The organism is Arthrobacter sp. Bz4 (assembly GCF_003075455.1).
Classification (GTDB): Bacteria; Actinomycetota; Actinomycetes; order Actinomycetales; family Micrococcaceae; genus Arthrobacter_D.
Genome location: NZ_QDAE01000011.1, coordinates 1 through 56,523 on the forward strand (window position 1 = coordinate 1; position 56,523 = coordinate 56,523).

Below are 56,523 nucleotides of genomic sequence, written 5' to 3' on the forward strand. Positions count from 1 at the left end.
ATGTGCCGGAACGTGGTGTAGTTCCGCGACAACGTCTATACCCCTCGCATAATCCGTAGAAATGCCGCCCTCATGTGGGCGGCATTTTTCCGGTCGATCTGGGATTCTGCCTCACACGGCGCAGCCGCGCATTCTTATTTGGCCACAGACATCCCCTTAGGCCACGAGGTGATTTGCCCGGTTCGCCTGAAGATATGCGTATACCACGTTCACCGGTGCTGTCTACCGGGCGGAGTCCCTGAGTGTCTTGTATGTATTGGTGTGGTGCATACATTAGGTAACTGGAGCTGCGTATACACTCGCAGGATGTGTAAAAACTTGGGGCAGTTGTGAAAGCTTTTTTCTCTAAATTCTCAAAGGTTGACTGGGTATCGTTTGCGTCCTGCGTAGCTCTTTTCGCTCTGACTCTGATTCCAATCTTCTTTGATGTCAGCACAACCGGAGGGTGGCTACGCGCAGCTCTCATTTCGTTGGTAGCTCTTACGATTTCGACCGTTGTGCTTGCTCAAATAAGTGCGCGAGAGTCCGACAAGGTCCTGGCAGGCAATGTGAGGACACTTCAGTCCCTCGTTAGCAGCGCCGTCGACCAGAATGCGGTTCATGAGATCCCAGCCGGCCATATACGTCATGTGCTTGACGAGATGCTTGGTTCCTCAAAGGAATGGTACTTTCGCGGAGGCTCTGCGCGATGGCAACGAGAATGTGTCCTTCCGGGGCTCGCGCAAGTGACGGATAGGCCGGTCCAATACAAGGTACAGGTCATCTCGCCGTTTGAGAGTGATCTGTGCGACAAGTACGCGGTGTACAGGCGGAAAAGTCGTCCAGATGATGAGCGTGCAGATCCAGTGAGGATCCAGATGGAACTCTTGGCGTTCATATATGCTGCGGTCGTTTGGGCTTCGCGATCGAAAATCGTACCCCACATCACTCTGCTTCATCGATTCTCGCCATTCCGCTTAGATGGAAATTCGGAGAGTTTCCTTATCACTGTCGCCGATCCCAAGTGCAACGGCCTACGCACGAAAGCGGGAAACTGGTACCACGCGTCGCTTCTGGATGAGTTCGAGTTTGAAGCAGGTTATGCAACGCCCTTGACATTGCCAATGGAGGCCTCCGACGCCGAAGGAGTCGCGGATGTAAAGCAATTCTTCCAGCGGATCCGAGAGCTAAACCATGACGCTACAGTGAATTGGAAGGAGGATTACACGGATGAAGAGTGGGGAAAGATCTATGATTTCGCAGGAACAAGTAACGCCGAGTCTGCGGGAGCTATATGACTCCTATGTAGCAAACGATTTCTCGCGGATCTCAATTAAGAGCGTACTCTGCGCAATAGCTTTAGAATCAGCAGGCATGATCGATTTATGGAAGCATCCGCTTGGGTTTAACCACGCAGAACTCACACCGTTGGTGGGTGCACCCGCGGGCGAACGGTTTCGGCTGCACTTCTGGTTGGATGATCGCGGAGTCGTCGATGAACTTGGTGACCTTCATGAACACACATGGGATCTCACGAGCCTCGTGCTAGCGGGGTGCGTCATCGATTCGAATCTGGCTGCCTCACCAACGGTGGAAGGCGAATACCTAGGGTCAAGGATCACTTATGGTGCAAAAAATACAGCCGAGGAAGTAGGACGGTTCGACCTGAAGGTCACGAACGTGCGCACAATCCAAGCGGGCTCGGTCTATCAGATTCCAAGCCGAACGGTTCACCTGAATTCAGTTCGGTCTGTCCCTACTGTGACGCTCGTGCGCTCTGTCGAAGATGGTCGTGGCGACGGCCCCCTGGTACTCACGAAATATGCCAATGGTCAGGGCCTTGCCACAGAAATGCGAACCAAGTTACGGACATCGGAAGCGTTTGATCGATTGACGAAGGCACTTTCAGGACCAGATAACTTCACGATGCAAGCACAACCGAACGCCGGCATTGAGCGCTGACCGTCAGCCGGGCAGTTCTCTTTGGCTGTGTTCCCCAGCGATCCTCTGAGCGCTCTTACTTCCCCCACATGACGTCAAGCCGCCCATAGTCGAACTCGGAACTGGCTCTTCGCGTACGAGGGTGTAGCGCAGGTTTGAATCAGCCTGATTCGAACAGGCGGCGCGCGATGAAGTGGGTGCGGTCGCGGAATCCGGGGGGCTGAGCCTCGCAACCGGGTTGGCGTACTGTGTGAAGGTCGTGCATCGGCGTCGGTGAGGGTGACGACGGCGTGTATCAAGTGAGTCAGCCGTGAGAGGCGCTTACGCCGATGCGGTAGCAAATCGGTGTGCTCGGCGCACCGGGCGCCTGTTGGAGCGACTACCGCTCCTGCCGCATTCGGCGCGCGCCGCTTAGGGATGCTGGTAGAGACTTGGGTCCCGGCCAGCAGTGGCTGACCGGAGAAGGGTCGACCACGAAGCCAGGGTTCAACGGCTTGCCCAAACGTTGCTCGGCTACGGAAGGTGGTGGAGTTCCGTTTCAACGTTTAGTATTCGCCTCTCACCACGGACCAAGTCGCTTCAGGGGGGACCCGGGCTACGGGTCCGAATAGGGAGCTACCGCATCCTCTACACCGTCGACGACGTCCTTGTCGTTGCCGTGATCACATGTCTCTAAGACTCAGGCTCAGCTCGATTCCACCGATCAACTATCTTTCAGTCCGAAATGACGCGGCCGGGTCAGTAACCTGGCGAGGCACTTTGTATTTATGAATAAGACGTTGTAAAGCCGCTTATCTGCCTGCGGACATGGCTTCTGCCTTCCGTCCTGCGAAGTAGGCCTCTCACTCCTCTTTGGACATTGAGCACGACCAGTGCACCACTTCCTGCCTCAGGTGAGGGAAATGACCTCGTAGGTATGGCCTGCGGCGCGCAGCCGCTCAACCAGAACGTCGCCGAAGGCGGTCGCCGGGGTCAGCGATCCTGCGGCGGGCGGCAGACGGTCGCCGTCCAAGGCAAGTAAGAGCGCTACCTCCCCGGCCATCACGGCGGTGGCAGCGTATCCAGGGTCGCCGGGCCCGGCTGCGACGGCCCGGTACCGCCGGCCGCTCTCCGTGGAAGCAGTCACCTGAGAATGGAACCAACCTGAGCGCCGCGCGGCCTCGCTCGGGCCCGCACCAGGCGACGGAAGGACGCGGTCCAGTAGTTTCCTCGTGAAAGGTAGGGCCAGTGCGGCTCCGAACAGCCGTATGCCAAGCGCCGTCGCTCCGGCGATGACGGCGCCGACGGGCCCCCGCCCCATACCCATCACTTCGCCGTACCGCAGGGACCTACCGTAGGCCCAACCCTGCAGGGCATTGCTGCGACGTACGATCCGCGTATTCGCCGACGCATGATGAAGGGCGCGGCCCACAGGCCGTCCTCCGACCGGCCGACCCACCCCAGATCCGGCGGCTGCCGGTTCGAGGGCTCCGCCGTCCGGTCCGGACTGAGGCAGTAGGGATCGCCCGCGAGCGATCGCAGCACAGGGTCCGCCCGCATACCGTCGAGCTGCCCACGCATGGAGTCGATGGTGCCGCCGCTAAAGCCGCCCTTCGCCCTGGCGACGAGTTGCACCTCGGTCAGTCCGCCCGCACCATCGGCCTCCGCGGCCTGGTGCAGGAGGAGCACCGCGAGGTCGGACGGGACGGAGTCGTAGCCGCACGCATGGATGATCCGTGCACCTGTAGTCCTTGCCAGGGCGTCCCAACGGTCGATGGCTTCACGGACGAAGGACACCTCGCCCGTCAGGTCCCCGTAATGGGTGCCGGCACGGGCGCACGCCTCGACAACCGGCAGCCCGTACTTCGCGTAGGGACCAACCGTGGTGAAGAGAACCCTGGTGCCAGCGGCCAGCGCCGCGAGCGAGTCAGGGCTCCCCGAATCCGCCTCAATGAGGGACCAGTCCTGTGCGGCGACGGGCAGCCTGGACCGTACGGCCTCGAGCTTCACCCTCGATCTCCCTGCGAGTCCCACGCGCAGGTCCGGTGGAGCGTGGTCCGCAAGATATCCTGCGATCAGTTCACCGACGAAGCCGGTCGCACCGAAGAGGACGATGTCGTGATCGCGCGCTAGGGCCTCCATGCTTGCAGTCTTCCACAGCAGAGGCCGAACCGGCACCGGGAAGCGCCTTCCTCCTGTAGTTGAAGCGCCCCGTCACCTCGAAACCAGATCACAGATCGTCACTGGATCCCGAGGGGCGACGCCCTGACCAGTCAGCGGTAAGCGTGAAGCCAGCGACGCGGACCGATCCACCCCTCGGCCTTGGTTCTGTGGTACTGATTGTTACTCCGGCCGGCTCCAGCACCCGGGAGCAGGAGGGAGCATCGGCGGGCCTTCACCTTGCCTGGAAGCTCTGCCGCCGGCGGGGACTTTTGGCCCTGTCCGGTGAAGAGGATGCAAGAGAGCCTGTTGTCTCCGGACCGCGTCGGATCATCGAACGCCATAAAAAGCGTTCTTCGACGCGGAAGCGAGGAGGCAGATCAACATGCGGGCGAAATCGCCATGGGACTGCTGATTTTCAGTCGCGGCCGATCCGTCAAAGTGGGTCTGGCCGGTGCCATCGCCTTCTTGAATGCTGATACACCGTTGGGAATCTGGACGCTGCCCAATCTTGTGCTTGCTGGTGGCCTGGCATGGCTGCTGAAGGAGGAGTACCCGACGAGCGTGTGGCATTCACTTCGTTCACCCTCGCATCACAAAGTCATTCAAGGAACAGTTTCGTGAAGCTGGCGAAGGAGGAGCTCACCGTTGCCCTTGAGGATATCGGGGGCACGTCATGGTGGGCGAGCATCCTGAGAACACTCGGGTCCCAATCCGGAAGCACTCATCTGCGGTTCGTGGGTCAAGTCGACGGAAAGACTCGTTACAAGAGCTCGACGTTCCCTTCAGCAAGGTCGGTCCCCCCGGTGTCACCACAGGAGAGCTGGTCCCCGGGAATGGACGCAGCACTGGCCCTCAGGCCTGGGAAGGGACGATATCCGCGCGTTGGAATGACGGTTCTAACCGCGGCAGCGTCGCAGATGCGCGCAACCATCTTTCCGACGTCATTGCCCGTTCGAAGAGCGAAGCTGTGTTCATCGAGCGTCGCGGTCAGCGCGCCGCCGTGATCGTTAGCCCCGAGCAGTATGAGCGGATGCTGGATGCGCTCGAAGATGCCGAAGATGTTGTTGCGTTCGACGAGGCAATAGCTGAGGAAGGTCCCAATATTCCCTGGGCTCAGGTAAAGGCAGATTTAGGCTGGACGTGAGCTACCAAATCGAGCTGCGCCCTGCTGCAGTTCGTGCTTTGAGGCGCATCGATCATCAGGATCGCGACCGCATTCGTGGGGCGATTGCGCTTCTTGGGGAGGATCCGCGGCCGCCAGTGGCCAAGTCGCTTCAGGGGCGGCCTGGGCTCCGAGTGAGGGTAGGGAACTACCGCATCATTTACACCGTCGACGACAACGTTCTTGTCGTTGCCGTGATCACGGTCGGCCACCGCCGCGACGTCTACGGTCCCCGAGCGCAGCAAGTGGATCCTCTTCTGTGATTGTCGCGTGGGGGATCGAGATCTCTTATTCCGTGTCGGAATGTCGCACCGTTACCGTACAGGACTGCCCAAGGGGTGGGGTTATCCACATATAGCCAATGCCAGCGAGTGAAAGTGTCTTGATGGGCTCAGAATCGTCGTATGGGTATTAGATACTACGCATACGCGTTCGATAGCGAGCAGACCGAGAGGGCGCTCAGCGACCCACTCACCGTGATCGGATCCGACCCGCTCGCAGACGTTCTGGGCCTCGAAGAGGGCTTCACGCAGGGTTCCACAGATTTTCGGCGATCCGTCCCCGAGCGCGACCTTCTTTACCTTGATAAGGCGTGGTCGTGTCTGCAGCGGCTCACCGCTCCGCCCGTTGCAGGTGATAGTGCCAGACCGGCCTATCGCATGTTTGAAGGACACGTGACCTACCTCGACAATGGTTTCACCTGGCGCCCATGGCTGCGCGCCATCCCACCGGACGAGGTTGAACTAGTCGCCCGGGATGTGGAGATGATTGGTGACCACGACATCGAAGCGGGTTTGGAGGGGGTCCACTCGTCCCAGATGCTGAAGTCCGAGGTTGCCTATGCAACCGAGTTCCTTCATCGAGCCAGAAACTTCGTCCAGGCTGTGGCATCGGAGGGGCGTGGATTCGCCTACATGATTGGGTGACCTACTGTTTACCTGAGTTTCAGACAAGCAGTATGGGAGGTCGCTGGCCGTCGCATTACTGGCTGCTGGCGCCCATGGGGGATTCGTTGCCGAAGCAGGACCAAAGTCTCTGTTCCGACGAAACCCTTAGCCGTAGCTTCAAGAGTGCGGTCCTGCGATGGGGCGATGCCGCATCCAAGGAGGCATCATGACCAGGCTTTCAGCATTCGGGGTTCTCGCACTCTCCGGTCTCATCGTGCTCACGGGTTGTTTCGGCCCACCGGTCGCCGTCCCGACGAGCGACCCCGCCGATCCAACCCCGACAGTAAGCTCGTCCGTGACGACGGCTAGCCCGCCTGCGCCGGGCACTCCGTCGGCCGCCCCTACCTCCACCGCTGCTGTACCGCCGTCCTCCACCCCCGCGAGCCCGTCCGAGACGGCGGAACCAACGCCCGCCGGACTTCCGGAGCAGGTTGCTCCGCTGACCATCTACTATGTCGCTGTCGATGACAACGGTGTTTCAGGCCCTTTGATCGGCTGCGGTGACAGCCTCATCGCTACGACCACGGCCCCCGTACGATTCACGGACCAGGTGGGTCCCAGCATGGAGACCCTGCTCGCAAACAAGAGTCGCGATGTCGGTATGTCGGGGCTCGTGAACGTCCTGTACCAGTCGAGTCTCACGTACGTCGGCGGCGAGTTGAACGGCAACACCATCACGATCTGGCTCACCGGGCAGTTCATGCTCGGGGGTGTCTGCGACATACCGCGCGCTAAGGCGCAGCTCGAATACACGGCCATGGCCGCTGCCGGTGCCACTAGTGCCCGGGTGTTCGTCAACAACCGCCTGATTGATGAGGTGCTCAGTCTCAGGTAGGGCACGGGCACGGGATCGCCGGTTGCCGTGGCGCAAGTCGTCTTTGGTTGGTGAGGCGTGGAGTTCGAGCCGAGGGAACTGACTACGGCGCGGTCTGGGACATGATGATCGTCAATCTGCCAGCGATTAGCCGACAGGTTCAGTCGCTCGCAGCAAAGTGAGACCGCGAGCGTCCCGCCAGGAAAGTAGCGGGGCTCGCCGGGGAAAGGGCCGAGCACGATTGGACGCTCATTCCTCAGGGTGAGGACTGCTAGCCTCACTTCATGCGCAAGACACCGGCACGGGGGTCCCACACCGACGGAGGGGAACGCGTTCTGATCCTGTCCGCAGGGGTCGGAGCGGGTCACAACAGCGCCGCGGCGGCGATACAGCAGGAGTGCGCTGGGCGCGCCGACATCGCCGAGGTACAGGTTTTGGACGTGCTCCAGGTGAGTAGCGTGCTCTACCGCGCCTTGCTGGGGAAAGGCTACTTCGTGCTGGTCGAGGGCTTGCCCTGGCTGGTGGATTGGGGTTATGACCTGAGCGACCGGCCATTCCGGCGCCGCGGTCCAATCGACCCGTGGACACGGGCGAACGCTGTCCCTGTGATCGGTGAGATCAAACGGTTCCGGCCGACCGCTATCGTGTGCACGCATTTCCTGCCGGCCCAGCTCCTGGCGTCGCTGCTCCTTCGCGGTGTGACTGACGCGAGGACCGCCGTCGTAACCACGGACTACGACTTCCAGGGTTTGTGGCTTCCCGGCGCATTCCACTCGCTGTTCGTGGCCAGGGAAGAGGCAAGAGTTGAGCTGATGGCGCTCGGCCTCCCTCCCGACCGCGTCGCAGCCACAGGCATCCCGATCGCCAAACAAATTGATGGTGCGTCCGAGCCCACCCGCGATACCAATGAGCCTCCTATGCTGCTGATCTCGGCGGGCGCCACCGGCGGCGACTATGCGGTCTCGGTGGTGCGGCAAACGATGCACATGCGCTCGTCGTTCACAGCTACGATCATCTGCGGACGCAACGATGCGCTGCGGCATCGCATCGAACAACTGGTGGCTCCCGCTGGCGACCGTTACCGCGTGCTCGGATTCACGGAGGAAATGCCGGAACTGCTGCGCCGCGCCGACCTGTTCGTGGGCAAGCCCGGCGGGCTGTCGGCGTCGGAATGCATGGCTGCAGGGCTGCCCATGGTGCTGGTGAACCCCATCCCGGGGCAGGAGGTTCGCAACGGGGACTACCTGATGGAGCAGGGGGCAGCTGTGCGCTGCAACACCGCCGCGACGATCGGCTGGAAGATCGACGAGGTGCTCCGAGAGCCGGGCCGGCTGCAGCGGATGCAGGCGGCGGCGCGGAAAATCGGCCGCCCTGACGCCGCCGCGGACGTGCTGACCGGCCTGCTGGAAGGGCCGTCACGTCCGCTGATCGTCACCCGCGCAGCGCAGAAGACTATTCTCGCCGCGAGCGAGCAGCGCGTCGTCGCCACCGATCTGTCCGGGCCATCCGCGCTGGTCCGGCTTGTCGACTCGACTGCGGGAAGCGCGGTCGCGCTGCTGCAAGCCGAGGAGCTGGACGATCTACAGAAGCGGTACGGGACTGAGAGTGGGGGTTTGGTACTGCGGCGCGGCAAAGCGCCGCCGTGGCCCAAATGGGAGGTGCGGCGGTTGCTCCGCGCACTGCTGCGGGGCGACAAGGCACTACCGGTCCGCGTCGAAGGGCCGTCAGCATCCCCTGCCGTCCTTCCCGAGTGACTCTGGATACGGCAGCCAAGGTTCCCGCGATCCATCGCGAATCTCTGGGAGCCCGCACCTGGTTCGAGCAACTCCATGATTAGCAGTACCGACCTTGAGGATGGTGAAGCGATGTCAATCGACGCGGTTATGCCCCGGACGATGACTTACGAGGATCTGGAACTCCGGGCCCGGGCCCTGGCGGGCAGCGGGAAGAGAAGCATCCTCGGTATTGCGGGAGCGCCGGGGGCTGGTAAGTCGACGCTCGCGGAGCGACTGGTAGCGAGCCTAGGACCCGGCGTCGCAGTCCTCGTTTCAATGGACGGCTTCCACTATGCGAACCGGGTTCTGGAGGACCTCGGTCGTTGCTCCAGAAAGGGTGCCATCGACACCTTCGACGACGGCGGCTATTCCGCTCTTCTGGAGCGCCTGCATACGCAAACCGGCGACTCCGAGCCTTACATCTACGCTCCGGAGTTTCGCCGGGAACTGGAAGAACCCATCGGCTCGGCGATTCCTGTGCACTATGACGTGCCCCTGGTCGTCACCGAAGGCAATTATTTGCTCCAGCCCACCGGGCATTGGCCCCGCGCGCGTTCCGTGATGGAAGACACCTGGTACCTCGCCCCGCCGGAAGAGGTACGACACCAGCAACTGATCAAACGCCATGAGCTATTCGGGAAGACTCATGATGAGGCCAGGGCGTGGGCCAGGGGGACCGATGAAGTTAATGAACGCCTGATCGCACAAAGCGCGAAAAATGCGCATCTCGTCGTGCGTCTGGATTCGACGACTGGCTAGTTCAGCTCCGGCTGTCCTCGCCCTTAGACGGCAGCGTCCATCCCGCGGATCTTCAACCGCTCGCGCTGGTTGGGGTTCACCGACTCGCGGAACGGCATCTCGACCACCTCGGCGGTGACCGGCTTTCCGGGCTCCGAGGCATAGGAATCGGGCAGGTGTACCCACAACTCGGTGCCGAGCGCAGTGAGATCAATAGGGACAAATCCCATCGCAATGTTGACGCCGAGTTCGGGGGAATACCAGGGCGAGGTGACGTAGCCAATCGGATCGCCGTCCTGTGCTGCGCTGATCAACCAGAAATCGGGCGCATAGTCGTCGATCGGCTGACCACCGAGCCTCATGCCTACGAGGGTGTGGGTATACGGGGGTGAGCCGGCTTCCAAGGCGTCACGGGCCGCCTCCAGTGCTTCTTTCCCGATGTAGTCCGTGGTCTTCTGTCGGGGAATCTGATAGCCCAGATTCACCTGAAACGGCAACGTCTCGGCATCCATATCCTGACCCCAGGACAGAATTCCCGCTGCAATCCGTCGGTGGTGTGCCGGAGCAACCACCATGAGGTTGTGGGGTTCGCCTGCCTCCAGAACGGCATTCCACAGTTGTTCCGCGTGCAGGGTTGCATCGCGGAGATAGATTTCGTACCCCTTCTCCCCGGTGAAGCCGGTCTGCGAAACAATGACCTCACAACCGCCAACCGACGAGGACAGTAACCCGTAGGAGGGAATTTCTGCGGCTGCCGGCCCAATCAGGTCCACCATAAGGTCAACAGATTTGGGTCCCTGGATTTGCACCGGTGAAACGTCGATTTCCCCGATACTCACGTTGAAGCGCTTGCCTACATTGACCCCCTGAAGCCATAGCCACAGGTCGGAATCGGAGAGACTGAACCAGAACTCGTCGTCGGCAACGCGGAGCAACACCGGGTCGTTGAGGATTCCACCGGCTTCGTTGCACAGGATGACGTACCGCGCCCTCATCGGGGGAATTTTCTTGGCATCGCGTGTGATGACGAAGTCCACAAAGGCCTCCGCGTCCGGGCCCTTGACCTGGATCTGCCGCTCCACCGCAACATTCCACATGGTGACGTGGTTGACCAGCGCCTCATACTCGGCCATCATTCCGCCGTCTTCGGGACGAATGTAGCCTCTCGGGTGGTACATCCGGTTGTAGACCTGCGCACGCCAGCAGCCTGCTTCATAGGAAAGCTGCCAATACGGTGATTTGCGGACCCGGGTGTCGATCTGCAACTCCACCGGCGTCGGGCCCGATTGGCGGAGATTGATCGGAACTGTTCTGTCACGTTGGTCAACTGATGGGACGTTGTGATGCATGGTGAACTCCCTATCGACCAGCCCGGGGGAATTGCAAACCAAGGCAGTCGGCGTAGTCTCATAAGATGGAACTTCAGTCCCACATGATGAGTGTAGGATGACCCCGATGTGGCGTGCAAGGGATTTCGCGAAGCCTTCTTATCGCAGGCTGCTTGAGACCGCCCGGTATGAAATCCTGCCTACCGCAGCCATTGCGGATGAGGTGATGGCGAATCTGCCTGTTGGCCGTCGGCTGACCATCACGGCATCGGCCGGAAAAGGGCTGGCGGCGACCCTGGCGGTGACCGAAACCCTCAGCCGCGCCGGGTACCAGACCATTCCTCACGTTGCTGCACGAATGGTTCAGGGTCGGCAACACCTGGAGGAGATCATCGAACAGTTGGTGGCTGCCGGCGTCGACAGCGTTTTCATCCCGGCAGGGGATGCGCGGCCGGACAAGGACAGTTACGCGGGTTCGCTCGAATTACTGCGAGACCTCACTGCACTGGGACGGCCCTTCCGATCGGTGGGAGTCGCAGGCTATCCCGAGTCCCATCCGGTCATCGCCGACGACGTCACCATTCAAGCGATGTGGGACAAGCGCAATCACGCCACCAATGTAGTGAGCAACCTGTGCCTGGACCCTGCGGTTATCGCTGCCTGGATTGAACGCGTGCGGAAGCGTGGCGTCCTCATGCCGCTGTGGATTGGCATGCCTGGGCCGGTTGAGCGTTCGAAACTGCTGTCCGTGGCCACCAGGATCGGGGTGGGGGAGTCCACTCGGTTCCTTGCCAAGAACACGTCGCTCTTTGCACGCCTAGCAGCGCCCGGCGGCTACAGTCCGGAGCGATTCCTTGACCGTCTTGCGCCTGCCTTGGTGAAACCCGAGTCCAGAGTCGAGGGGCTGCACATCTACACCTTTAATCAGGTGCGCCAGGCCGAAGAATGGCGGCGGAACCTCATCGGGCGCCTCGGAGGTTCCGTCAGCTGAGTGCGCCGGGGTCAGGAGCAGTTGCTTCCTTGCGTGCACGCCGCCCCAGGATCCGCGAAAGCAAACCGGCCTCGGCGACCAGTAGAGCGCCAATCTCCTGATGGGACTGCTCCAGCCTGAAGGCCGGACCTGATACCCCGATCGCTGCCAGAACCCTTCCATGGCTGTCGCTGACGGGTGCGGCAAGTGCGTCCAGTCCCTCCTCAAGCTCGCTTCGGGTCAGCGAATAGCCCCGTTCCCGGACCCTGGTGAGCTCGCCTTCGAGGGCTGCGACATTCCGCACTGTGTTGGGCGTCCTCTGCTCAAGTGGGTCCTTGGGCAGGCGGAGCGCCCCGAAGGCATACAGCACTTTGCCGAGTGCGGAGCAGTGCGGGGGCAGATTTACTCCCACCCAATTGGTCGTGCCAAGAATGTAGGTGGTGTCGGTCTGGGCTACGTGGACTACCGTGTCCCCGCGAGGGACACCGAGAGTCACGGATTCGCCGGTCTCCTCGGCGATTCGCTCAAGCATTGGTTGTGCGGCGGTGGCCAGCGACTCGACGCGGTCAAACCGGTGGGCGTAATGGGTGAACAGTGCGCCGCCCAGGAAGCGCCCATCATGGTTGCGTTCCAGCATCCCGTTGCGTTCAAGTGCCTGAAGCAGTCGTGAAACGGTGGACCGTGCCAACCCAGTCTGGTCCACCAGCTCGGTGAAGGAGATCGGATCGTCGGCGCGGACCACCAGGGAGAGCAGCAGCGCGGCGCGGTCGATGGATTGAGAACCGTTCGCCACGTGCTGCCTCCTTTATTTACTTGCTGCAATTCTTCTCCGGTCCGCCCGAAAATTGTCCCCGACGGCCGGTCCAGACTCTACCAGCGGGGGCTTTCAGCTCGGGCGCCGGGCAGTGGATGTGCCGTTCCGGATCCGCGATATGACGATGCACCGCTTGCGGAATTGGGGCGAACTCTTGACACCCGGATTCCCGACAAGGATTCTGAGAGGGCTTCGTGCGGAAGCAGGCGCGGCGGACGACGGCGAACCGCGGGTTGCAGGGAACGCGGACACCCCGGCGATGGAGGAGCAGAATATGAGTACCATTCCAACCCGGGCGCAGGCAGTGGTTATTGGTGCCGGCATTGTCGGTAACTCCCTGGTGCACCACCTCGCGCGGCTGGGCTGGCGGGATATTGTGCAGATCGACAAGGGGCCTCTCCCTAACCCCGGCGGGTCCACCGGTCACGCATCAAATTTCATCTTCCCCGTTAACCACCCCCGGGGTGTTACCGACCTCATCCTGGACAGCGTCCGCCAGTACAAGGACATGGGCGTGTTTACTACCTCCGGCGGGTTCGAGGTGGCACGCACGGAGGGGCGGATGGAGGAGTTGCGCCGGCGGATGTCCTCAGCGAAGGCCTGGGGTATTGATTCCGAACTTGTCACACCAGGGCAGATTCACGAGAAGGTGCCCTTCATTGATCCGTCGGTGCTGGTGGGCGGTTTCTGGACCCCCTCGGCTGGCGTTGTTGATTCGGTGCGTGCCGGCGAAATCATGCGCGAGCAGGCGTTGGAACTTGGGGCGCTGCAAGTCGTTTCCGGGGTCGAGGTGATCGGTCTCGACGTCGAGGATGGCCAGATTCGTCGCGTCAGGACAACCGGGGGAGATATTGAGGCCGCTACTGTCGTCATCGCATGTGGGGTGTGGAGTCCGCGAATCGCTGCGATGGCTGGGGCGTCCATCCCGCTGACGCCTGCCGTGCACCAGCTCATCAAGGTGGGTCCGGTGCCTCGGTTCGCTGCTACACCAGGGCAAATCTCGTTCCCCATCATCCGGGACATGGATACGTTCTGCTACGAACGCCAGCACGGTTCCGACATGGAGGTCGGTTCCTATGCACACCGTCCCATACTGCTCGATGCCGATGGGATCCCATCGATTGACGAGGCGGATCTCTCACCCACCGAAATGCCGTTTACCGCGGAAGATTTTGAGCCGCAGCTGAAGCAGGCCAGGGAGTTGATGCCTGAGATTCTGGGTAATCCGGATGTCAAGATCAATTACGCGATCAACGGGCTGCTCTCACTTACCGCCGATGGCGGGCAGGTGCTGGGGCAGACACCGGAGGTTGCGGGCCTTTGGTCTGCGGCCGCGGTGTGGATCAGGGAAGGTCCGGCCGTTGGTCGCCTGTTAGCTGAGTGGATGACTCACGGGAACCCCGGAATTGACCTCCACCATGCCGACGTCGCGCGATTTTACCCACACCAGCGAACCGGTGAGCATGTGAGGGCACGCGCAGCGGAGGGGTTCAACAAGACCTATGGGATTGTGCATCCCGGTGAGCAGTGGGGCAGCAACCGCAACCTACGGCTGGCTCCGATGCACTCCAGCCAGCGTGCACTTGGTGCGGCATTCTTCGAGGCCGCCGGCTGGGAAAGACCCATGTGGTACAACTCCAACGAGGCCTTGTTGGGTGACTATGGTGATGCCGTGATGCCGAGGGAAGTTGAGTGGGACAGCCGGTGGTGGTCGCCCATCATCAACGCCGAGCACCTTGCGATGCGTGAGCGTGCGGGCGTCGTTGACCTGTCGGCGTTCGCGATTTTCGACGTCGTTGGTCCGGGCGCGCTCGCGGCAGTGCAGCGCACGGTCGTGGCGCAGGCCGACGTCGGGATTGGTCGCGTCATCTACACACCCGTGCTTGATTCCCGCGGCGGTATCCGTGCCGACCTCACGGTGATGCGACTCGGCGATGGTCACTTCCGTGTGGTTACCGGCGGGCTGACAGGCAATATCGACCGCAGGCGGTTCCAGGATCACCTGCCAGCCAATGGCAGCGCCCAGCTTGTCGACCAAACATCGGCCTATACAACGGTGGGACTTTGGGGGCCGCGTGCACGCGACATTCTTGGGGCGCTCACGGATCACGACATTTCCCATGAGGGCTTCCGGTTCAGCTCCTGCCGTGACATCGAGGTTGGCCCGCTCTCCGTGCTCGCGTCCCGAATCTCCTACGTTGGCGAGCTGGGATGGGAACTCTACGTACCCATGGAGCAGGGCACGCGACTGTGGGACCTGATCCGCTCGGCGGGGGCACCACACGGCCTTGTTCCGGTGGGAATCGGTGTCTATGGAGGCACCGGACGGATCGAAAAGAGCTACCGGGCGCACGGCGCCGAACTGGACTCCGAACGCACCCTGGTCGAGGCCGGACTGATGCGGCGCCGCGTCAAGGATGCCGAGTTTACCGGCCGTGCCGCGTACCTTGCACAACGCGCTGGGGACCCCGCAGCCGTGCTCTGTTCCCTGACAGTGGACGACCACGTTTCTCCCAACGGGCGGCGCCGATACATGCTTGGCGGTGAACCAATCGTTGAGCGGGACGGCGCACCGCTAGTCGACGGGCACGGGCGGCGCTCATACGTCACCTCAGCGGGGTCCGCTCCCTCTCTGGGAAAGCATGTGCTGATGAGCTATCTTCCACCCGCCCTCGCAGTGGTTGGCACCGAGTTGGCCGTTGACTACATGGAAGACCGGTATCCCGTCACGGTGGCGGCGACCAATGCCACCCCTCTGTTCGACCCGGAAAACAAGCGGATCAGGGGGTAGCGACCCGGCAGCTGCTTGCATACCGGGTCCACCCGCGGCACGCTTCATGCCGTAATCTAGAGAAGCCGCTGCCTGCCGGTGTTGGTCTCATATGCCGGAGGAACGAATGAAACGCGTGCGTCCGCGCCGATCCCAGCGGATTGTCGCTTTGGCCGTCGTCGCCCTCCTAGGAATCAGCGGCATTGCCGCCTGTTCCTTCGGGGACACCTCGAAGGGAAGCGGTTCCGATGACGCCGCTACCACTCCTGCCCGCATCAATGGTTACCGAAGCGTCGGCTATTTCCCCCAGTGGGGAGTCTATGGGCGACAATTCCCCATGAAGGCCCTTCAGGACTCTGGAGCCGCCGGAAACCTGAGTCACATCAACTACGCCTTCGGGAACATCCACCACGAGACGCTGACTTGCTTCGAAGCGAACAAGGCTCAGGGAAGCGGTCCGGACGGTTCTGACGGCGCCTCCGACGCGTGGGCGGACTACGGCATGGCCTACGACGCGGCTGGCTCCATTGCCGGGATCGGTGACACAGCAGAGCAACCGCTGGCCGGATCCTTCAATCAGCTCCGGCAGCTGAAGGCAGCCAACCCGGGGCTGCGTGCGGTGATCTCACTCGGTGGCTGGACCTGGTCGAAGAACTTCTCCCGCGCTGCGGCGACCGACGAATCCCGCAAGGCGCTGGTCGCCTCCTGCATCGACCTCTACATCAAGGGCAACCTCCCGATGATCGAGGGCAGGGGAGGGGACGGTGCTGCGGCCGGCATCTTCGACGGCATCGACATCGACTGGGAATGGCCGGGTACCGATAAAGGGCTAGAGGGTAACGGTGTGGACACCGAAAACGACGCCGAGAACTTCCGGCTGCTGCTGCAGGAATTCCGGGAGCAACTCGATGCCCATGGGGTTAACACGGGTGCCTCCTATTCCCTGAGCGCCTTCCTGCCAGCAAATCCGGAGGTTATCGAGGCCGGTGGCTGGAACGACCCCGAACTCTTTGAATACCTCGACTTCGGAAATATCCAGGGCTACGACCTGTGGGGAACGTGGGAACCGGGCCTCACCGGCCACCAGGGAAACCTTTTCGACGATCCGGAAGATCCACGCCCAGACGGCGAGCGTTTCTCGGTGGACCGGACCGTCAGTGCCTATCTCGACGCCGGAATCGACCCCGCCCAACTCGGTCTCGGGCTCGCCGCGTTCGGCAGGGGCTGGATGGGTGCTGACTCGGCGGAGCCTTGGGGCGAAGCCACCGGACCCGCGCCGGGCGGCGAAGAACCGGGCCTTGAGGATTACGACGAGCTGCGAGAGGTCGGTGAGGAATTCACCGACACGACACTCGGCGCGGCCTGGCGGTTCGACGGCGACAAATGGTGGAGCTACGACAACCCCGAAACCGTGCGTCTCAAGAGTGACTACATTCTGGAGAAGGGGCTCGGCGGTGGCATGTGGTGGGACCTGGCAGGCAACCGGGACGGTTCGCTCCTGACCGTACTTTCCGATCAGCTGCGCGAAGCCTCACGAGGCCCGGCACGTGACAGGGTGATGCCCGAGACCACGGTGCAGCCACCCAGTCCGCCAACCATCACCCCCGGCACAACCACCCCGGGTGCAACGACGGCGGACGCCCCACCGGCAGCCGACCCCTCGCTGTCGGCCCAGGAGGCTGCCGACGCCGAACCCGTGGCCTGGGAAGAAGACATGGTTTACACCGAGGGCCGCCGGGTGATCTTCGAGGGCGAGATGTACCGGACGCAGTGGTGGACCAGGGGTGATGTTCCCGGCGCCGAGCAATGGGGGCCGTGGCGGCCGGTGGGTGACTGACCGCCGACTGCAGGGCAACGCTGATCGTCGATCAAAGACCATTGCCGTCGTGCCCAATGACGGCCATCATCGAGTCAAGACCAAATATCTCATCTCATTCCCGAGCGAAGCGATGATGATCCCTGAAGAAGAGTTTCCCGCCGTCGTCGCCGCCTCTCACGCTGTGATCGAGGACGCTAAAACTGCCGTTGTTCCCGGGAACTCCGTGATTTCAGGTATGACCCGGGTAGTTAGCGGGCGTGGGATGCAGCACCTCAGTGAGCGCATAACCATCAGGCTATTCCCGCTATAGGCGTTTGCCGCCCGATGAGTGTCCAGCGGTTTTCCTCTACAAAAGCTGGGCCAATAATGTTGATCTGCGGGTGCTGGGAAAGCCCTGAATGAACACTGGGAAAAAAATTTGGTTGCATCTCGGTAACAACCCGGTTGCGATGGGGGTTAGGACACCTGACCGCAACAATTAGCCCTTAGGCTTCTAGTCATGTGAGGCACGCCACTCCTCAGGGAGGGGCGTGTCAGCTCTTTGTAAAACCACATGGGGCTCTATCCAGAACACGAAATAGGAGGCGGAATGCGTTTCGGACGTACTTCCAAAGCTGTGGGAGTCGCGGCAATCGCTGCACTTGCACTCAGCGCCTGCGCCAGCACAGACAGTGGCGACGGCAATTCTGACCCAGACGCGAGCGGCGACACCGGCGCCTCGAGTGGCGGAGTCGTAAGTGTTGCCGAGGTAAACCCGTTTACCTCGTTCAACTCAGACAGCGCTACAGGCAACGTCGATATCAACGGCAAGGTCAGCTACCTGACCAAGTCCGGGTTCAACTACATCAACGACCAGCTTGAGGTCGTTCCGAGGGAAGAATTCGGATCCTACGAAGTTGTTTCCGAAGATCCTCTGACCGTCACCTACACCGTCAACGAGGGTGTCGCTTGGTCCGACGGCGAGCCAATCGACGGCGGAGATCTCCTGTTCTCCTGGGCCGTCAGCTCAGGCTACTTTGACGACGCGGACGCCGAAGCAGAAACCGGCTCCACGTACTTCGCAGCAGCCAGCACCGCTGGCCTGGACCTGTCACTGCTCCCCGAATTGGGTGAAGATGGCCGTTCCATCACCATCGAGTACACCGAGCCCTACGCTGACTGGGAAATCGCCTACGGTGTGATTGACACCCCAGCCCACGTTGTCGCAACCCAGGCTGGACTTGCTGACGAAGCTGCCCTGATCGAACTCATCCAGAACACCCCCGAAGGTGATCCGGAAAATCCTCAGGAACGTCCCGACCTTCAGCCAGTCGCTGACATCTGGAACACTGCCTTCGACACCACCACCCTTCCTGACGATCCAGCCATGTACCTGTCCAGCGGACCGTACATCGTTGACTCAATGACTCCTGACCAGTCGATGACACTGGTCAAGAACGAAGACTACAACTGGGGTCCCGAGACCCAGCTCGACGAAATCACCATCCGCTACATCGGTGACGCCACTGCTCAGGTCCAGGGCCTGCAGAACGGCGACGTCGACGTTATCCAGCCACAGGCATCAGCTGACACGCTCGCGTCACTCGAAGCCATTGACGGCGTCAACATCTTCGAAGGCGACGAGCTCTCCTTCGATCACATTGACCTCAACTACAGCGGTGTCTTCGAAGACGAGAACGTTCGCAAGGCGTTCATGATGACGATCCCTCGCGACGCCATTGTTGCTTCAACCATCGCTCAGCTGGATCCAGAAGCTGACCACCGCAACTCGAACATCTTCGACGTCGGCACCCCCGGCTACGAGGCAGCTGTTCCCGTGAACGGTTCAGAGGCGTATGACGAAGTTGACATCGAAGGAGCAAAGGAACTGCTCGATGGAGCAACTCCTGAGGTCCGCATCATGTACAGCGTCGACAACCCCAACCGGGTTGACGCTTACACCCTCATCGCTGAAAGCGCTGAGCAGGCTGGCTTCCAGGTTGTTGACGGCGGACTCCCCGGCAACGAGTGGGGTTCAGCTTTGGGTACGGGAACCTATGACGCAACCATCTTCGGCTGGGTCAGCACGGGCGTTGGCGTAACCGGTGTTCCCCAGCTCTACGGCTGTGGCTCGGCATCCAACTTCAGCGGATTCTGTGATGATGAAGCTCAGGAAGCTATGGACCAGCTGATCGTCACCACTGATGAAGCTGAGCAGCAGGAGCTGCAGACCATCGTCGACACCCGCCTGTTCGAGACCGGCTATGGCCTGCCTCTGTTCCAGTCGATCGGTATCAACGCTGCCAGTGATTCAATCGAAGGCGTCGGCTTCAGCCCGACCCAAGAGGGTATCTGGTGGAACTTCTGGGAATGGACAGTTGCTGAGTAATTCGGCCACACCCATTATCTAGTGCGCTAGACACGAAAGCGCTGGGGCCGGCCTCGCTGGCCCCAGCGCTTTCTAGCGCCTGCACCATCCTCGGAATTGCGCATCAGCGGGAAGCGATTGGGATCTCCCAAATATCGGCTGCCTGTTCGGTGCATTACACTCTTGCCACAACGCCGGGTGATCCCCGGAACCTTAACATTGAGGTTTAAACACTATGGTGACCTACATCGTCCGGCGCTTAGTTGCCGCCGTGCTCATCCTGTTGGGCGCATCCTTCATCGTCTACATGCTGACCGCATTTTCAGGCGATCCACTGGCGGATCTGCGCGAGAGCAACGTTCCCAACCGGGACACGCTCATCCAACTTCGGACAGACCTGCTGAGTCTCGACGTCCCAGCCCCTATCCGGTACTTCGAATGGCTCGGTGGGGCAGCCAGCTGCCTCATCCCCTTCGCGGCTACCTGCGACCTCGGCAGCAGCATCGCCGGAATTGAAGTAACCCAGTTGCTCGCCCGGGCGATGGGCCAGACCATCCTCCTCGTCACCGGCGCCACCGTCCTCGCCATCCTGATCGGCATTTCGCTAGGTATCATCACCGCCCTCCGCCAATACAGCGGACTCGATTACGGTGTCACCTTCATGGCGTTCCTCTTCTTCTCCCTCCCAATCTTCTGGGTGGCGGTCCTGTTGAAGGAGTATGGAGCGATCAGCTTCAACACGTTCCTTGCCGATCCGAATATTTCCCTCACTGCGATACTGGTCACCAGTTCGGTCTCCGCCTTTATCTGGTATTTGGTCGCCCGAGGGACTTTGAAGAAGCGTCTGATCGCAGGGGCGGCCGGGTTCGCCTTCGCAGCAGTCATTCTCTTTTTCCTCGACCTCACCCAGTGGTTCCTCGAACCAGGCTTCGGCCCCGTCGTCATTGCCATTGCAGGCGTCGGAATCGCCTACGGTGTCACCCTCCTGACCGCAGGGCTGAAGAACCGCAAGGCGCTCTACTCGGCGCTGATCGTCGTTGGCATCGGCATGATTGCCTACTTCACCATCCAGCCTCTGCTCGACCTGGCGACCCCGCTGATGATCGTCCTGCTGGCTGTCGCTACCGTGCTGGTCGGCGTCGCTGTTGGATACTTCATGGGCGGCTACGACCGTCGGCAGAGCATGAACGCTGCGGGACTCACTGCTTTCCTCATGGGTTTCACCATCCTCCTCGACCGATTTATGCAGTCCTGGCCCCTCTACTCGGACAACAGCAGGATCCGGGGCAGGCCAATTGCCACCCTGGGTTCCTCCACCCCGAACCTTGAGGGTGACTTCTGGATCATGGGCATCGATACCTTTACCCATCTCCTGCTCCCCACCATTGCGCTGATGCTGATCTCATTGGCCGGCTACAGCCGCTATTCAAGGGCATCGATGCTCGAGATCATGAACCAGGACTACATCCGCACGGCACGCGCCAAGGGGCTGGGCGAGCGCACAGTCGTGATGCGTCACGCGTTCCGGAACGCACTGATCCCATTGGCCACCCTCGTCGCCTTTGACATCGGCGGACTGATCGGCGGTGCCATCATCACCGAACAGGTCTTCGCCTTCAGCGGTATGGGACAACTGTTCATTGGTGCGTTGGGCCGCGTTGATCCGAATCCCATCATGGGAGTCTTCCTGATTACCGGCATCCTGGCCCTCGTCTTCAACCTGGTTGCAGACCTGGCCTACTCGGTACTTGACCCACGAGTGAGGGTAAAAGCATGAGCACCAGAGCAGAGAACAAGCAAAAGCCGACCCCGAAGAAAGACGACTCGATTGGCCTGAGCCAGGGTCAGATCGTCCGCAAGCGGTTCTTCGGCAACTCAGCCGCCGTTGTGAGCATGGTGGTTTTCGTCCTCGTGGTGATCACCGCTTTCACCTCGATCGGGTATGCGGGCATCCCGGGCTGGTGGAAATGGAACTACGTTCAGACTCTTCCCCTCGCCACCCCCAACGGCGCACCCACCTGGGTCCTGCCGTTCGACTTCGGTGACCACCCATTCGGTCAGGACCGCGTCGGCCGCGACCTGTTCGCCATGACCATGCGCGGCACCCAGCTCTCGCTGATCATCATGTTCATCATCGGCATCCTCGGTGGGATCCTCGGCGTGATCATCGGTGGAGTGTCAGGGTACTTCCGCGGCTGGGTCGAATCAGTACTGATGCGCTTCACCGACGTCATCATCGTGATCCCCCTGATCATTCTCGCCGCCGTCCTCGGTAGCGTGGGGAACAACCTCACCGGCAGCGGCACCTTCCTGCGCAGCATCATGGGTGGTAGCGCAGGGGTAATTCTGCTCGGAGTGTTTGTGGGGCTGATCATCTGGACTGGTCTTGCCCGCCTGGTCCGCGGGGAGTTCCTCTCCCTCCGTGAGCGCGAATTCGTTGACGCTGCCCGGATCGCAGGGGCATCCGATACCAGGATCATTTTCAAGCACATCCTGCCCAACGCCGTGGGCGTGATTATCGTCAACACCACCCTGGTGATGGCGTCGGCCATCCTGCTGGAGTCAGCACTGTCCTTCCTCGGGCTAGGAGTCAGGGCCCCCGATATCTCCCTCGGCAGTCTGATCAGCGACAACCAGCAGGCGTTCAACACCCGGCCATGGTTGTTCTGGTGGCCTGGGCTCTTCATCATCCTGATCTGTTTGTCGATCAACTTCATCGGTGATGGGCTACGAGATGCTTTCGATCCGCGTCAGAAGAAATTCAACGCCAAGAAGGCAGTACACTCTGGCGATATCTCCGACCCCAGCCGCCCCGAGGCCTAAAGTGCCGAAGCGCATGGTTGACCCGGTAGGCGCGGCAGTGGTGCTGCCGCGTCGCGCCTACCAGTTAGACCAGGGAGAAAGCAATCAGGTTGGCGGCAATCAGGGCGATTGCACATCCGATCTCAACCCAGTGGATGCGGGTAACCACAGCAGTGGTTTCCGTGGCGTCGGCGTCAACCAGTCCACCGTCGACCAGGGCCGCCCAGTGGGTACGGACCAGGAAGGCTGCCGCTCCCGAATCGGTATTCTTCAGATCTCCCGGTCGAATGGACTGGGCTGGACCGTAGCTGGATTCGGGCAGGCCCTGAACATGCTCAGGCTTACCCCGGTGTGTGCCCCAGACGCCGGGAGCCGGCGCCGCCCACGCGGTGTGACTACCGCGAACGGTGACGAGGGTAAGGGCAAACTTCGTGTCGACGTGAATCAGCGCCGCCCACGGCACCGAAATGGAGCGCAGCGGGTTGTTGAGCGTTACTGCGTCGTCGGCAATCACCACGGACGGATGCCAGAACAGCAACCAGCCAAAGTAGGCCAGGGCGAGCAGCGGCCACGCGGAAATCAAACCGTCAACGCCGTCACCAGCCACCGACAGGGCAATACCAATCCCGGCCAGCACCCAGGTCAAACCTGCAAACCACTTGCCAAATCGTGGTTTGAAGATGACGGGACTGGCTACATCACTCGGGCTATTCATACCCATATAGTTTCAGGATTCCGGGCCAGTCCACTAATCACCAGAATGTGGCAGGCCACGGGCGGAAGGAAAGCAGAATCATGACCGACGGCGTCATCGAAAATTCGGAAACAGGCCAGACACCCCAGGGCGACGTTCCTGTGCTCCAGGTCAAAGGCTTGAGCGTCGACTATGGCGTGGACAAGGTCTGGGTCCCTGCAGCCATCGACCTGAACTACGAGGTCAAGGCCGGTGAGGTACTCGCCATCGTGGGCGAGTCCGGATCGGGCAAGAGCGCGAGCTCCATGTCTCTCCTGGGCTTGCTCCCTGAAAACAGCCGCACCACGGGCAGCGTGAAGCTCAACGGCAGGGAGATCCTCGGGCTGACCGGAAGCAAACTTCGCCAGGTTCGTGGCCGTGACGTTGCGGTCATTTTCCAGGAACCGATGACCGCAATGAACCCGGTGTACACCATCGGGTTCCAGATCATCGAAACCATCCGCCTGCACAACGAGATTTCCCCGGACGAGGCCAAAGAGCGGGCGCTGAAGCTGCTTGACATGGTTGAGCTTCCCGACCCTGAGAAGGCGTTCAAGTCCTACCCGCACCAGCTGTCTGGTGGGCAGCGCCAACGGGCCATGATCGCCCAGTCGCTTTCCTGTGATCCGAAGCTACTCATTGCCGACGAGCCCACAACCGCGCTGGACGTGACTGTTCAGGCCGAAATCCTGGACCTGATGCGCAACCTGCGCAACAAGCTAAACAGTGCCATCGTATTGATCACCCATGACATGGGAGTGGTCGCCGACCTCGCCGACCACATCGTAGTGATGAGCAAGGGCCGGATCGTTGAAGCGGGCACCTCCGCACAGATTTTTCATGACCCGCAGCACGAATACACCAGGAAACTGCTCGCCGCGGTGCCCCACCTTGGGCAGGGCGGCGGCGACACCGATGAAGTAGATGTCACCGCAGCGCTTGCAGCCGCCACCCGCACCGAGCTCAGGGACGTCGACCAGGACGAGCTGATGCGGCGCGAACGCGACAACCAGGCGCGGCTCGATGAAGCAGAACGCGCCGCTGACACCTCGCGCGGTGCCGCAGTGTTGCAACTCACAGATGTGGCAATCGAGTACCCCAAACAGGGCAGGGTCCCCGCATTCCGGGCGGTCGAAGGGGCGAATCTGGCCATCTACCCGGGAGAGATTCTCGGCTTGGTTGGCGAGTCAGGATCAGGGAAAACAACCATCGGGCGTGCGGCAGTTGGCTTGCTGCCCGTCGCCGCAGGGTCGCTGACCGTCACCGGCAAGGAAATCTCGAACGCGACCCGTAAGGAACTGTTCGAGCTGCGCCGCAACGTGGGAATGGTCTTCCAGGACCCTTCCTCATCATTGAACCCCCGGCTGCCCCTGGGGGAGAGCATCGGCGAACCGATGTTCCTGGCGAAGGTGGCTAAGGGCGCCGATCTGCAGAAGCGGATCGAGACCCTCCTCGACCAGGTGGAGCTGCCGCGCGCCTACCGCAACCGGTACCCACATGAGCTCTCGGGTGGGCAGAAGCAGCGGGTCGGTATTGCTCGCGCACTATCGTTGAAACCGAAGCTTCTCGTGGCTGATGAACCGACCTCAGCACTCGATGTGTCGGTGCAGGCCACCGTGCTGGAACTGCTGAAGAACCTGCAGCAGGAGCTCGGGTTCGCCTGCCTGTTCGTCACCCACGACCTCGCCGTCGTCGACCTCATGTCCGACCGGATTTGCGTGATGCGACGAGGCAGGATTGTGGAGCAGGGGACCAGGGACCAGATCCTTCGGCGGCCTCAGGATCCCTACACTCAGCGGCTCCTCGCGGCGGTCCCGCTGCCGAACCCGGAGAAGCAGCGCGAACGCCGGGAGCTGCGGGCGAAGCTCCTCGCATCAGCCGAGTAACGGCTCCCGTTTACCAGGAACGACGGCGACACATCCCTTCCGCGGATGGGTCGCCGTCGTTCTCGCGTTAAGCCGGCCTTGTGCATCGGGACCGGTCCTTCTGTACGCTGGGTTAGGCCCTACTGCTAGGTAGAGCCTTGTCAATAGTCATTCTCACCTTAAAACAAGAAGCATGAGGAGTTACCCGAATGTCCCTCAGGTCCGGAAATCCGGCAACCGATAGTCCACCCGGCGAGTCAGATGGCCATCCCACGGAAGGGAAACCGCAGCCAGCTTCACGGCTGTCCAAAGCGGTGTTCATTCCGGCCGCTGCGCTTATCGTGGTGTTCGTGGGCTTCGCCCTCATCTTCCCCTCCACGGCCGCCGAAGTCTTCGGCGCCATCCAGACGAACGTCATCAGCGCGTTCGGCTGGTACTACGTGGCCATCGTTGCCATGTTCGTTGTTTTTTCGCTCTGGGTCGGCCTGAGTCGCTTCGGCGATATCCGTCTTGGTAAGGACGAGGACCGGGCGGAATTCTCGCTGATGTCCTGGTTTGCGCTGCTCTTTGCTGCTGGCATGGGCATTGGCCTGGTCTTCTGGGGCGTCGCTGAACCGCTGAACCACTTCGCTGCACCCCCGCCCGGGACAGAAGGGACCGGCATTGAGCTTGCCCAGCAAGCCCTGACCCAGACCTTCCTCCACTGGGGCCTCCACGCCTGGAGCATTTACGTAGTAGTAGGCCTCGCTATTGCCTATGCGGTGCACCGCCGCGGTCGTCCCATCTCCATTCGTTGGACCCTCGAACCTCTGCTGGGCGACAAGGTCAAGGGCAAATGGGGCGACGCCATTGACATCGTTGCCCTGGTTGGCACCCTATTTGGCGTCGCTACCTCCCTGGGACTCGGCGTTCTCCAGATGTCGGCGGGGCTCGATACCGCCAACATCATGGAAGCAACCAAGTTCACCCAGGTTGGTCTCATCCTGTGCATCACAGCCTTGACCCTGGTGTCAGTTATCTCAGGCGTAGGCAAGGGCATGAAATGGCTGTCCAACACCAACCTGGTGCTCGCCGGCGTGCTGCTTCTCTTCATTCTTTTCACCGGCCCAACGCTGTTCCTGCTCCGTGAGTTCGTTCAGTCCATTGGTAACTACTTGCAGAACGTTGTGGGTCTGACCTTCGACACCCTCGCCTTTGCCGGAGCCGACGGCGAAGCCTGGCAGTCGGCCTGGACCACCTTCTACTGGGGCTGGTGGATTTCCTGGGCCCCGTTCGTAGGCATCTTCATCGCCCGCATTTCCAAGGGCCGTACCGTGCGCGAATTCGTTGCCGGCGTGCTGCTCGTTCCGACGTTGCTCACCTTCCTCTGGTTCTCGGTACTCGGCGGATCAGCCCTCTACCGCGAGCTGTTCGGCAACGGCGGTCTGGTTGGGGAAGACGGTGCGGTGGATACCAATAACGCGCTGTTCGGGCTCCTGACAGACCTACCCGGCGGTCCGATCCTGTTGATCGGGGCGATCATCCTGATCGCAATCTTCTTCATCACCTCGGCGGACTCCGGTGCTCTGGTGATGAGCATGATCTCAACCGGCGGGCACCCGGATCCCAACCACTGGATCCGCGCGTTCTGGGCCGTTGCCGCCGCTACGGTAGCAATCTCCCTGCTCCTGGTTGGCGATGATGGACTGGCCTCCATCCAGACGGCGGCCATCCTGACCGCACTGCCGTTCAGTGTGGTGATGATCTTCATGTGCATTGCCACGGTCAAGGCATTCCACGAGGAGCACCAGGATTTCCTGCGTGCCCAGCGGCGCCAGGCACGCATAGCTGTTGCCGATCAGGTCAACGACCATGTCAGCGAACACATGTCTGATCGGATGGATCAGCAGATCCAGGATCAGCTGGCGGATTACCACCTCGAGGAAGCTCCACGGGGGGCAGCCGGAAACTCGGGGGCCCGGCGCTGGAAGCTTTCCCGCTCCAAAAAGTCCTAGCACTTTAGCTAAAGAGCTGCCCCATTGTTCACCGGGGTAGGACACGGAAACGGCTCGCCCTTCAGGGGCGGGCCGTTTCTGCGTGGAACACCGAGGACCTGCTATTTTGACCCGAGCTGATCGCCGCGTTAGGGCATTTTTTCCTGAGAGCTTAGACTGGTACAAGCAGGCGCCGTCCTCATAACGCTAGATTCCCCTCAAGATTACTGAATTGAGTCATTACGCATGTCTGAAACCACAGGCAACACAGCTGTTCGCAGCGACCTCCGCAACGTTGCCATCGTGGCCCACGTTGACCACGGAAAGACCACCTTGGTTGATGCCATGCTCCGGCAGACCAATTCCTTCGCAGCCCACGGCGACGTGGCAGACCGGGTCATGGACTCCGGTGACCTCGAGCGCGAAAAAGGCATCACCATCCTGGCCAAGAACACCACCGTGTTCTACGACGGGCCCTCTGCCAATGGCGAGACCATCACCATCAACGTGATCGACACCCCGGGCCACGCCGACTTCGGTGGCGAGGTGGAACGCGGGCTGTCAATGGTCGACGGCGTTGTCCTGCTGGTGGATGCCTCTGAAGGCCCACTGCCCCAGACCCGTTTCGTGCTGCGTAAGGCCCTCGCCGCGAAGCTCCCAGTGGTACTGCTGGTCAACAAGACTGACCGTCCCGACTCGCGGATCGATGAAGTGGTCAGCGAATCAATGGACCTCCTCCTGGGCCTTGCCTCGGACCTCGCCGACGAAGTTCCGGACCTGGACCTCGACTCGGTTCTCAACGTGCCAGTCGTCTACGCGGCAGCCCGTGAAGGCGCAGCCTCACTCGAGCAGCCGGCTGACGGCACGGTTCCGTCGAATGACAACCTTGAGCCACTGTTCAAGACCATCATCGATCACATCCCAGCGCCCCGGTACAACCCGGACGGTGTGCTGCAGGCGCACGTTACCAACCTCGACGCATCCCCGTTCCTGGGCCGTCTCGCCCTGCTGCGTATCTTCAACGGCACCCTGCGTAAGGGACAGACCGTCGCCTGGGCCCGTCAGAACGGTGAGCTGAAGTCAGTCAAGATCACCGAGCTGCTGGCCACCCGCGCCCTCGATCGCGTGCCTACCGATTCCGCCGGACCGGGCGAGATCGTCGCCGTCGCCGGCATCGAGGACATCACCATCGGTGAGACCCTGACCGACATTGACAACCCCCAGCCGCTGCCCCTGATCACCGTCGATGACCCGGCCATCTCGGTCACCATCGGTATCAACACCTCGCCGCTCGCCGGCCGGGTCAAGGGCGCCAAGGTGACCGCGCGCCAGGTGAAGGATCGCCTGGACCGTGAACTGATCGGTAACGTTTCCCTGAAGGTTCTTCCCACAGAGCGTCCCGACGCCTGGGAAGTACAGGGCCGTGGCGAGCTTGCACTCGCTATCCTCGTCGAGCAGATGCGTCGTGAAGGTTTCGAACTGACGGTCGGCAAGCCTCAGGTTGTGACCCGGATGGTCGACGGCAAGGTGCACGAGCCGATGGAGCACATGACCATCGACGTACCCGAGGAGTACCTGGGCGCAGTGACCCAGATCCTCGCGACCCGCAAGGGCCGCATGACCAACATGTCCAACCACGGCACCGGTTGGGTCCGGATGGAATTCATCGTCCCCGCCCGTGGCCTGATTGGGTTCCGTACCAAGTTCCTCACGGACACCCGCGGCGCCGGTATCGCTGCTTCCTACTCCGAGGGTTACGAGCCCTGGGCCGGGGACATCGAGTACCGCACCAACGGCTCGATGATCGCTGACCGCGCCGGAGTCGTTACCCCGTTCGCCATGATCAACCTGCAGGAACGCGGCTCCTTCTTCGTGGAGCCCACCTCCGAGGTGTACCAGGGCATGATCGTTGGCGAGAACTCACGCGCCGATGACATGGACGTGAACATCACCAAGGAAAAGAAGCTCACCAACATGCGTGCAGCCTCATCGGATACCTTCGAGAACCTCACCCCTCCCCGCAAGCTGACCCTTGAAGAGTCGTTGGAGTTCGCCCGCGAAGACGAGTGTGTTGAGGTGACTCCGGAGTCGATCCGGATCCGCAAGCTGATCCTCGATGCCAACGAGCGGATGCGCGCGGCTCGTTCACGCGCCCGCGTCTAGCCTTCGACCGTTTTGCAGGATCGCTCATCGGCACTGACTGACGACGACGACCGGCGCCCAGCCGTCGTCGTCAGCCAGCCAATGGGCACCGCGGTGGGGGATCGCCCCGCCCGTGGAAACGCCCACCACCAGGTAATTCCCCTGTGGTGGGCGTTTCTCGTTTCGCTCGCTTTGGGGCTTGCTGTGGCAGTCCTGGGAACCGCCCTCCATGGCCAGCAGTGGGACTTTGACGGCCTCACCCTTCCGGTGGGCGCGGCCGCGGCAGTGCTGCTGGCAGGGAGTGTCGCCGTTTTCGTGGCGCTGTGGGCTCGCAATGTATATTTTGCCCCGGTGGTGGGTGGAGTCGCTTACCTGGTGGTGGGATTGTTTGCCGCCAGCGAGGATCAGCCGCTGGTGCTGACTGACTTGGGGATGGAACCACTCTTGCCGTCTGCGGTCGCGGGAAGCATCTGGGTGTTTGGCCTGGCGGTCGTCACGGTCGCCGCTTCGATGGTGTCCTGGTGGGTGCTGCGGCCCCGGCGAGCTATCCGTCCGGTCTAGGCCGTGTCGGCTAGTCCGCGCTGCGGTCCAGATGATGGGCCAACATGATGGACGTGGCGGTGCCGTCGGTGTCTGAATCGCGGATTGCGTATTCCTCTAGGATCTCGCGGATCCTGCGCATCATCTCGGAGCGGTTTGTTTCGTTCAAACGGACACCAAGCCGCCAGACATCAATCTCCGACGGATTCAGCCCGTCAATCTCCTGCAGGAAAGTTTCTACCAGCACCGGCGCAGCATTAGGAATCCTGCTTCGCCATGACAGTCCGGTCGCCCGGTAGGGAATTTCCTTGGCGCCGCGGTTGCCGGTGCGGGTTTCCTCGGCCGTCAGGAACCCGGTTGCCAGGAGGGTCCGTACGTGGTGCAGTGCGGTCGCCGGATTAAGGTCGAGGAGCTCAGCGATTTCCTTGTTGGTTCTGCCCTTATGAAGGCACAGCCGGAGGATTCTGAGCCTAACGGGGGAGCTGAGCGCTCGGCCGCGGGCCTGCACATCCTCATCAGTATCCATTCCTAAATGATACGTCAGGCCGACCCAGTGATTGACAGTAGTCAATCACTGCACGCAGACTGTGACGGTGACCACCCAGACCGAATCCCCGCCGCCGTCCCTGCTTCGCGATCGGAACTTTCTCAATTTCTGGGCCGGACAAGCCATCAGCCAGCTGGGAACCCAACTCGGGCATCTTGCCCTCCCGGTCATCGCTGTTCTGCTTTTGGGTGCCTCCGAGTTTGAAGTCGGTGTGCTCAATGCCAGCGGCACGGCAGCGTTCCTGCTCGTCGGGCTACCCGCCGGAGCCTGGGTTGACCGCTGGCTCAAACGCCGGGTCATGATCGGGGCGGATCTGGTGCGGATGGTCGCGATGCTCGCGATCCCCCTGCTCTGGTGGGTGGATTCGCTTACCATCTGGCACCTCTGCCTGGTGGCCGGCGTCGTCGGCATCGCAACCGTGTTTTTCGATGTCGCCTACCAAAGCTACGTTCCCGTGCTGGTGGCAGGCGACCAGGTGCCCAGTGCCAACTCGAAGCTCGAGTCGACCGCCCAGATTTCCAGGCTGGGTGGGCCCGCACTGGGCGGCGGGCTATTGCAGCTGCTCAGTGCGCCGCTGCTGGTCGTCGGTCAGTCAGCTGGCTATCTGCTGTCGGCCGTGTTCCTGCTCCGGACCCGGGACGAGGAGCAGCGTTCGCCAGTTGCGGACCGGCGTCCGCTTGCCGTCGAAATCAAGGAGGGACTTTCCTTCGTCTGGCGGCATCCGCTGATCCGGCGCGTCGCGGCCTGCACTGCCGGCGTCAACTTTTTCGCGTCGCTGCTCTTCACCCTGCTGCCCCTGCTGATCCTGCGGGACCTCGACCTGGGGGCGGCAGCGCTCGGCCTGATCCTTTCGGTCGCTGCGGTGGGCGGGCTGGCGGGCGCCCTTGCAACCCCCTGGATTGCGGCACGGATCGGTGAGGGGACCGTGATCCCGCTCGCGTCCCTGGCCAGCAGCGCCTTCCTGATGCTGGTGCCGCTGGCTGCACTCGCGCCGTCGAAGCCTACCGCGTTGGCTCTGCTCATTGTGGGGGAGGCTGGGATGACCTTTTGCGTCCTGGCCTACAACATCATGCAGGTCAGCATGCGCCAGCGGGTCTGTCCCCCGAGGCTGCTCGGCAGGATGAACGCGTCCATCAGGTTTGTGGTGTGGGGGGTCATGCCGATCGCTGGCCTCCTCGCGGGAGTGCTGGGCGAGCAGCTCGGGATCCTCCCGACAATGTGGATCGGGGTGGCGGGAACTCTCGTGGCGACCATTCCCGTGCTGGGCGGGGGCTTCTGGGGTATGAAGAAGCTCCCCGACAAGGTTGCTCAGTAGCCCGCATCACGTTGAAGTGTTCCTTCGCACTGATCGTTCCCAGTGATGGGGTGCTGCCAGGGGGAAATCACCCGCATGCAGTGGGCAGGAGTGCTGACCGGCTGGGCCTAGAAGCGTCGAGGCCGCCGCGGGGGTGGGGGAGGCACAGGCTTGGCGGCGGTTACCAGCTCGAGGGGTACGACGACGTCGCCGTGGCGCCTGGTCCGCACGGTACAGGTCTGCTCATCGATCTGAACCAGCTCCCCGAGCGCGTCGGTGAGCCCATCGTCAAGGCGATACCTGACCACGACGCGGGTCCCCACGGGAAGTGTGAGCAGGTGGCGTGCGGGGGAGTCCATGTGATCAGCGTAGTGGGCAGCGTTGGTAGTGGTGGGGCTCATAGGGCTGAACCAGCACACGATGCGGCTGCACCGGGCCATTGCGTTAAGCTGGAACCGGAACGACAGCCCCAACTGGAAAGGCGTGGGAAGTGACCTACGTAATCGCACAGCCGTGCGTGGATTTGAAGGACAAGGCCTGCATCGAGGAATGCCCAGTAGATTGCATCTACGAAGGCGAACGTTCCCTCTATATCCATCCGGATGAGTGCGTCGATTGCGGCGCATGCGAGCCGGTCTGCCCTGTGGAAGCCATCTACTACGAAGATGACACCCCCGAGCAGTGGGCCGAGTACTACAAAGCCAACGTCGAGTTCTTCGACGACATTGGCTCACCCGGCGGCGCCGCGAAGCTGGGCAACACCGGCAAAGACCACCCGATCATCGCGGCCCTCCCGCCCCAGATCCAGGGCGCATGACCACCCACGACGGCGGCCGACAGTTCGGGATCGCGCTCCCTGACTACCCCTGGGACGCCATGGCACCGTACGTGACTCTGGCGAAGCAGCACACCGGTGGGGCCGTGAACCTGTCCATCGGAACGCCAGTCGATCCAACCCCGGCGGTCATCCAGGCGGCGTTGACCGCTGCGGCCGACGCCCCGGGATATCCCACCACCCACGGCACTGACGAGCTCAGGTCCGCGGTTAGCAACTGGTTCGCCCGCCGCCGTGGCGTTGACGGGCTCGATCCGCTGGATGTCCTGCCGACGGTCGGGTCCAAGGAACTCGTCGCCTGGCTGCCAACGTTGCTCGGGCTGGGCGAGGGCGACGTCGTCGTCCGCCCGACAGTCGCGTACCCCACCTATGACATCGGCGCGGAACTTGCGGGTGCCACGGCAGTCGCCGCCGATGACCTGTCCACCCTTGATGAGGAGACCAGGGCGCGTGTCCGGCTGGTGTGGGTCAACTCGCCCGCCAACCCGACGGGTCGCGTCCTCTCGGCCACCGACCTCGCACACGTCGTGACCGAAGCACGCGCGCTGGGCGCCGTCGTCGCCTCCGACGAGTGCTACGCGGAACTCGGCTGGGGCGACTGGGATAGCGCCAGGGGCGGCGAACCGGTCCCCAGCGTGCTGGACGCCCGCGTCAATGGGGGAAGCCACAGCAACCTGCTCGCCGTCTACTCGTTGAGCAAGCAATCCAACATGGCCGGCTACCGGGCCGCGTTCACTGCTGGGGATCCTGACCTGATTGCCAACATGGTCAACTCCCGCAAACACGCCGGGATGATCGTGCCGTTCCCGGTCCAGGAAGCCATGCGCGCCGCACTCAACGACGACGAGCACGTGCAAGCCCAGAAGGACCTGTACCGGCGACGTCGGGACCAGCTGATCCCCGCGCTGGAGGGCTTCGGACTGCGGCTCGAGGATTCGGTGGCGGGCCTGTACCTGTGGGCTACCGCGGGCGAAGACACCTGGACCACTGTGGAACGGTTCGCCAGGCTGGGGATCATCGTTGGGCCGGGTACTTTTTACGGCGATGCTGGCCAGGGATTCATCCGGGTCGCGCTGACCGGCTCCGACCAGGCCATCGATGCGGCAGTCCAAAGGCTGTCCGCGGCCCAGTAAGCCCAGTAGATGCAGCGTCCGGCGAACGGGATCGCCGATTAGCGCTCCGGGTGTCCCTACCGGTAGCGTTTTAGTTGAATGTGCGAAGGTGTCGCAAGCCAATGCATGCCACCACTCCTAGAGGAGAGTTCAATGACCGAGCAAAACGGTGCATCGTTGCACTATGACGGAGGGAAACTCAGCCTCCCGATGGTCAATGCTGCTGAAGGCAACAATGGCTATGACGTGTCGAAGCTGCTCAAGCAGACCGGCGCCGTCACCTACGACCCGGGCTTCATGAACACCGCGGCCACCACCTCGGCGATCACCTACATTGACGGCGACCAGGGCATCCTGCGCTACCGCGGATATCCAATCGACCAGCTGGCCCAGCACTCCAGCTTCCTTGAGGTTTCCTACCTGCTGATCTACGGGAACCTGCCGACCCCCACCGAACTGGCCGCCTTCGACGACCGCATCCGCCGGCACACGCTCCTTCATGAGGAACTCAAGGGTTTCTTCGGCGGCTTCCCCCGCGACGCGCACCCCATGCCGGTGCTGTCCTCGGCCGTCTCGGCGCTATCCACGTTCTACCAGGACTCCCTCGACCCGTTCGACGACGAACAGGTGGAGCTCTCCACCTTCCGCCTGATGGCGAAGCTGCCGGTCATCGCCGCCTACGCACACAAGAAGTCAATCGGCCAGCCGATGCTGTACCCGGACAACTCGATGAACCTGGTCGAGAACTTCCTCAGGCTCTCCTTCGGGCTGCCCGCGGAACCGTATGACCTGGACCCGATGATGGTCAAGGCCCTCGACCTGCTGCTGATCCTGCACGCCGACCACGAGCAGAACTGCTCCACCTCAACGGTTCGCCTGGTTGGCAGCTCGCACGCCAACATGTTCGCCTCGGTGTCTGCCGGTATCAACGCGCTCTTCGGCCCGCTGCACGGCGGGGCCAATGAAGCCGTACTGAACATGCTCCGCGATATCCAGGGCAAGGGCATGAAGCCCGAAGACTTCATGGAAAAGGTCAAGAACAAGGAAGACGGCGTGAAGCTGATGGGCTTCGGGCACCGCGTCTACAAGAATTACGACCCGCGCGCCACCATCGTGAAGGCCACCGCCCACGACATTCTTGGCAAACTCGGCGGCAATGACGAACTGCTCGACATCGCGATGCGCCTCGAAGAGAAGGCCCTGGCCGATGACTACTTCATCGAACGCAAGCTGTACCCGAACGTAGACTTCTACACCGGCCTGATCTACAAGGCGATGGGCTTCCCGGAAAAGATGTTCACCGTCTTGTTCGCGATCGGCCGGTTGCCGGGGTGGATCGCCCAGTGGCGTGAAATGATGCAGGACCCGCAAACCAAGATTGGTCGCCCCCGCCAGCTCTACACGGGCGAAGCAGCGCGCAACTACCCCGCAAGATAGCCCGCACCTACCGCTTACGACGACGCCGGTCACCTTCGCAGGTGACCGGCCGTCGCGGTTAACGCGGGGAAGCCGCCGGGCGACTACTAGTCCGAGTAGCCCTGGGGATTGTGTTTTTGCCAGCGCCAATGGTCCTCGCACATCTGCTGCAGGGAGCGGTGGGCCGACCAGCCGAGATCCGCCAGTGCGGCTGACGGGTCGGCATAGCTGACCGCCGCGTCGCCGGGCCGCCGGGCCGCGAATTCGTAGGGGATCTCATGCCCGGCAGCAGCGGAAAAGGCCGCAAGTACCTCAAGCACCGATGACCCGTTGCCGGTGCCCAGGTTCCAGCGGTGCACCCCGGCGTGGGTGGTCAGATAATCCAGCGCCGCCAGGTGCCCGGCTGCCAGGTCCACCACGTGAATGTAGTCGCGGATGCCCGTGCCATCGGGGGTGGGGTAATCGTTGCCGAAAACCATCACTTTCTCCCGGCGCCCCACTGCCACCTGGGCCACGAAGGGCAACAGGTTATTGGGAATGCCAGTGGGGTCCTCCCCAATCAGCCCGGATTCGTGGGCCCCGACCGGGTTGAAATACCTCAGCAAAGCAATGTTCCATCGGCCATCGGCGGCACCGAGATCCGAGAGGATGTCCTCGATCTGTTCCTTGGTGCGGCCATAGGGATTGACCGCGTCAAGCGGCATTTTCTCGATCAGCGGAACCTCTTCCGAAGCGCCGTAGACGGTGGCGGAAGAGCTGAAAACCAGTGTCCTTACCTGTGCTGCATCCATGACCCGGAGCAGATTCAGCGTTCCACCGACGTTGTTGTGATAGTAATGCAGCGGCTTGGCCACTGACTCGCCCACCGCCTTCAAACCAGCGAAGTGGATTACAGCATCAACAGCTTCTGCGTCGAAAACCGCCGTGAGTGCTGCCTCGTCGAGGAGATCCACTTTGTGGAAGGTAAGAGCCTTCGCACTCAGTTCCCTGACCCGGTCAAGGGCGGTCTCAGAGGAGTTCATGAGATTGTCGACAACCACCACCTGGTGGCCAGCTTCAAGGAGGGCGAGCGTCGTATGCGAGCCGATGTAGCCGCTGCCGCCGGTAACAAGAATTTTCATGCTTCCAGCCTAGTTTGTTACTGGGATATCGGTGGTCTTCACGGGTAGAGGGTCGCGGGCGTTCGGTCTACCCTTGGATTCAATAGGTCGAGTCTCTGCCGGGGAGGCCGGAGGATTCGCCCCAGAAAGGATGATTGGTTGATGACCGCGGGTGGTCATGGGTGGCACATTGTTGTTGACACGTCGCCGGTAATGCTGTTCTCCCTGTATTTGAGGGACTGCGCTGGGTTGGACGCTGTCGGGGTCCCGGTGGTGTCCGAGCTGGTCCCCTCGGTGCATCGGGTAGACCCCAGCCAACTGGTACACGACGCCGGGGGCCTGACGGTGCTCCGGATTGAATGGGAGACGTGGTGGCGTCAGCTGGTGGCGGACTGTTTCGACGCCGAGGCGACGGCACCGCATTTTCCGGAGCTGGCGTCCCTGCCCGCCCTTCAGCTGCTGGCTCAAGCCCACTATGGTGCGGCGATCGACTGGTCACGCGAGCGGAGGGCAGAGTATGCCGCCCTGAAACACCGGAGGGGAAAGGTTCGGCGGAGAGACCCGTTCGAGCAGCTGGTCGAGGAGCGGGAACTGGAGTTGGGCCGGAGCTCCCGGGCGTTTACCTTGCAGGTGGTCGAACTTCCGCTCAGCGAACCGCGTGCCTGGTTCGTTGAGCCAGCCACGCTTCTCATGAGCCAGGACCTCTCCGACGACGCACTAGCCTTCACTAGCTACGTTCGGCCGGTCGTGGAACTGCTCGCCTAGGACCCCGGTCAGGCGTCCGCCAAGGCCAGCTCGACGACAATCAGCCCAGTCGTTGTTTCAGCGGCTTCCCAGCCGTGAGTTGACCTGGTCCATTGCAGACCACCATAGGACACCGCTTCGATGTGCAGCGCCTTGGCGTTTGCGACCGCCCATTGCGCGGTTGCCCAGCCCTGGGTTCCGGAAGCAGCGAAACTGAGCGCCCCGTCGTCGTCCAGTGACGTTTCGAGGGGGCCGAAAACCTGTTCGGCGGCGGCCTGCACAGCGGCCGGATCGCCCACCTGGTCGGTGCCCCGCAGGACACAGTTCAGGGAGGCAGGGGAGTTGCCGGTCAGGGCCGACGCAAAAGCGCGCCCCTCCGCCTCGTGATCGGCGTAGGCATCCGGCAGGGCGCTGCGTTGCACGGCCTGCGCCGCCTCGGTGATGGGCAGGGCCTCGTAGCCGGGCACCAGCACGAGCGCGTCGTAGAACGCCCCGGCCGCGTAGAGGGGATCCTGTACCTCGGCGTCGGTGCCCCAGCCCTGCGATGGCCGCTGCTGGAAGAGCCCGCGCGAATCCGGTCCGGCCTGGTCACCGTAGTCCAGGTTACGGAGCCCCGACTCCTGGACCGCCGTCGCGAGCGCAATGGAAGCGGCCCGCGCCGGCAGCCCACGGGTGACGGCGACAGCGGCGATCAGCGAGGCATTCTCGGCCTGTTCGAGGCCAAGTTCGTAGGTATCGTCGCCGACGACGGCGGTGCAGCGCTCCCGCACCAGGACTTCCGACGTGTTCACCTGGCTGACGGCCAGATAGATGCCACCGGACAGCACCGCCAGCAGCACGACCAGAACCAGCGTCGTCTTCACCCGACGACGGCGACGCGCTTCGGCTTTCGAGTAAGCCACGGGTCCCTAGTTGGCGTGAAGCACTGAGTTCAAGGCGATCCCGTGGCCGCTGCGCGGACGTGCCTCGACGACGCCGGTCGCCGAGTTGCGGAGGAACAGCAGGAAGGACTCACCGGAGAGCTCGGCGGCCTTGACCACTCGCCCGTCCGGGAGGGTGACCTTGGTGCCAGCAGTAATGTACAGGCCGGCTTCGACGACGCAGTCGTCGCCGAGGGAAATCCCGATGCCGGCTTGAGCGCCGAGAAGGCACCGCTCGCCGATCGCCACCCGTTCCTTGCCGCCCCCGGAGAGTGTGCCCATGATGGATGCGCCGCCACCGATGTCCGAACCGTTGCCCACCACCACTCCGGCGGAAATGCGGCCTTCGACCATCGACTGGCCGAGGGTGCCCGCATTGAAGTTGACGAAACCCTCGTGCATGACGGTGGTACCAACGGCCAGGTGTGCGCCAAGCCGCACCCGGTCGGCGTCGGCAATCCGTACCCCGGCGGGCAGTACGTAGTCGACCATGCGGGGGAACTTGTCCACGCCGTAGACCACTACCGTGCCGCGGGTCCGCAGCCGGAGGCGGGTGCTTTCGAAGTCTTCGACGGGGCAGGGCCCGAAGTTGGTCCACACCACGTTGGCCAGCAGCCCAAACACGCCGTCGAGGTTGACGGTGTTGGGCGCTGCAAGCCGGTGGGACAGAAGGTGCAGGCGAAGATATGCGTCCGCCGCGTCGGTCGGCGCCGAATCCAGGTCGGCGTGCGCCGCAATGACTTCCTGGCTGGTGCCGCGCAGGTCATCGTTCCCGGCCAGGGCGTCGAGAGAGCTTCTGAGATCCTCCTGCGATGTGTCGCCGAGTTCGGGGCGGGGAAACCACACATCAAGGACGGTGCGGTTGGCGGCGAAGGTCGCCAGACCCAGTCCGTGGGCTGAGCGGGGGCCTGGATCGGTTGCTGGCGTGGGGGCTGTGGCTCGTTCAGTCATGGCCTCAAGTCTACCGAGCGATAGGCTGGATCAATGACCGCTAACCTCCCCGCAGCCCTTGACCTTTCTGCCGATGTTGCAGCTCTGACCGCCTCTCTCCTCGACATTGAGAGCGTCTCCGGCAATGAGCGGACCCTCGCCGACGCCGTCGAAACCGCCTTGCAGGCCTGCCCCCATCTGGAGCTGGTGCGCGACGGCGACTCAATCATCGCGCGGACCTCACTGGGCCGCGCCGAACGGGTCATCCTCGCCGGCCATCTGGACACCGTGCCCCTTCCAGGTGTTCCCGGCTCCCGGGGAACCGTCCCCAGCACCTGGGACGGCGAAGTGCTCTACGGCAGGGGTGCCACCGATATGAAGGGCGGGGTGGCGGTCCAGTTGGCGCTCGCCGCAGCGCTGACCGAACCCGCCCGCGACATTACCTACGTGTTCTACGACCACGAGGAAGTCGATGCGTCGTTGAGTGGGCTTGGCAGGCTGGTGACCAGGTTCCCTGACTGGTTGACCGCCGATTTCGCAGTGTTGCTGGAACCCACGGACGGTACCGTCGAGGGCGGCTGCAACGGCACCGCCCGCTTCAATGTCACCACCACCGGCCGGGCAGCGCACTCGGCACGTGCCTGGATGGGGGAGAACGCCATCCATGCGGCTGGCGACATCCTGACCCGGCTTCGCGACCACGAACCACTCACCGTTGACGTGGATGGCCTCGCCTACCGGGAGAGCCTTAACGCGGTGATGATCAAGGGCGGCACGGCTGGGAACGTCATCCCCGACCGGACAGTGGTTGAGGTGAACTACCGGTTTGCGCCGGATAAGTCGCCCGACGACGCCGAGGCTTACGTCCGGGCGGTGCTGGAGGGCTACGACGTCGAACGCACCGACGCTGCCGCCGGCGCCCGCCCCGGGCTGCACCATCCTGCGGCAGCAGACTTCGTGGCGGCCGTGGGTGCCGAGCCCAAACCGAAGTACGGCTGGACCGACGTCGCCCGCTTCAGCGAGTTGGGCATCCCGGCCGTGAACTTCGGGCCGGGTGATCCGCTGCTGGCGCACTCGGATAACGAGCACGTCAGCGCCGACGAGATCCGCGAGTGCCTGAGGGCGCTGAAGACCTGGCTGGGCTAGCCCACCCAGACGGCGGGCTCAGGCAGCCATTAGACATGAAAGTGCGGCTACACCTTGAGGTGTAGCCGCACTCTTGCCGTGCGCTGATTGCAGTCGGTGGGCTGGCTAGGGCACGGGAGCCGCTGCAGCCAGTTCCGGATCCTCAGTCTGCTTGACCTTGCGACCTGTCCTGAAGCTCAGCAGCGTGGAGAGCTTGTTGGCTGCCGAGGAGAGGGCGAAGTTGATCAGGATGAAGATGAAGGCAGCAATCAGGAGGGACTGCAGCAGGTTGCCTTCACCGACGCCGAGGCGGCGGGAGAACTGGAGGAGTTCCGCGTAGCCGATGATGTAGCCCAGTGCGGAGTCCTTGAGGATGACGACGAACTGGCTGACCATGGCTGGCAGCATCGCGACCAGCGCCTGGGGAATCTCGATGCTCCGCAGGGACTTGCCCGGGGTCATACCGATGGCCATCGCCGCTTCGCGCTGGCCCTTGGGAAGACCATGTACTCCGGATCGGACCAGTTCGGCGATCACCGACCCGTTGTACAGGGTCAGTGCCGTCACAACTGCCACAAAGATCGGATCATCGATGAAACCAACCTGAGCCAGGGCAAGCCACAGGAAGATCATCATCAGCAGGACGGGTACCGCACGGAGAAATTCGACGACGAGACCAGCAACCCAGCGGATCGGTGCGATATGGGATAGTCGGCCGATTCCGAACAGCAGCCCAAACGCGATCGAAGTGACCACTGCGACCGCCGCGGCCTTAAGGGTGCTGAGCAGGCCCGGGAGAATGAAGAACTCCCAGGTCCGCCACTCGAGGAAGGGCGTCCACTTGGCGGCTTCGAACTGGCCCTGGGCGGCCAGAGCTACTACTACGTAGCCTAAGAGGCCCAGCACCAGCAGCACGCCAGCGATATTGCCAAGAAGGATGCGGCGCTTGCCCTTCGGTCCCGGTGCATCGAACAGGACTTGTTGAGCGCTCATCGTGCCACCGCCAGTTTCCTTGACAACCAGGTAGTAAGAAGGCCGATGGGGACAACGATGATCACGAAGCCCATGGCGAAGATAAAGAAGATGGGAATCACGAGGTCACCCCTGAACTCGATCATTTCCTTCATCAGGTTTGAGGACTCGATCACCGATCCAGCGAACGCGACAGTCGAGTTCTTGGTCAGGGCAATGAGGACGTTACCCAGCGGTGCAACTGCACCGCGGAGCGCCTGCGGCAGAATGATCAGGCGGGCGGCCGGCAGGAAGCTTAGCCCAATAGCGCGGGCGGCCTCTGCCTGGCCGAGGGGAACGGTGTTGACACCGCTGCGGATCGCTTCACAAACGAAGGCCGCGTGGTAGATGCTCAAGCCCAGGATGGCCAGGCGGAGGAAATTCACCTGGAAATCCTCGGCCAGGACCACATTCAGTTGTCCCCACAGCCCGAGGACACCGAAGGCAATGATCACCGTGAGCGGTGTGTTCCGGAAGATATTCACATACGCCGCGCCGAACCACTGCAGGCTGGCGATCGGCGAGATGCGCATGAGCGCAAGGATAGTTCCCAGGATAAATGACCAGATAGCGGCCCAAAACGTCAGCTGGATATTGACCCAGAACGCTCCAGCGACGTCGTACGTCTCAAAGAGCGATAGGAAGTTATCCATGGTTCACCTCTTCCGTGGTGTTGAAAACCGTAAAGTTGAAAAGCCTTGGTGAGGCAGCCGCGAAGCTACCCCACCAAGGCAAAAAAACGGCTCGAGCTTAGGCGCAGGCGTCAGGCTCTGGTGGGTTCAGCTCGTCGTTGAAGGTGTAGTCAGCGCCCTCGGTGTTGTTCGTGATGGCTTCTTCCCAGGCACCCTCGTCGATCATCTTGACGATGGCGGCGTTGACATCTTCACACAGGTCGCTGCCCTTGGTGAGGCCAACTCCATAGTTCTCCTCGGAGAACGGGTTGCCCACCACCTTGAACTGGCCGGCATTGGCTTCCTGCGCGGCGAGGCCGGCCAGGATGATGTCATCGGTGGTGACGGCGTCGATCTGGCCGCCGCCCATCAGCGAGACACACTCGGCGTAGCCGGGCTGCTCAACCAGGTTGGCATCGGCGCCGAACTCTTCGTTGATACGAGCAGCCGAGGTGGAACCGGCAACCGAGCAAAGGTTCTTGCCGGTCAGCGACTCTGGCCCGGTGATTTCCTCGTCGTCTGCGCGGACCAGGAGGTCCTGGCCGGCAACGAAGTACGGTCCGGCGAAGTCGACGGTTTCCTTGCGCTCGTCAGTGATGGAATAGGTAGCGAAAATCATGTCCACCTCTTCGGTGGAGAGCAGATTCTCGCGGTTGGCCGAAGGAGCCTCGACCCATTCGATCTGGTCCTCGGAGTAACCGAGCTCGGTGGCCACATATTTGGCAACGTCGACGTCGAAGCCGGAGTACTCGCCGCCTTCATCGAAGCCCAGGCCCGGCTGGTCGAACTTGATGCCGATGCGGATGCTGTCGGAGCCTGCATCTGTCGCGGTGTCGTCGCCACCCTCGTCCCCGCCGCCACAGGCGGAAAGGGTGAGTGCTGCTACAGCTGCCATGGCGGCTGCTGCGTAACGGGTCTTGCGCATGATTTCTCCTTGCGTTTCGTCTGACTTGATGAAAATTGTTGGGCTAATGCGCCAGGATCTTGCCGAGGAAGTCTTTGGCTCGGTTGCTCTGGGGGTTGGTGAAGAACTCTTCGGGGGTGGCCTCCTCGACGATCTGGCCGCCGTCCATGAAGATCACCCGGTCCGCTGCCTTGCGGGCGAAGCCCATTTCGTGGGTCACCACGATCATGGTCATACCCTCCTTGGCCAGGGTGACCATCGCGTCGAGGACCTCGTTGATCATTTCGGGGTCAAGCGCGGAGGTGGGTTCGTCAAACAGCATCACCTTCGGCTGCATGGCAAGCGCACGGGCAATCGCCACACGTTGCTGCTGACCGCCGGAAAGCTGCGCTGGCAGTTTCTGGGCCTGGTTATCAACCCCTACCCTCTTCAGCAGGGACATGGCCAGCTCTTTGGCCTCGGCACTTTTCATGCCTTTGACCTTGATCGGCCCCAACGTCACATTTTCGAGGATGGATTTGTGGGCAAACAGGTTGAAGGACTGGAACACCATCCCGACGTCGGCGCGGAGTTTTGCAAGCGCCTTGCCCTCGGCAGGCAGTTTAACGCCGTCGATCCGGATCTCTCCGTCGTCGATGGTTTCCAGCCGGTTGATGGCACGGCAGAGGGTCGATTTACCGGAACCGGACGGTCCGATCACCACCACCACCTCACCGCGGGCCACCTCGAGGTTGATGTTCTGCAGCACATGGAGTTCGCCGTAGTGCTTGTTGACGTTCTTCAGCAGCACGAGCGGCGTCTCAGATGATGGTGCAGCGGTCGAGTTCGCTTCGAAATCACTGGTCATAGAGATGAATGTAGCGAACGAATGCCCGCTGGCAACACATGATTGTTGCGATTTGGTAAATCGTGACTCAAGAGCAACCAAGACCCAAAGGGGTTGCGGAGGGCGGATAGGCTCAAAAGATGGCTTCCAACGAATTCCTGTCCAGTCCAGAATCCAATGCCGCCCGCGCCACCCCGTCACGTCGGCGAGGCCAGGTGGAGCTCCGCCGTGGGCAGATCCAGGCACCTCAATCTGACAGCTACCTGCTGGACTCAGGGGGAGGGAACCACTTCACCAAGACGGACCCGTGGCGGGTGCTGCGTATCCAGAGCGAGTTCGTCGAAGGTTTCGGGACACTCGCCGAGCTTGGGCCGGCTATCAGTGTGTTCGGCTCGGCGCGCACCCCACGGGATTCGCCGTTCTACGCGATGGGTGAGGAGGTGGGCCGGCGCCTGGTGGAAGCAAACTATGCGGTCATCACAGGTGGAGGTCCGGGAGCCATGGAAGCGGCCAACAAGGGAGCCTGCGAGGCCGGCGGACTCTCTGTTGGTCTCGGCATCGAGCTGCCGTTCGAACATGGGATGAATGAGTGGGTGGACCTTGGAGTGAACTTCAGGTACTTCTTCGTCCGAAAAACCATGTTCGTGAAATATGCGCAAGGGTTCATCGTCCTGCCGGGCGGATTCGGCACCCTGGATGAACTATTCGAAGCCATGACCCTGGTCCAGACCAGGAAGGTCACCTCCTTCCCCATTGTCCTGATGGGCACTGAGTTCTGGGCGCCGCTCTGGGATTGGGTGAGGGGCAGCCTGCTGGCGAACGGGATGATCTCCGCCAGGGACCTGGACCTGGTGCATCTGGTGGACGACCCAGCCGAAGCCGTCCGGCTGGTGCAGGCAGACACCGCATCACACAAGTCACCGTGACCATTCGCTGGCACCAATAACAATGGCACCGTTAACTCTGGCAGCATTGACACGGTGAGTATTTTCCTGGTGTTTATTGCTATCGCTGTGGTGGGTGCTGTGGCTTTCGCCGTCGTCGGACGGCAGCGTCCGGGAGGGGATCTGACGGTCCCCGGGCATCCTGCGGGGCTGGTCGAACCCGCTCCGTCCCTGCCCGCAGTGCTGCTGCCCGACGACCCCCACCCTTCCGACATCGATAGAATCCGCTTCGCCCCCGCCTTGCGTGGGTACCGGATGGACCAGGTCGACGAGGTCCTCGAGAAGCTGGCGTCAGCGCTCGCCGAGCGGGACGAGATCATTGCCGACCTCCGACGGTCCCGCCAGGACAGCCGATGAGCGGCGCGGCACTCGGGGAGGACGGGCGGGTGCGCTGCGACTGGGCCAACGCTACTGCCGATTACCGGACCTACCACGACGAGGAATGGGGTCGCTCCGTCTCCGGGGAGGCAGCCCTGTTTGAACGGCTCAGCCTCGAAGCCTTCCAATCCGGTCTGAGCTGGATTACCATTCTGCGGAAGCGGGAGTCCTTCCGGGCGGCCTTCAGGGAGTTCGAACCGGCCGTGGTGGCAGAATTCGACGACGACGACGTCGAGCGGTTGCTTCAGGATGCCGGAATTGTCCGTAACCGGGCGAAGATCCTCGCAACCATTGCGAATGCCCGGGCGCTGCTGGCTCTTCCACCGGGTGAAAGCCTCGCCAATATCCTTGAAGCGCACCGGCCAGCACCTCGTCCCGCCCCGGTTGCACTGACCGACGTGCCTGCGGTTGTCCCTGAATCGGTGGCACTGGCAAAGGCCCTGCGGTCGCACGGATTCAGGTTTGTTGGTCCCACTACCGGGTACGCCATGATGCAGGCAACCGGGTACGTCAATGACCATCTGCTGCACTGCTGGGTGCGGGGCTCGATGTGACCCACAACGCACCGCGATTCGCCGAGTCCGGCTCTGTGCGGGATAATGGTGGAGGATCAATGCGCGGGGGCCAGCATGCCGCCGTGTCACTGACGTTAATTTTCGTTGACGGGCGGCCGGGGATCCCGGGCGCGCACATTTGAAGGGATACCTTTATGGCTGCCATGAAACCGCGGACCGGCGATGGGCCGATGGAAGTCACCAAAGAGGGCCGCAGCCTAATCATGCGGGTACCGATTGATGGTGGCGGGCGGCTAGTGGTCGAACTCAATGCGGAGGAAGCCGGCAACCTCAAGGACTGCCTTTTGACGGTCACCGAGTAGTCGCCCAAAGTGGCAGCGCTGCTGGGGTCGGCCCCAAGGGTACCGACCCCAGCAGTGACTACTTACGGATGGCTGGCATCTTCACGGCGAGCAGCAGGCCATGGCCGGTGGGAAGCATGGCCGACACCAGTTGCTCGTGGTCGCGAATAGTGCGTCCCACCTGGCGAAGAATGTTGGTCGAATCCTCTCGGATGGCCGGATCTGCCACCCGATCCTGATCCAGTGCGTCGTTGAGCATCAACATGCCGCCCGGCTTCAGCAGGCGGATGGCCTGATTTGCGTAGAGCGGCAGACCGGCCTTGTCTGCGTCGATAAAGACCAGATCGTAGGCGGCGTCAGTGAGGCGGGGCAGCACGTCAGCAGCCCGGCCGGAGATGGTGCGTGTCCGGTTCCCCGGCACGCCAGCCTCGGCGTAGGCCTCTCTCGCCGCGCGGAGGTGGTCGACGTCGGAGTCGATGGTGGTCAGGACGGACTGCGGTCCCAGGCCGCGCAGGATACATACCCCGGACACACCGGCCCCGGCACCAATCTCCACAACTGTCTGTGCCTTTGACGTCGCAGCAAGGACTGTCAACGCGGCCGCGACACCGGTGCTGACCGGCGTGACCCCAAGCTCGTAGGACCGGTCCCGGGCACGCAGCAGGACTTCATCCTCGTCGGGCAGCCCCTCGGCGTATGACCAGCTACTTTGTTTGTCCGCGCTCATGTATTTACCGTTCAGTTTTCTCGTTCAGGGGACGTTCTCGCTTTGGTACCCAGCCTACTGGTTGGGGGGCTCCTCGCCCATTTGGGTGATCAACGGAATCCGAGCGCCGTCGCAGGGCTTTCGCAGGCCAGGGCACACCAGTTTTCCAGCGATCTCCCAGCTTGATAGGGCAATATTTCAAGCTCCAGGCATCCGGTGAACCATTGGCCGCGAATACCTTGGGAGACGGCAAAATGCTGTTTCACACTGGGAGGAGAGGTTGATGTCCACTTCGCAAACAACGGTGGCCGCTGCCACCGTCACCGATGAAGCAGCAGGCACGGACGCCGCCTGGGTGGCGCCCTCCTGGGAAGAAGTGGTGGTTGTCCATTCGCCGAAGGTGTACCGGCTGGCCTACCGCCTGACCGGCAACAAGTTCGACGCCGAGGATCTCACCCAGGAAGTGTTTGTCAGGGTCTTCCGGTCCCTGGCCAACTTCACGCCCGGCACCCTCGATGGGTGGCTGCACCGAATCACCACCAATCTGTTCCTGGATCAGGCTCGCCGGAAAAGCCGGATCAGGTTCGATGGCCTGACGGAGGAGGCCGAAAGCCGCCTGCCCAGCGCCCATCCCGGGCCGGAACGCAGTTTGAATTCAACAACCTCGACATTGATGTGCAGGCTGCCCTCGAAGAACTCCCACCCGATTTCCGGGCGGCTGTGGTCCTGTGCGATCTGGAAGGGCTCGCCTACAACGAGGTGGCTGAAGCCCTCGGGGTGAAGCTGGGAACAGTGCGCTCACGGATCCACCGGGGGCGCACCATGCTGCGCGAAAAGCTTGCTCACCGCGACCCGGCCCTGACCGCTGCCAAAAGCCCCCGAATGAAGCTGCCCCGGATTGCGGGCGCCCGTTAGCGGCCATGCGACATCCGAAGCGGCATCTAGCTGATTTCGTAGACGGGGAGTTGCCCTTGGACCGCCGCAGGGCGGTGGAAAGCCACCTCGCCCGCTGCGCCTCCTGCCGGGACACCGTGCGGGAGCATCGGGGTGTCCGAAACCGGCTGCAAAGCTCAGAGATCCCACGGCCCGACGCCGATCTGTTCGATCGCATCATGGCGACCGCCCAGCGCCACCCAGAGACGCGTCCCGGAGTGGCGCCCGACGTCGTCGGGCAGGAAAAGCACGGACCCAGCCGGCGGATGGCAGGCTTTGCCTCACGCCACCGCACACCGATGGCGGTGAGCGGAGGGCTGGCCGTGGTCGCGCTCGCAACGCTTACCGGTGCCTATGCCCTTGGCATCGAATCGGAGCATGAGGTCCTCGCCGGCAGCGGTCGAAGCGGGGCGCTGATGGCTGGCTGGCAGTCGGTTGCCTCCGACACCCCAACCCTGCTGGATGCCAGCCAGCTCGAAGAGCTCAGGGGCGGTGGCTGGTACTGCCCCGACCTCGAAATGATGGGGTTCAGCGTGGCGGGTGCGGAAGCCATCACTGTGGCGAACCGTCCGGCACTCATGATGGTGCTCAATGACGGAACTGACTCAGTCACGATCTACGAACAGCGCAAACTCGGCGACGGCCGGGCACCTGTCGCGTCACCGCCCATCAACGCACTGACGGGGAACTCCGTCGTCGACGACGGATTCGAACGCATCGGCGGGATGCAACGCCAAATCTGGGTCCACCCGGGGCACTCCTGGCAGGTGGTGCTCGATTCCCAGTCGGTAACCTACACCGTTGTCTCGAGTCTTCCCGCAGCAGAAATGCCGCAGGCTGTTAGCCAACTGGTACTGGCCGAGCACTCCCGGCTGGCGCCCACCGAGCCGACTCCGCATGACCCCCTGAGCAGGATTCTTCGAGGGCTCAACAAGCTGGCACAGCCAGCCTCGGGACAGTGAGCCAAATAGCTCCTGCCGCCGCCGAAAGGTAGTCTTCTTCAGTGTTTGGAATCAACGGGCTCGAGTTTTTGCTGCTGGCTGTCATCGCCGTCATGGTTCTCGGACCTGAACGGCTGCCGGAGTATGCCGCCCAGCTGGGCAGGCTGGTGAAGGATCTCCGCCGGATGGCATCGGGCGCGCGGGAGCAGCTCCGCGAGGAAGTCGGCCCGGAGCTCGACGACGTCGACTGGCGCAAGCTCGACCCCCGCCAGTACGATCCGCGTCGGATCATCAAGGAAGCCCTGATCGACGACGTCCAGGACGCTTTCAAGCCTGTTAGCGGGGGAGCACCGAACCCGGCGGCCCCGGCTTCCGTCACGCCGCCAGCCCGGTCACGGCCGCTGCCGTCAGTCGCGACGTCACCGCGGCTCAGCGCCGGCCAGCTGGCGCCGTTCGATGTGGAAGCCACCTAGCACCAGGCTGTTGCGCCCGGACGGAACCGGTCAGGCGAAGCCTGCCTGGCTAGGTGGGAGTGACCTTCAGCCGACGGCCGCCGAGGTCACGCGGACGGCGGGCGAGGGTGTCCGCTATCTGGCGAAGTTCCTGCGCTGCGGCGGATTCGCTGGTCCCATGGACGATAGGTTCCCCACTGTCCCCACCCTCGCGAAGGGCAATCTCGAGTGGGACACTGCCGAGGAGCGGGACCGGGTAGCCCAGGGCCTCAGTGAGGCGGCCGGTCAGGGCGAGCCCGCCACCCTTGCCGAACAGTTCCATCCGTTCCCCACCGGGAAGCTCAAGCCAGGACATGTTCTCGATCACCCCTGAAACCTTCTGGCCCGTCTGGTTGGCCAGGGTCCCGGCGCGTTCAGCAACGTCCGCGGCCGCCGTCTGCGGCGTGGTGACCACCAACAGCTCCGACGAGGGCAGCAGTTGGGCCACAGAGATGGCGATGTCCCCGGTGCCAGGAGGAAGATCGAGGAACAATACGTCCAGATCGCCGAAGTGCACGTCGCTGAGAAACTGCTCAAGTGCCCGGTGGAGCATCGGCCCGCGCCAGGCGACCGGCTGATTGCCGGCGATGAACATGCCAATTGAAATGACTTTGACGTCGTAGGCGACCGGCGGGAGGATCATCTCATCGACCCGGGTTGGCGGCTGGGTGATCCCCAGCAGGGAAGGTACCGAGAAGCCGTAGACGTCAGCGTCGACAATCCCCACTCTCAGGCCTTGGGCGGCCATTGCCACCGCAAGATTCACTGTGACGCTCGATTTGCCGACCCCGCCCTTGCCGCTCGCCACCGCGTACACCCGGGTCAGTGAGCCCTCGTCGTTGAACGGGATGCCCTTCCGGCCACCGGGGCCCCTGAGCTGTTCCTTGAGCCGGTCGCGTTGCTGTTGGGTCATCACCGAGAGCCGTACGTCCACCGAGGTGACTCCGTGGAGGCCCCCTACCGCGGTTTCGACGTCGCGGGTGATGGTCCCGCGCAGCGGGCAGCCGGCAATGGTGAGCAGCACCTCAACGGTGACGGCGCCGCCGACGATATCGGTGCCCGCAACCATACCCAGCTCGGTGATTGGTTTGCGAAGTTCAGGGTCAATCACGGTGGCGAGGGCTGCATCCACCTGCTCCCGCAATGTCACAACCGGTCAGACCGGTTGGGCTGCAGCTTTGGCAGCGACGCCGTCTGGTCGCCGCCCTTCCGGCGCGACTTTTTATGGAGGGCCGTGTCTTTGTCTTCGGCGGTCTCAAGGATTTCCTCAAGGACTGAGCGCAGTTCGGACCGGACATAATCGCGCGTCGCGACCTCGCGGATCGCGATCCGTAGTTCAGCGATTTCCCGGGTCAGATATTCGGTGTCGGAAAGGTTCCGTTCAGCACGCTGCCGATCCTGCCGCAGCGACACCCGGTCGCGGTCGTCCTGCCGGTTCTGTGCCAGAAGCAGCAGGGGTGCTGCATAGGATGCCTGGAGGGAGAGCATCAGGGTCAGCAGGGTGAAACCGATGGCGGCGCTGTCGAAACGCAGTCCGCCTGGGGCCCAGGAGTTCCAGGCCAGCCAGAGGGCAACAAAGACTGTCATGTAGAACAGGAACTGGGGTGTCCCCATGAACCGGGCGAAGTTTTCGGTGGCGCTGCCGAACCGGTCCGGGTTCGGCCGCAGCCGGGGCAGCCAGCGTTTACGGCTCTCGCGCGGGGTGTCGAGCCCTGTCGCAGTGGTTCTGATCCGCTCAGCCATTGGTTGCTCCCTTCGTCAATCCCGGGTAGTCGTTGGCAGCGCGCCAATCATCGGGCAGCAGGTGGTCGAGGACGTCGTCAACTGTCACCGCTCCGACCAACCGACCTTCAGCGTTGACGACGGGAATGGAGTTCAGATTGTAGGTCGCAAGGATGCGGGCCACCTCGCTGATGTTGGCCTGGTCCCCGACGGGCTCCAGATCAGTGTCAACGATGTTCCCCAGCTGCTCCGGCGGAGGGAATCGCAGCAGCTGCTGGATGTGGACGACGCCGAGATACCGTCCGGTGGGTGTCTCAAGCGGTGGGCGGCACACGAAAATCGATGAGGCCAACGCTGGAGTCAGTTCCTCACGCCGGACGTGCGCGAGGGCTTCGGCCACTGTCGCCTCGGGTGGGAGGATGACCGGCACGGTGGTCATCATGGAGCCGGCAGTGTCCTCCTCGTATTGGAGCAGGCGTCGCACATCCTCTGCGTCTTCGGGCTCCATCAACGCGAGGAGGTCCTCCTTCTGCGCTTCGGGCAGTTCGTTGAGGAGGTCCGCGGCGTCGTCGGGGTCCATTTCCTCCAGCACATCGGCGGCACGTTCACGGTGGAGCGAAGAGATGATTTGCACCTGGTCATCGTCCGGGAGTTCCTGCAGGATGTCAGCGAGCCGGTCATCCTGCAGGGCGCCCGCAATCTCGGTGCGTCGTTTGTCGCTCATTTCGTGCAGCGCGTCCGCGAAGTCGGCCGGCTTGAGGTCCTCGTGTTGCGCAACGAACTGGGAAGCGCCCTGCGGTTCGGCAGCGTCCCCGTGGTAGGCGTCCAGCCAGTCGACAATGAGGCGTTCGCCCCGGCGGAGTCCACGCAGCGCCGACGACGACGAGCCGCGCCTGATGAATACCTGTGATACGTGCCAGTCGCCGGCGCGGTCCACCTCGATGGCGATATCCTCGATTACTGCCTCGCCGCTCCCGTCGCGCAGGGTCACCCGGCGGTCAAAAAGCTCACCCACCACCAGCATTTCGGCGCCGCGCTGTTCGAAGCGGCGGAGGTTGACCAGTCCGGTGCAGATGATCTGGGTCGAATCAATCGACGTGACCCGGGTCATCGGGACAAAGACCCGCCGTTTGCCGGGTACCTCCACCACCAGGCCAACGGCCTGGGGCGCGGTGTTCGGGCCGAGGTCAAGAACCACCGCATCACGAAGTCGGCCCAGACGGTCACCCAGTGGGTCAAACACGTCGAGGCCAAGCAGGCGCGCCACGAAGACGCGGGTGGGATTAGTGCTCACCTGCCTAGGCTACTTTGGAACGGCCGCTTCCGCCCTATTCGATCGGCGGCAACGTAGCGCTAGTTCACTGCGAGCGATACGGGCCCACAGGTCAGCCGTTCTGGGTGAGAATGGAACCATGTCAAATGTGCTTGGTCGAACGGCGTCACGGGATGAAGGCCGCATCCTGCCCAAAGGCGAAACGGTCGGACGGTACAGTGCCTACCTGGACGCGCAGAAGGCAGTGGATTACCTAGCCGACAGCAAGTTCCCCGTGCAGAAAGTCTCGATCATTGGCAGCGATCTGAAGACTGTTGAACGAGTGACGGGCCGGCTCAGCTACCCGCGGGTGGCATTGGCCAGCGCTGCAACGGGTGCATGGTTCGGATTTTTCGTGGGCCTGATCCTGACGCTGTTCGGCGACGGCGGTGCGTACCTGCCGATCTTCACCGCGATGGCGCTTGGCGCCGTGTTCTGGATGCTGTTTGGCGTCATCACCTACGCCTTCCAGCGTGGCAAGCGGGACTTCACCTCCACGAGTCAGGTCATCGCCACCAGCTACGATGTCATCGTCGAACCGGAATCGGCCGGTGAAGCTCGACGGATGCTGCAACAGTTGCCAATGAACGGTCAGGCCCAGCACCCCGGCGGGTCCGCGCAGGGGTGGCAACCACCGGCAGCGCCTCCCGGTAGCGGCCCACAGGCGCCGGGCCAGCCCGGGCAGCCGCAGGCCTGGAAAGACCCGCTCGCCCAGCCCATCCAGAATCCACAGCAGCCCGGCACCCCCGAGTCCGGGACCGCCAGCCAGGGAAACGCGCCGGACCAGGGTGCACACACCGCAGCGGATGGGTCACAGGGTGCAGGCCCCTCCGGTCCCCGGCGTGGCCAGTTCGCTGACCTCCCCGACGGGCGGCCGCAGTACGGTGTCCGGGTTAACCCTCAGGAGAACAGTGCGGCCGCGACAGAAAGCCCGGCGAAGGGTCCCGAGGAATCGGGTCAGCCCGCCGACGAGCGTGCCTAGCCACCTTCGTTGGGGCTAGGCACGCTCGGGGCCTGGGCTACTCGCCGGTAGGGCTGTAGATCCCCGCCATCCACGCTTCGACGTCGTTGGCCTCGCGGGGCAGCGCCGCGCTCAGATTCACGGGGCCATCGGCGGTCATCAGGATGTCGTCCTCGATCCGCACACCGATCCCGCGGAACTCCTCGGGGACCGCCAGGTCCTCGTCCTTGAAGTACAGGCCTGGCTCGATGGTGAAGACCATACCTTCGGTCAGGATGCCGTCCAGGTAGAGCTCGCGCTTGGCCTGGGCGCAGTCGTGAACGTCCATGCCCAGGTGGTGGCTCGTACCATGCGGCATCCACCGGCGGTGGTGCTGGCCGTCCTGCGACAGGGCTTCCTCGAGGGACACGGGGAGGAGGCCCCAGGCGTCGAGCCGTTCCGCGAGAACGGTGATTGCCGCCTGGTGGACATCGCGGAACTTGCGGCCGGGTTGGGCCGCCGCGAATCCGGCGTCGGCGGCGTCGAGGACTGCCTGGTAGATCTTCCGCTGGATGCCGGTATACCTGCCGTTGACCGGAAGGGTGCGGGTGATGTCTGCGGTATAGAGGGTGTCAGCCTCGACGCCCGCGTCGAGGAGCAGGAGTTCCCCTGCGTGCACCGGCCCGTTGTTACGGATCCAGTGGAGCACCGTGGCATTGTTGCCACACGCGGCAATGGTGTCGTAGCCCAGGTCGTTGCCTTCTTCACGGGCGCGGGCGAAAAATGCTCCTTCGACGACACGCTCACCGCGATGGTGGGTGATGGCGCGGGGGAGTTCCTTGACCACCTCGTGGAAGCCGTTGACTGTCGCCGCGACGGCGACCTTCATCTGGTCCACCTCCCAGGCGTCCTTGATCAGGCGCAGCTCGGAGAGGGCTTCGGCGAGCTTGCCGTCGAGCTCATCGGATTTTTCCAGGTCGACGCCGGTGTTGATCCGGGAGGTGTCGACCAGGGCGTCCGCGTTGAGATCGACTTCGCGCAGCAACCGGATCCGCATGCCTCCCACCTCGGGGACGCCTGCGTCCTTGGTGACTGCGACTTCCAGTTCGGCGAGGTCTGCAGTCTCGATGGAGAGCAGGGTCCTGATCTGCGCGTGTGACAGGCGTGAGCCGATCCAGAACTCGCCGTAGCGGGCATTGGCATAGAACTCGGGGTTGTCGTGACCAGCAAGCTCCCTGAAGTACAGGGTGGAGTGGTGCTGGCCGCCGTCGTCGCCGTGGCCAGCCTCGGTGGGCTCCATGATGAGCACTGCGTCGGGTTCGTGATCGAGCCCAAGACCGGTGAGGTGCGCAAACCCGGAATGCGGCCGGAAGCGGTAGTCGGTGTCGTTGGAGCGCACCTTGAACGGCCCGGCGGGGATGACGAGCCGTTCGCCAGGGAATCGGTCTGAGATAGCACGACGGCGTTTCGCGGCGTGCGGGGCTACCTCAGCCTCGGCGGGCAGCTCGGTGGGCTTGGGTTCCCACTGCTGGGCCATGAACGCCTTAAACGCCTCCGATTCGGGGCGCTGGGAACGATTCTCGTTCCGGGCAACAAGAGGCTGCTCTTCGGTGGTGGAGAGCGCGCCGGCGGTCTGGGACAGGGTGTTGTTCTCTGCTGTACTCACCAGTCCATGATCTCACCGGTACCGGAGGCAACCAAACAGTTGTCAGGGAGAACACCACTGCGGGCGTAGATTAGGTGGGTGAGAATCGACCTACACACCCATTCAACCGTCTCGGACGGCACCGAAAGTCCTGCAGAGCTGATCAAGGCAGCGCTGGACGCGGAAATTGATGTGATTGCCCTGACCGATCACGACTCGACCGCGGGCTGGGCAGCAGCCGCAGCTGCGGCGCGTACCCATGGCGTGGTGCTGATCCCTGGCATGGAGGTGTCGTGCCGGACTGACACGGGTATCAGCGTTCATGTGCTCTCCTACCTGCACGATCCGCTACACCCCGGACTGAAGGCTGAAATCCTTCGGTCCAGGGACGCCCGATTGACGCGGGCCGAGCGAATGGTGGAGCGCCTCGGAGCCGACTATCCCATTACCTGGTCCGATGTGCAGGAGCACATCGCGGACGGGGCAACTGTCGGACGCCCCCATATCGCCGATTCTCTGGTGGCGCTGGGTATCGTTTCCAACCGGAGCGAAGCCTTCACCGATATCCTCACTGCCGCGTCCCCTTACTGGGTGGGCCACTACGCACCGCACCCCGCGCAGGCGGTGGAACTGATTCGCGCGGCGGGCGGCGTTGCGGTCTTCGCCCATCCGGTGGCATCGGCCCGCGGCCGGATCGTGGGTGACGATGTGATGGGCCAGATGATCGATGCCGGATTGCAGGGCCTGGAGATCGAACATCGCGACAACCCGGAGCCGGGACGCCGTGACCTGCGACGGATTGCTGCGGAGCATGGCTTGCTGGCCACTGGATCCAGCGACTACCACGGGGAAGGAAAACCGAACCGCCTGGGGGAGAACCTCACTGCCCCCGACGTGCTGGAGCAAATTGAGGCGTTGGCCACCGGGTCGGCAGTGGTTCGCTGAACACCTGCCTGCGCGAAGCGGGAACCGGTCAGCAGTAGGCGCCGAGCCTGGCCTTCATCACGTCGATCGCCTGGGGGTTTTGGTCAACGCAGACGAACCGGCGGCCCAGTTTCGCGGCCACCGCGCCGATGGTTCCGGATCCTGCGAAGAAGTCGAGTACCCAGTCACCCTCGCGGCTGCTGGCCGTGACCGCCCGGCGAAGGAGCCCCTCGGGTTTCTGGGTGGGGTAGCCGGTCTTTTCCCGACCGGTGGGGGAGACGATGGTATGCCACCAGACATCGGTGGGCAGTTTGCCCAGGGCAGCCTTCTCGGGAGTGACCAGCCCGGGCGCCATATAGGGCTCGCGGTCCACCCCTGCGCTGTCGAAATAGTAGTTCGAAGGGTTCTTCACGTAGACCAGAATGTTGTCGTGTTTGGCTGGCCATCGGCTCTTCGCGCGGGCGCCATAGTCGTAGGCCCAGATGATTTCGTTCAGGAAGCTGTCCCTGCCGAAAAGGGCGTCAAGCATCACCTTGACGTAGTGCACTTCCCGGTAGTCCAGATGCACGTACAGGGTGCCGTCGTCGGTGAGGAGCCGCCACGCTTCAGCGAGGCGTGGGGCCAGGAACTCCCAGTAATCCTCGAAGGCGTCGTCGTAGCTCGCCAGCATCCCCTTGACCGTCGAGTAGCTGTGCCCCTTGAAACCGACCCGGTCCCCGGTCCCATCAATGGTGCGGACCATCGACGTTTGTTGACGCCGTTGGGCCCGCCCCGTGTTGAAGGGCGGGTCAACGTAGATCATGGTGAAGGAATTGTCAGGCAGCGTCGGGAGGTAGTCGGCGTTGTCGGCGTGCACCACCAGGTTGCTGCCGTCCGGACGCCACAACGGCGCCGTCGCGGGGACGGGCATGTTGTGCCTAGCCCTCGGCTCCGGCTGCAGGCTTGTTCACTACCTCACCGTTGCGGCTCCGGGTGCGGGAGCGGCTGCGGCGGGGACGGTCGGTGGCCGGTGCGTTGTCGGCACCCGATGCTGGCGCGCTGGCTGCCGTCTGGCGTGACGGTGCAGATTCTTCGGCTGATCCGCCCGAACGACGGCGGCGGTTGCCGGAGCTTTCGCCGGATTTCTGGGAGTCGCGCTGATCGGACGACCGTGAGCGGTCGCCGCCGCGTGAACGGTCACCGCCGCCGGAGCGCTCCGAGCCGCGTCCCCTGCCGGAGCCGTGTGACTCGGGGGCTGCACGATGCTTCTTGCCCGTCTCGCCGAGATCCTCAAGTGTTTCGGCGTTGATGCCTGCGAGGGTCCGCTTGTCCCGGGGTAGCCGTCCCTTGGTGCCCTCGGGGATGTCAAGTTCCTCGTAGAGGTGTGGGGATGAGGAATAAGTCTCCACGGGCTCGGCAGCGTTAAGGCCGAGAGCCTTGTTGATCAGGCCCCAGCGTGGCATGTCGTCCCAGTCCACGAAGGTGACGGCTGTGCCCTTCTTGCCGGCCCGGCCGGTGCGGCCGACCCGGTGCAGATAGGCTTTCTCGTCCTCGGGGCACTGGTAATTGATCACGTGGGTGATGTCTTCCACGTCGATGCCCCGGGCTGCCACCTCGGTGGCCACGAGGACGTCAATCTTGTCTCCGCGGAAGGCCCGAAGCGCCTGCTCCCGGGCGCCCTGGCCCAGGTCTCCGTGGATCGCCCCGGCCGCGAAG

Annotated in this window: 53 protein-coding genes and 2 pseudogenes (1 of these 55 only partly in view); 34 read left to right on the forward strand and 21 right to left on the reverse strand. The window is 62.7% G+C overall.

From position 1 onward, the window contains the following. Positions 1-1,230 precede the first annotated feature (1,230 nt). Positions 1,231-1,941, forward strand: a complete 711-nt coding sequence (locus DDA93_RS09790) for a hypothetical protein (RefSeq protein ID WP_165802609.1) — start codon at positions 1,231-1,233, stop codon at positions 1,939-1,941. An 868-nt stretch (positions 1,942-2,809) separates the two neighbouring features. Here DDA93_RS09790 and DDA93_RS17115 read toward each other — a convergent pair. Both DDA93_RS17115 and DDA93_RS09800 read right to left on the reverse strand, forming a co-directional pair. Continuing rightward, positions 2,810-3,046, reverse strand: coding sequence for a hypothetical protein (locus DDA93_RS17115; protein ID WP_347693413.1), 237 nt, complete (start codon positions 3,044-3,046; stop codon positions 2,810-2,812). Positions 3,047-3,225: 179 nt separating this feature from the next. Then, positions 3,226-4,041, reverse strand: a complete 816-nt coding sequence (locus DDA93_RS09800; RefSeq protein WP_347693415.1) for a saccharopine dehydrogenase NADP-binding domain-containing protein — start codon at positions 4,039-4,041, stop codon at positions 3,226-3,228. Between the two features lie 312 nt (positions 4,042-4,353). Here DDA93_RS09800 and DDA93_RS09805 point away from each other — a divergent pair, with 312 nt between their 5' ends. From DDA93_RS09805 to DDA93_RS09840, 7 genes are all read left to right on the forward strand, one after another. Continuing rightward, positions 4,354-4,683, forward strand: a complete 330-nt coding sequence (locus DDA93_RS09805; RefSeq protein ID WP_133185485.1) for a hypothetical protein — start codon at positions 4,354-4,356, stop codon at positions 4,681-4,683. Positions 4,684-4,735: 52 nt separating this feature from the next. Beyond that, on the forward strand, positions 4,736-5,206 hold the full coding sequence (locus DDA93_RS17005; RefSeq protein ID WP_279325271.1) for a type II toxin-antitoxin system Phd/YefM family antitoxin: 471 nt from the start codon (positions 4,736-4,738) through the stop codon (positions 5,204-5,206). Beyond that, positions 5,203-5,487: a type II toxin-antitoxin system RelE/ParE family toxin gene (locus DDA93_RS09820; protein ID WP_116778659.1), complete on the forward strand. Its 285-nt coding sequence runs from the start codon at positions 5,203-5,205 to the stop codon at positions 5,485-5,487. The genes DDA93_RS17005 and DDA93_RS09820 overlap by 4 nt, the downstream gene beginning before the upstream one ends. Positions 5,488-5,628: 141 nt before the next feature. Next, positions 5,629-6,150, forward strand: a complete 522-nt coding sequence (locus DDA93_RS09825; protein ID WP_116778660.1) for a DUF1877 domain-containing protein — start codon at positions 5,629-5,631, stop codon at positions 6,148-6,150. A gap of 187 nt (positions 6,151-6,337) precedes the next feature. Further along, a complete protein-coding gene (locus DDA93_RS16780; RefSeq protein ID WP_243400580.1) occupies positions 6,338-7,006 on the forward strand; it encodes a hypothetical protein in 669 nt (222 codons plus the stop codon). A gap of 263 nt (positions 7,007-7,269) precedes the next feature. Continuing rightward, complete coding sequence (locus tag DDA93_RS09835; protein WP_116778661.1) at positions 7,270-8,739, forward strand: glycosyltransferase; 1,470 nt, start codon at positions 7,270-7,272, stop codon at positions 8,737-8,739. Between the two features lie 75 nt (positions 8,740-8,814). Next, positions 8,815-9,519: a nucleoside/nucleotide kinase family protein gene (locus tag DDA93_RS09840; protein WP_243400581.1), complete on the forward strand. Its 705-nt coding sequence runs from the start codon at positions 8,815-8,817 to the stop codon at positions 9,517-9,519. Positions 9,520-9,542: 23 nt separating this feature from the next. On the opposite strand, the gene DDA93_RS09845 is transcribed toward DDA93_RS09840, so the two are convergent. Beyond that, a complete protein-coding gene (locus tag DDA93_RS09845) occupies positions 9,543-10,847 on the reverse strand; it encodes a glycine cleavage T C-terminal barrel domain-containing protein (protein ID WP_116778663.1) in 1,305 nt (434 codons plus the stop codon). Between the two features lie 106 nt (positions 10,848-10,953). On the opposite strand from DDA93_RS09845, the gene DDA93_RS09850 reads away from it, so the two are divergent. Continuing rightward, on the forward strand, positions 10,954-11,817 hold the full coding sequence (locus tag DDA93_RS09850; protein WP_116778664.1) for a methylenetetrahydrofolate reductase: 864 nt from the start codon (positions 10,954-10,956) through the stop codon (positions 11,815-11,817). Here the strand turns inward: DDA93_RS09850 and DDA93_RS09855 are convergent. Further along, positions 11,810-12,589, reverse strand: a complete 780-nt coding sequence (locus DDA93_RS09855) for an IclR family transcriptional regulator (protein ID WP_116778665.1) — start codon at positions 12,587-12,589, stop codon at positions 11,810-11,812. The genes DDA93_RS09850 and DDA93_RS09855 overlap by 8 nt on opposite strands. Positions 12,590-12,884: 295 nt before the next feature. On the opposite strand from DDA93_RS09855, the gene DDA93_RS09860 reads away from it, so the two are divergent. From DDA93_RS09860 to DDA93_RS09885, 6 genes and pseudogenes are all read left to right on the forward strand, one after another. Further along, positions 12,885-15,401 (forward strand): FAD-dependent oxidoreductase, encoded by a 2,517-nt coding sequence (locus DDA93_RS09860; RefSeq protein ID WP_116778666.1) that lies wholly within the window; start codon positions 12,885-12,887, stop codon positions 15,399-15,401. Between the two features lie 106 nt (positions 15,402-15,507). After that, complete coding sequence (locus DDA93_RS09865) at positions 15,508-17,217, forward strand: glycosyl hydrolase family 18 protein (RefSeq protein WP_116778667.1); 1,710 nt, start codon at positions 15,508-15,510, stop codon at positions 17,215-17,217. Between the two features lie 91 nt (positions 17,218-17,308). Next, positions 17,309-17,404, forward strand: a pseudogene (locus DDA93_RS09870) (transcription initiation protein); the annotation flags it as partial. A gap of 384 nt (positions 17,405-17,788) precedes the next feature. Continuing rightward, positions 17,789-19,567, forward strand: a complete 1,779-nt coding sequence (locus tag DDA93_RS09875) for an ABC transporter family substrate-binding protein (RefSeq protein WP_116778668.1) — start codon at positions 17,789-17,791, stop codon at positions 19,565-19,567. Positions 19,568-19,781: 214 nt separating this feature from the next. Further along, on the forward strand, positions 19,782-21,323 hold the full coding sequence (locus DDA93_RS09880) for an ABC transporter permease (RefSeq protein ID WP_116778669.1): 1,542 nt from the start codon (positions 19,782-19,784) through the stop codon (positions 21,321-21,323). Further along, the gene (locus tag DDA93_RS09885) at positions 21,320-22,369 is read left to right on the forward strand and encodes an ABC transporter permease (protein WP_116778670.1); all 1,050 of its coding nucleotides are present in this window, start codon (positions 21,320-21,322) and stop codon (positions 22,367-22,369) included. The genes DDA93_RS09880 and DDA93_RS09885 overlap by 4 nt, the downstream gene beginning before the upstream one ends. A 64-nt stretch (positions 22,370-22,433) precedes the next feature. On the opposite strand, the gene DDA93_RS09890 is transcribed toward DDA93_RS09885, so the two are convergent. Continuing rightward, entirely contained in the window at positions 22,434-23,063 is a 630-nt protein-coding gene (locus tag DDA93_RS09890; protein ID WP_116778671.1) for a PH domain-containing protein, read from the reverse strand. Between the two features lie 80 nt (positions 23,064-23,143). On the opposite strand from DDA93_RS09890, the gene DDA93_RS09895 reads away from it, so the two are divergent. The 4 genes from DDA93_RS09895 (at position 23,144) to DDA93_RS09910 (ending at position 29,622) form a co-directional block, all read left to right on the forward strand. Beyond that, positions 23,144-24,967, forward strand: coding sequence for an ABC transporter ATP-binding protein (locus tag DDA93_RS09895; protein WP_116778672.1), 1,824 nt, complete (start codon positions 23,144-23,146; stop codon positions 24,965-24,967). Positions 24,968-25,155: 188 nt separating this feature from the next. Next, positions 25,156-26,940 carry a BCCT family transporter gene (locus tag DDA93_RS09900; protein ID WP_116778673.1) on the forward strand — a complete coding sequence of 595 codons (1,785 nt, stop codon included), beginning with the start codon at positions 25,156-25,158 and terminating at the stop codon, positions 26,938-26,940. Positions 26,941-27,165: 225 nt separating this feature from the next. After that, complete coding sequence (typA, locus tag DDA93_RS09905; RefSeq protein WP_116778674.1) at positions 27,166-29,082, forward strand: translational GTPase TypA; 1,917 nt, start codon at positions 27,166-27,168, stop codon at positions 29,080-29,082. A 12-nt stretch (positions 29,083-29,094) separates the two neighbouring features. Beyond that, complete coding sequence (locus DDA93_RS09910) at positions 29,095-29,622, forward strand: hypothetical protein (RefSeq protein WP_116778675.1); 528 nt, start codon at positions 29,095-29,097, stop codon at positions 29,620-29,622. 10 nt (positions 29,623-29,632) lie between these two features. Here the strand turns inward: DDA93_RS09910 and DDA93_RS09915 are convergent, their stop codons facing one another. After that, entirely contained in the window at positions 29,633-30,127 is a 495-nt protein-coding gene (locus DDA93_RS09915) for a winged helix-turn-helix domain-containing protein (protein ID WP_116778676.1), read from the reverse strand. Between the two features lie 67 nt (positions 30,128-30,194). Between DDA93_RS09915 and DDA93_RS09920 the strand changes: the two genes are divergently transcribed. Next, positions 30,195-31,463, forward strand: coding sequence for an MFS transporter (locus DDA93_RS09920; RefSeq protein WP_243400582.1), 1,269 nt, complete (start codon positions 30,195-30,197; stop codon positions 31,461-31,463). 107 nt (positions 31,464-31,570) lie between these two features. On the opposite strand, the gene DDA93_RS09925 is transcribed toward DDA93_RS09920, so the two are convergent. Then, positions 31,571-31,843, reverse strand: coding sequence for a hypothetical protein (locus DDA93_RS09925; protein ID WP_243400583.1), 273 nt, complete (start codon positions 31,841-31,843; stop codon positions 31,571-31,573). A gap of 89 nt (positions 31,844-31,932) precedes the next feature. Here DDA93_RS09925 and fdxA point away from each other — a divergent pair, with 89 nt between their 5' ends. From fdxA to DDA93_RS09940, 3 genes are all read left to right on the forward strand, one after another. Next, positions 31,933-32,259 carry a ferredoxin gene (gene fdxA, locus DDA93_RS09930; protein ID WP_116778678.1) on the forward strand — a complete coding sequence of 109 codons (327 nt, stop codon included), beginning with the start codon at positions 31,933-31,935 and terminating at the stop codon, positions 32,257-32,259. Further along, positions 32,256-33,410 (forward strand): succinyldiaminopimelate transaminase, encoded by a 1,155-nt coding sequence (dapC, locus tag DDA93_RS09935; RefSeq protein WP_116778679.1) that lies wholly within the window; start codon positions 32,256-32,258, stop codon positions 33,408-33,410. The genes fdxA and dapC overlap by 4 nt, the downstream gene beginning before the upstream one ends. 132 nt (positions 33,411-33,542) lie before the next feature. Then, positions 33,543-34,826 carry a citrate synthase gene (locus tag DDA93_RS09940; protein WP_019481633.1) on the forward strand — a complete coding sequence of 428 codons (1,284 nt, stop codon included), beginning with the start codon at positions 33,543-33,545 and terminating at the stop codon, positions 34,824-34,826. A gap of 86 nt (positions 34,827-34,912) precedes the next feature. Here DDA93_RS09940 and galE read toward each other — a convergent pair whose 3' ends face one another. Continuing rightward, entirely contained in the window at positions 34,913-35,926 is a 1,014-nt protein-coding gene (gene galE / locus DDA93_RS09945) for a UDP-glucose 4-epimerase GalE (protein WP_116778680.1), read from the reverse strand. Between the two features lie 141 nt (positions 35,927-36,067). On the opposite strand from galE, the gene DDA93_RS09950 reads away from it, so the two are divergent. Further along, positions 36,068-36,670, forward strand: coding sequence for a hypothetical protein (locus DDA93_RS09950; RefSeq protein ID WP_019481635.1), 603 nt, complete (start codon positions 36,068-36,070; stop codon positions 36,668-36,670). Between the two features lie 8 nt (positions 36,671-36,678). Here the strand turns inward: DDA93_RS09950 and DDA93_RS09955 are convergent, their stop codons facing one another. Both DDA93_RS09955 and dapD read right to left on the reverse strand, forming a co-directional pair. Further along, on the reverse strand, positions 36,679-37,551 hold the full coding sequence (locus tag DDA93_RS09955) for a hypothetical protein (RefSeq protein WP_243400584.1): 873 nt from the start codon (positions 37,549-37,551) through the stop codon (positions 36,679-36,681). A gap of 6 nt (positions 37,552-37,557) precedes the next feature. Beyond that, complete coding sequence (gene dapD / locus DDA93_RS09960; protein ID WP_019481637.1) at positions 37,558-38,520, reverse strand: 2,3,4,5-tetrahydropyridine-2,6-dicarboxylate N-succinyltransferase; 963 nt, start codon at positions 38,518-38,520, stop codon at positions 37,558-37,560. A gap of 33 nt (positions 38,521-38,553) precedes the next feature. On the opposite strand from dapD, the gene dapE reads away from it, so the two are divergent. Further along, positions 38,554-39,645, forward strand: coding sequence for a succinyl-diaminopimelate desuccinylase (dapE, locus tag DDA93_RS09965; RefSeq protein ID WP_116778682.1), 1,092 nt, complete (start codon positions 38,554-38,556; stop codon positions 39,643-39,645). Between the two features lie 105 nt (positions 39,646-39,750). Here dapE and DDA93_RS09970 read toward each other — a convergent pair whose 3' ends face one another. The 4 genes from DDA93_RS09970 to DDA93_RS09985 form a co-directional block, all read right to left on the reverse strand. After that, a complete protein-coding gene (locus DDA93_RS09970; protein WP_024476020.1) occupies positions 39,751-40,617 on the reverse strand; it encodes an amino acid ABC transporter permease in 867 nt (288 codons plus the stop codon). Next, entirely contained in the window at positions 40,614-41,288 is a 675-nt protein-coding gene (locus DDA93_RS09975) for an amino acid ABC transporter permease (protein WP_019481640.1), read from the reverse strand. The genes DDA93_RS09970 and DDA93_RS09975 overlap by 4 nt, the downstream gene beginning before the upstream one ends. Before the next feature lie 97 nt (positions 41,289-41,385). Next, positions 41,386-42,231: a glutamate ABC transporter substrate-binding protein gene (locus tag DDA93_RS09980; protein WP_019481641.1), complete on the reverse strand. Its 846-nt coding sequence runs from the start codon at positions 42,229-42,231 to the stop codon at positions 41,386-41,388. Between the two features lie 43 nt (positions 42,232-42,274). Then, positions 42,275-43,057 (reverse strand): amino acid ABC transporter ATP-binding protein, encoded by a 783-nt coding sequence (locus tag DDA93_RS09985; protein ID WP_024476021.1) that lies wholly within the window; start codon positions 43,055-43,057, stop codon positions 42,275-42,277. 119 nt (positions 43,058-43,176) lie between these two features. Between DDA93_RS09985 and DDA93_RS09990 the strand changes: the two genes are divergently transcribed. The 4 genes from DDA93_RS09990 to DDA93_RS10005 all read left to right on the forward strand — a co-directional run bounded on the left by DDA93_RS09990 (position 43,177) and on the right by DDA93_RS10005 (position 45,235). After that, on the forward strand, positions 43,177-43,962 hold the full coding sequence (locus DDA93_RS09990) for a TIGR00730 family Rossman fold protein (RefSeq protein ID WP_019481643.1): 786 nt from the start codon (positions 43,177-43,179) through the stop codon (positions 43,960-43,962). A 54-nt stretch (positions 43,963-44,016) separates the two neighbouring features. After that, a complete protein-coding gene (locus DDA93_RS09995; RefSeq protein ID WP_019481644.1) occupies positions 44,017-44,337 on the forward strand; it encodes a DivIVA domain-containing protein in 321 nt (106 codons plus the stop codon). Then, positions 44,334-44,912, forward strand: coding sequence for a DNA-3-methyladenine glycosylase I (locus DDA93_RS10000; protein ID WP_024476022.1), 579 nt, complete (start codon positions 44,334-44,336; stop codon positions 44,910-44,912). Before DDA93_RS09995 ends, DDA93_RS10000 begins: the two co-directional genes overlap by 4 nt. Positions 44,913-45,067: 155 nt before the next feature. Next, positions 45,068-45,235 (forward strand): DUF3117 domain-containing protein, encoded by a 168-nt coding sequence (locus tag DDA93_RS10005; protein WP_019481646.1) that lies wholly within the window; start codon positions 45,068-45,070, stop codon positions 45,233-45,235. 58 nt (positions 45,236-45,293) lie between these two features. Here DDA93_RS10005 and DDA93_RS10010 read toward each other — a convergent pair whose 3' ends face one another. Beyond that, positions 45,294-45,941: a class I SAM-dependent methyltransferase gene (locus DDA93_RS10010; protein WP_019481647.1), complete on the reverse strand. Its 648-nt coding sequence runs from the start codon at positions 45,939-45,941 to the stop codon at positions 45,294-45,296. Between the two features lie 262 nt (positions 45,942-46,203). Here DDA93_RS10010 and sigE point away from each other — a divergent pair. From sigE to DDA93_RS10025, 3 genes and pseudogenes are all read left to right on the forward strand, one after another. Further along, positions 46,204-46,835: pseudogene (gene sigE / locus DDA93_RS10015) on the forward strand (RNA polymerase sigma factor SigE). 5 nt (positions 46,836-46,840) lie between these two features. Beyond that, positions 46,841-47,815 carry a zf-HC2 domain-containing protein gene (locus DDA93_RS10020; RefSeq protein WP_116778683.1) on the forward strand — a complete coding sequence of 325 codons (975 nt, stop codon included), beginning with the start codon at positions 46,841-46,843 and terminating at the stop codon, positions 47,813-47,815. Positions 47,816-47,856: 41 nt separating this feature from the next. Continuing rightward, entirely contained in the window at positions 47,857-48,267 is a 411-nt protein-coding gene (locus DDA93_RS10025; protein ID WP_019481650.1) for a sec-independent translocase, read from the forward strand. 49 nt (positions 48,268-48,316) lie between these two features. On the opposite strand, the gene DDA93_RS10030 is transcribed toward DDA93_RS10025, so the two are convergent. Genes DDA93_RS10030 through DDA93_RS10040 form a run of 3 tightly spaced genes read right to left on the reverse strand, consistent with a single transcriptional unit; the run spans position 48,317 to position 51,301 of the window. Further along, a complete protein-coding gene (locus DDA93_RS10030; RefSeq protein WP_035747193.1) occupies positions 48,317-49,435 on the reverse strand; it encodes an Mrp/NBP35 family ATP-binding protein in 1,119 nt (372 codons plus the stop codon). Next, on the reverse strand, positions 49,432-50,028 hold the full coding sequence (locus DDA93_RS10035; protein ID WP_116778684.1) for a DUF1003 domain-containing protein: 597 nt from the start codon (positions 50,026-50,028) through the stop codon (positions 49,432-49,434). Before DDA93_RS10035 ends, DDA93_RS10030 begins: the two co-directional genes overlap by 4 nt. Then, positions 50,021-51,301: a CBS domain-containing protein gene (locus DDA93_RS10040; protein WP_019481653.1), complete on the reverse strand. Its 1,281-nt coding sequence runs from the start codon at positions 51,299-51,301 to the stop codon at positions 50,021-50,023. The genes DDA93_RS10035 and DDA93_RS10040 overlap by 8 nt, the downstream gene beginning before the upstream one ends. 118 nt (positions 51,302-51,419) lie before the next feature. Between DDA93_RS10040 and DDA93_RS10045 the strand changes: the two genes are divergently transcribed. Next, the gene (locus DDA93_RS10045) at positions 51,420-52,301 is read left to right on the forward strand and encodes a general stress protein (RefSeq protein WP_207771336.1); all 882 of its coding nucleotides are present in this window, start codon (positions 51,420-51,422) and stop codon (positions 52,299-52,301) included. 37 nt (positions 52,302-52,338) lie between these two features. Here the strand turns inward: DDA93_RS10045 and DDA93_RS10050 are convergent, their stop codons facing one another. Further along, a complete protein-coding gene (locus DDA93_RS10050; RefSeq protein WP_243400585.1) occupies positions 52,339-53,925 on the reverse strand; it encodes an aminopeptidase P family protein in 1,587 nt (528 codons plus the stop codon). A 78-nt stretch (positions 53,926-54,003) separates the two neighbouring features. Between DDA93_RS10050 and DDA93_RS10055 the strand changes: the two genes are divergently transcribed. Next, complete coding sequence (locus DDA93_RS10055) at positions 54,004-54,849, forward strand: PHP domain-containing protein (protein ID WP_116778685.1); 846 nt, start codon at positions 54,004-54,006, stop codon at positions 54,847-54,849. Positions 54,850-54,877: 28 nt separating this feature from the next. Here DDA93_RS10055 and DDA93_RS10060 read toward each other — a convergent pair whose 3' ends face one another. Then, positions 54,878-55,738: a site-specific DNA-methyltransferase gene (locus DDA93_RS10060; protein WP_116778686.1), complete on the reverse strand. Its 861-nt coding sequence runs from the start codon at positions 55,736-55,738 to the stop codon at positions 54,878-54,880. 7 nt (positions 55,739-55,745) lie between these two features. Further along, on the reverse strand, positions 55,746-56,523 hold the 3' end of the coding sequence (locus DDA93_RS10065; protein WP_019481658.1) for a DEAD/DEAH box helicase. It continues 926 nt past the right edge of the window; the window shows 778 of its 1,704 coding nt (coding positions 927-1,704); its start codon lies off the right edge, out of view — the gene reads right to left on this strand; the stop codon is at positions 55,746-55,748.

Bases quoted from the DNA above. Each gene is read 5' to 3' on its own strand.
- DDA93_RS09790 (WP_165802609.1), top strand. From the start codon at position 1,231: ATGATTTCGCAGGAACAAGTAACGCCGAGTCTGCGGGAGCTATATGAC.
- DDA93_RS09800 (WP_347693415.1), bottom strand. From the start codon at position 4,041: ATGGAGGCCCTAGCGCGCGATCACGACATCGTCCTCTTCGGTGCGACC.
- DDA93_RS09805 (WP_133185485.1), top strand. From the start codon at position 4,354: ATGCAAGAGAGCCTGTTGTCTCCGGACCGCGTCGGATCATCGAACGCC.
- DDA93_RS17005 (WP_279325271.1), top strand. From the start codon at position 4,736: ATGGTGGGCGAGCATCCTGAGAACACTCGGGTCCCAATCCGGAAGCAC.
- DDA93_RS09825 (WP_116778660.1), top strand. From the start codon at position 5,629: ATGGGTATTAGATACTACGCATACGCGTTCGATAGCGAGCAGACCGAG.
- DDA93_RS16780 (WP_243400580.1), top strand. From the start codon at position 6,338: ATGACCAGGCTTTCAGCATTCGGGGTTCTCGCACTCTCCGGTCTCATC.
- DDA93_RS09835 (WP_116778661.1), top strand. From the start codon at position 7,270: ATGCGCAAGACACCGGCACGGGGGTCCCACACCGACGGAGGGGAACGC.
- DDA93_RS09840 (WP_243400581.1), top strand. From the start codon at position 8,815: ATGATTAGCAGTACCGACCTTGAGGATGGTGAAGCGATGTCAATCGAC.
- DDA93_RS09845 (WP_116778663.1), bottom strand. From the start codon at position 10,847: ATGCATCACAACGTCCCATCAGTTGACCAACGTGACAGAACAGTTCCG.
- DDA93_RS09850 (WP_116778664.1), top strand. From the start codon at position 10,954: ATGTGGCGTGCAAGGGATTTCGCGAAGCCTTCTTATCGCAGGCTGCTT.
- DDA93_RS09860 (WP_116778666.1), top strand. From the start codon at position 12,885: ATGAGTACCATTCCAACCCGGGCGCAGGCAGTGGTTATTGGTGCCGGC.
- DDA93_RS09865 (WP_116778667.1), top strand. From the start codon at position 15,508: ATGAAACGCGTGCGTCCGCGCCGATCCCAGCGGATTGTCGCTTTGGCC.
- DDA93_RS09875 (WP_116778668.1), top strand. From the start codon at position 17,789: ATGCGTTTCGGACGTACTTCCAAAGCTGTGGGAGTCGCGGCAATCGCT.
- DDA93_RS09880 (WP_116778669.1), top strand. From the start codon at position 19,782: ATGGTGACCTACATCGTCCGGCGCTTAGTTGCCGCCGTGCTCATCCTG.
- DDA93_RS09885 (WP_116778670.1), top strand. From the start codon at position 21,320: ATGAGCACCAGAGCAGAGAACAAGCAAAAGCCGACCCCGAAGAAAGAC.
- DDA93_RS09890 (WP_116778671.1), bottom strand. From the start codon at position 23,063: ATGAATAGCCCGAGTGATGTAGCCAGTCCCGTCATCTTCAAACCACGA.
- DDA93_RS09895 (WP_116778672.1), top strand. From the start codon at position 23,144: ATGACCGACGGCGTCATCGAAAATTCGGAAACAGGCCAGACACCCCAG.
- DDA93_RS09900 (WP_116778673.1), top strand. From the start codon at position 25,156: ATGTCCCTCAGGTCCGGAAATCCGGCAACCGATAGTCCACCCGGCGAG.
- typA (WP_116778674.1), top strand. From the start codon at position 27,166: ATGTCTGAAACCACAGGCAACACAGCTGTTCGCAGCGACCTCCGCAAC.
- DDA93_RS09915 (WP_116778676.1), bottom strand. From the start codon at position 30,127: ATGGATACTGATGAGGATGTGCAGGCCCGCGGCCGAGCGCTCAGCTCC.
- DDA93_RS09925 (WP_243400583.1), bottom strand. From the start codon at position 31,843: ATGAGCCCCACCACTACCAACGCTGCCCACTACGCTGATCACATGGAC.
- dapC (WP_116778679.1), top strand. From the start codon at position 32,256: ATGACCACCCACGACGGCGGCCGACAGTTCGGGATCGCGCTCCCTGAC.
- DDA93_RS09940 (WP_019481633.1), top strand. From the start codon at position 33,543: ATGACCGAGCAAAACGGTGCATCGTTGCACTATGACGGAGGGAAACTC.
- galE (WP_116778680.1), bottom strand. From the start codon at position 35,926: ATGAAAATTCTTGTTACCGGCGGCAGCGGCTACATCGGCTCGCATACG.
- DDA93_RS09950 (WP_019481635.1), top strand. From the start codon at position 36,068: ATGACCGCGGGTGGTCATGGGTGGCACATTGTTGTTGACACGTCGCCG.
- dapD (WP_019481637.1), bottom strand. From the start codon at position 38,520: ATGACTGAACGAGCCACAGCCCCCACGCCAGCAACCGATCCAGGCCCC.
- dapE (WP_116778682.1), top strand. From the start codon at position 38,554: ATGACCGCTAACCTCCCCGCAGCCCTTGACCTTTCTGCCGATGTTGCA.
- DDA93_RS09970 (WP_024476020.1), bottom strand. From the start codon at position 40,617: ATGAGCGCTCAACAAGTCCTGTTCGATGCACCGGGACCGAAGGGCAAG.
- DDA93_RS09975 (WP_019481640.1), bottom strand. From the start codon at position 41,288: ATGGATAACTTCCTATCGCTCTTTGAGACGTACGACGTCGCTGGAGCG.
- DDA93_RS09980 (WP_019481641.1), bottom strand. From the start codon at position 42,231: ATGCGCAAGACCCGTTACGCAGCAGCCGCCATGGCAGCTGTAGCAGCA.
- DDA93_RS09985 (WP_024476021.1), bottom strand. From the start codon at position 43,057: ATGACCAGTGATTTCGAAGCGAACTCGACCGCTGCACCATCATCTGAG.
- DDA93_RS09990 (WP_019481643.1), top strand. From the start codon at position 43,177: ATGGCTTCCAACGAATTCCTGTCCAGTCCAGAATCCAATGCCGCCCGC.
- DDA93_RS10000 (WP_024476022.1), top strand. From the start codon at position 44,334: ATGAGCGGCGCGGCACTCGGGGAGGACGGGCGGGTGCGCTGCGACTGG.
- DDA93_RS10005 (WP_019481646.1), top strand. From the start codon at position 45,068: ATGGCTGCCATGAAACCGCGGACCGGCGATGGGCCGATGGAAGTCACC.
- DDA93_RS10010 (WP_019481647.1), bottom strand. From the start codon at position 45,941: ATGAGCGCGGACAAACAAAGTAGCTGGTCATACGCCGAGGGGCTGCCC.
- DDA93_RS10020 (WP_116778683.1), top strand. From the start codon at position 46,841: ATGCGACATCCGAAGCGGCATCTAGCTGATTTCGTAGACGGGGAGTTG.
- DDA93_RS10035 (WP_116778684.1), bottom strand. From the start codon at position 50,028: ATGGCTGAGCGGATCAGAACCACTGCGACAGGGCTCGACACCCCGCGC.
- DDA93_RS10045 (WP_207771336.1), top strand. From the start codon at position 51,420: ATGTCAAATGTGCTTGGTCGAACGGCGTCACGGGATGAAGGCCGCATC.
- DDA93_RS10060 (WP_116778686.1), bottom strand. From the start codon at position 55,738: ATGCCCGTCCCCGCGACGGCGCCGTTGTGGCGTCCGGACGGCAGCAAC.